We start from the raw sequence: 57,671 nt of genomic DNA, 5'->3' as shown, positions 1-57,671 counted from the left end.
CTGAAACTGTTCCAGCTGGAAGTGTTGATTTTAAAGCATCCATAGCAGTGAGTTCTGGAAGCAACCGTCCCTTGACCACACTGGTCAAATGCATGACATAGCGGAAGAGCTCCACTTCCATATACTTGGTGACTTGGACACTTGCCGTTTCAGAGATGCGACCAATATCATTGCGTCCCAAGTCTACCAACATCCGGTGTTCTGCTGTTTCCTTCTCATCAGAAAGCAGGTCAGTCGCCAAGGCCTTGTCCTCTTCATCCGTAGCCCCTCTTGGTCGCGTACCGGCAATCGGATTGGTTGTCACGATGCCATTTTTGACAGAAACCAAACTTTCTGGACTGGCACCGATGATTTGATAATCCCCAAAATCATAGAAATAGAGGTAATTAGATGGATTGGTCACGCGAAGATTTCTATAGAAGTCAAATGGATTGCCAGTAACCTCTGCTGAGAAACGCTGACTGAGCACACATTGGAACATATCACCATTACGAATCAAGTCACGAGCTGTTTCCACCATTTCCTCAAACTTCTGAGGAGCGATATGCGGTTTGAAGTCCAGCGGAGATAGATCCAAGTCTTCAAATTCATTTGGAGCAGGGATGCGTAATTCCTCAAGCACTTGCTTCAAGGTTTTTTCCAAGTCTTCTTGACTACGCTCGCTGTAAAGAGCATCCTCGATGACATGGATTTTTTCCTTCTTGTGGTCAAAGACCATATAGCTCTCATAAACAAAAAAATGCATGTCTGGCGTCCCAATGGTATCCTCAGGGATTTGGCCAATTTCTTCATAAAGCGAAATCATATCGTAACCAACAAAGCCAATAGCTCCCCCACCAAAAGGGAGGTCAGAATAGTGCTGGCTCTTATGAGTCACTTGATAAAGGAAATCCAAGGGATCCCGATCAATCACTTGACCATTTTGATAAAGGACTCCATTTTCAAACTTAATCTCAAAAACAGGATTATAGGCTAGGATAGAAAAACGAGCGGTTTCCTTGTCTCTCGGAATACTCTCTAAGATCACCTTGTGTTGCCCCTTTAGGCGCATATAAGCCAAGATTGGTGATAAGACATCTCCATGAATGATTCGTTCCATTGTAATTTCCCTTTCAGTTCTACTTCTAGTCCGTGGCGACTGTATGAAAAATCCCCACGCAAAACAACTTGCGTAAGGACGAAATTCGCGGTGCCACCTCAATTATAGGATTTCTCCTATCTCTCCTTCCTGTCTCAGAAACTTCCTGTAACAGGCTGTGCGATAAAGGGCACTCCCTTGAGAATTATGTTTTCTTCTCTCATGTCAGATGGACCCAACCTTACAGTTTTCTCTGCTTGTTTCCAGCAACCACAAGCTCTCTGTGAGAGAAAGGACTGTATTTTTTCCATCTGTTATTTTTTAGCTTCTAGGTAGTCTGCTATCGCAGATACGTCCTTGTCTCCACGACCGGAGACATTGATGATGATAATGTCATCTTTACTTAGTTTTGGCGCACGTTTAACTGCTTCTGCGATAGCGTGTGAACTTTCAATCGCTGGGATAATCCCTTCTGTCTTGCTGAGAAGGAGGAGGGCTTGAACAGCTTCTTCATCCGTCGCTGCCACATATTCCACGCGACCTGAGTCTTTGAAGTAGGCGTGTTCTGGGCCAACGCCTGGATAGTCCAAACCAGCTGAGATAGAGTAAACTGGCGCCAGCTCTCCATCTTCCTTAAAGACTGCATAGGTCTTCATCCCGTCGACAATTCCGACACTACCTTTTGTCATAGTAGCTGCATGCTTGTCTGTATCAAGTCCATGCCCAGCAGCTTCGACCCCAACCAATTTGACTTCTTCATCAGCCACATACTGTGAAAAAGCACCGATAGCATTGGAACCACCACCTACACAGGCAATGACGTAGTCTGGTAAACGGCCTTCTTTTTCTAAGATTTGACGGCGAGATTCTTCACTGATGACCTTTTGGAATTCATGAACAATTGTAGGATAAGGATGAGGTCCTACAGCAGATCCCAAAACGTAGAAGGCTTCAAGGTCATTCATCCATGCTCCAAAGGCTGCATCAACCGCATCCTTAAGAGTTCGTGTCCCCGTTTCAACTGCGTGAACAGTCGCTCCCATCATCTCCATACGGAAGACATTGAGTCGTTGACGCTCCACATCTTCTGCCCCCATGTAGACATCACAGGCCATACCAAACTTAGCTGCAGCAGCTGCTGTCGCAACACCGTGCTGACCAGCTCCTGTTTCTGCGATCACTCTTTTTTTGCCCATACGTTTGGCAAGAAGAATTTGTCCTAAAACATTGTTGAGCTTGTGAGAACCAAGGTGATTAAGGTCTTCGCGCTTGAGATAAATCTTAGCTCCACCTAGGTGGTCTGTCAAACTTTCCGCAAAATAAAGCGGTGTTTCGCGACCAGAATAATCCTTCAAGTAATGGCGAAATTCTGCCAAAAATTCTGGATCATCCTTGTATTTGTCAAATGTCACTTCCAACTCATCCAACAAAGCCTGAATCGGCTCCGGTACAAAACTACCACCAAATTGTCCAAAATAACCTTTAGTTGTCATAAAAGTTTTCCTCTTTCAGTATTAATTTAAAGATATGAAAAAAGCCCACACACAGAAATCAATCCGTGTGAGGGCGTTGGTAACGCGGTGCCACCTCAATTATAAAGGGACTATTCCCCTTTACATCTCTGCCTTGTCTAACAACAAGTTGCACTGTAAGGTGTGCGCACCGAATTTTCATTGTTTCAAATTCATTTTTAAAATCAGCCCACTTTCACTACTTCCAACCACCTGTTCACAATCACCACAGGCTCCCTGAAGATCGAATATAGTTACTTTTCTGATTTATTGAGAATATTATATGTTATTGTTCTATCTTTGTCAAGATTTTTTTATGATTTTTTTCCTGAACCGAGTATTTCTTCGGAAATTCTCACCAAAGTCTGAACGATATAATCAACCTCATCATCACTTAATTTTGTATGAAGAGGGAGCGTAATTTCATTTTCAAAGAAGGCATAGGCTCTTGGATAATCTGCCATATCAAAACCAAGATTCTTATAGGCTGTCAAGAGAGGAAGCGGTTTGTAGTGTACATTACTTGCAATTCCTGCTTTGGCCAATTCTTGGATAATACGATTACGATCTTCTAAACTAGCACCTTCTACATGGGTGATGTAGAGGTGACGACAAGATTCGACAGTATCAGTCTTGTGTGCCAGTGGGTGAATACGAGTACCCGCAAAGCCACGATTATAGCGATCCACGATGTCCTTACGACGTTGTAGCAAACTAGGGTAACGATCCAATTGTACCAAACCAAGCGAAGCCATGATATCCGTCATGTTGCACTTATAGGCTGGTGTTACGATATCGTACTCCCATGAACCCAATTGCATCTTGGCAAGAGCATCCTTAGTCTGACCATGAAGGGAAAGGATTTGAAATTCCTTGTACATTTCTTCGTCGTCAATCGCTGGATTGGCCTTCCAAGTCGCACTTCCTCCCTCAGCCGTTGTAAAGTTTTTAACGGCATGGAATGAGAAGGAAGTAAAGTCAGCGATAGAGCCAGCAGGGTGTCCTTTATAAGTTGATCCCAAAGCATGGGCACTATCAGAGACAAGCACAATACGGTTAAAGACCTTTTGCCACTTACTTGAAGCAGTAAAGAGATCGCGTTTCTTCTCCACAATTTGGAACAAACGGTCATAGTTGCAAACAATCCCTGCAAGGTCTACTGGGATGATGACCTTAGTCTTTTCAGTGATGGCTTGCTCAAGAAGGTCATAGTCCATCTCAAAAGTATCTGCTTGGATATCCACCATGACAGGGGTAGCTCCTACGTGAGTGATAACACTACATGAAGCTGTGTAGGTCATGGCTGGAACGATGACTTCATCACCAGGTCCCACTTCCAAAACACGCAAAATCAACTCAAGAGCAGCTGTCGCAGAGTTGAGGCAGACAGTCTTAGGCGTCTGTGTGTATTGAGACAAGCGACGCTCCAGTTCTTTTGTCTTAGGACCTGTTGTGATCCAACCAGAACGAAGGGTATCTGCTACTTCAGCAATTTCAGCTTCGGTAATATCAGGTGGTGAAAATGGAATATTGTAATTTGGCATTGATTTGCTCCTTTTATCTGTACTCATTTTCTTATGACTACTTTATTTTAGTACCTCAAACACGGTTTGAAACATGATTTTGATGTCTCCAAGGAAACTAAATTCTCGGAGATAGGCGAGATTATAGCGCATCTTTTCAGGGAGGACATGTTCGACATAGGCTTGGTCAACTGACAGGCCTTTTTCGGTCATTTGACTGATGATAGTGTCCTCATCCTTGTAGTTGATGCTAGCTGGAGAGGTGATTCCGGCTGGCAAGAGCAAGGTCGCCATCATTTCAGGGCTATACTGCTCGGTGTAGCGTGGCACCTCAGGTCTTGTACCGACAAAGGACATTTCGCCTTTAAGGACATTGACCAGCTGAGGCAGTTCGTCCAAGCGCACACGGCGAATGAAATTTCCCACTTTGGTAATACGGCTATCGTTAGCTGAAGTCACTAGACTTCCTTTTTTATCCGCATCCGTTACCATGGTACGGAACTTCCAAATCTTGAACGGACGATTGTACTGGGTCACGCGCTCTTGCTTGTAAATGACAGGTCCCTTGCTATCCAACTTGATCCAAATGCTCAAGATAAGAAAGATGGGAGAAGTCAAAAGTAGCAAAAACAGGGCCAGAACCCAATCCAGGCAACGCTTGAAAATCAGCGAACCCTTCCTTTTAGAGACAAGCTGGTAGTAAGACTCAACCTCGCTTGATTGCATTTCCACGGGTAGGTCTTCCCATTTCAGCATGCTGTTTCTCCTTTGTTTTTATTATACTATTTGTCAACATTTTTCATTATACCACAAAATGGAAAAGGCGGTGCAAGAAAGCTGTAATTTGGAGGAATTCTTATTAGGTCATGGTTCCAGCCTGCAAACGATACATCTTGTGATAGGTTCCTCCCAGGGTCAAGAGTTCCTCATGGGTTCCACTCTCAATGATGCGCCCCTTATTCAAGACATAAATGCAGTTGGCGTCTTGAATGGTAGAAAGGCGATGAGCGATAGCAATGGTCGTCCGCCCCTGTCTCATCTTAGCTAGGGAATCTTGAACCAAACTTTCTGTTTCAGAGTCAATATTGGCTGTCGCTTCATCCAAAATTAAGATTTTAGGCTGGCTGGCGACTGTTCTGGCAAAGGCAAGAAGCTGACGCTGTCCAGTAGAAAAGCTCGAGCCACGCTCAGACACAGGTGCATCATAACCCAAAGGAAGGTCATGAATAAAGGAATCTGCATCCACAAAGGTAGCCGCAGCCTTAACCTCTTCATCACTGATATCTTGGTACATGGCGATATTGGACTTGATAGTCCCATGATAGAGGAAGGGATCCTGCAAGACTAGACCAATATTTCTTCTCAGTTCTTCCTGGCTGTAGTTTCGGATATCCACATCATCCAAGAGAACTCGCCCTGACTGAAATTCGTAAAAGCGCATGAGGACATTGATAATCGAAGATTTCCCTGAACCTGTATGCCCCACAAAGGCAATGGTCTCACCCTTGTTAACAGAAAAAGAAATATCATCTAGGATCTGGTGTTTGCCGTCATATGAGAAACACACATGTTCAAAACGGATATTGCCTTCTTGGACTTTGACTGGTCCATCTTCTTGAAGAGGCTCATAGGTTGTCTCATCAATCAAGGCAAAGACACGACCTGCAGACACCATAGACGTTTGAAGAGTTGAAAAGTTTTGCGTCACCTCAATAAGGGGATCAAAGAGACGGTTGATGTACTGGATAAAGGCATACATGGTTCCTGCTGTTATTCCCAGATAAAGCCCACGGTAGCCAAAATAAGCCATCAAGACGGCATAGCCTAGCAGTTTCAGCAAACTCATGGCAGGACGTAAAAAGAGGGCGTCCAAGGCTACAGATCGGTTAGCATAGACCAAGTGTTCTTGGTTGATTTCATCAAATTCTGCCTGCAGGCGCTTCTCTTGATTAAAGGCCTGGATAATCCTGATTCCCTCGATATTCTCTGCCAGCTTACTATTGATATCCGACAAGAGACTTCTGGTTTTTTCGATAATTTTCACTGATTTTTTCCGATAGAGATTGACCAGAAGGAAAATCAAGGGGAGAAAGAGCAAGACTAAAGCTGTCAAACGAAAATCCAGTACCAACATGGTATACAGAGTTGTCAGAAAGATGAAAACTGCTGAAATAAAGCTGGATAAAATCCCCGAAAACATATCACTGATGGTCTCGGTATCATTTGTCAAACGAGAGACGATGGAACCTGCTGGCGTCTTGTCAAAATAAGACATGCCCAGTTTTTCCATATTGGCAAAGGCATCCCGACGAATATCCCTAACAATACTGTAGGACACCCGCGCAAAGAGAAGATTGCCGACATACTGAACTAGAGTTTGTAGGATGTAAAGACCATAGTAGGCCAGCAAAACGGTCACGGCAAGTTGGTTAAGATTACTGAGATACTGGTCGATAAAGCGGGAAGCCACGAGGGGAATGATGCTTTTAATAACCGTCGTCGCGAGGAGAAAACTTAATGCCAAAAAGGTCAGGAATCCATAGGGCTTGAGATAAGACATCAAGCGATTCAATACAGCCCATTGTTCTTGCTTATTCTGCATCTTCTTCTCCTTTCATTTCCAACTGCTGAGACTGGTAGGTTTGGGCATACCAGCCATCCATGGCTAGCAGGTCTTCGTGCGTGCCACGTTCGATAATCTGTCCATTTTGCAGAACCAAGATCAGATCTGCATGGACAACTGCACTGAGGCGATGGGCCGTGATGATGGTTGTCTTGTCCTTACGCGTTTCCTTGAGATTGTCGATAATCGCATACTCTGTCTTAGCATCCACGGCTGACAAGGAATCATCTAGAATCAAGATATCAGGGTCTAAAATCATAGCCCGACTCATGGCCAGACGTTGCTTTTGACCACCAGATAGACTGACCCCCTTTTCACCGATCAGCGTATCAAATCCCTGAGGCATGGCTACAATGTCTTGGTAAATTTGGGCTAGCTTAGTCGCTTCCTCAACCGTTGAAAGGGGCAAATTAGGATTGCCAAAGCGGATATTGTCTAAGATCGAAGTCGCAAAGAGGAATTGATCCTGAGGGACATAGCCCACGAGACTGCGAAGGTCTGTCAAACGATAATCGCGAATATCGTGACCGTTTAGGTAAATGGCTCCCTTGTCAACATCATACTCACGCAAGAGCAGTTTGATTAGAGATGTTTTCCCAGAGCCTGTTTGTCCAACCAAACCCAGCGTTTGCCCTTTTTCCAAGCTAAAGTGAATAGCAGTCAGTGTTTCTTCATCTTCAAAGGCAAAGCTATCAATATCGTACTCCAAACGCCCATTTTCAATACCATCCAGAGGAAACTCAGGATCTTTTACAGGTGATTCCTGAGATAAAAGATCCTCAATTCGCTGATAGGACACCTTCCCTCGCTGAGTAATATTAAAGAGGAAACCAATGGCCATAAGAGGCCAAACCAGCATATCCAAGTAGCTGATAAAAGTGACCAGATTCCCAACCGTAATCTGCCCCTCCTGAACCATCAAGGAACCGACCAAAAGGGTTAAAACATAGGACGAACCAACAAACAAGAGAACCATGGGGTCAAAAAGACTATCGTATTTCATGGTTTGCAGGTTCTTTTGGAAGGTCAATTCATTGACTGCCTGAAAAGACTCAAGCTCATCAGCCTGATAACCGAAAGATTTGGTCACTTTGATACCCGATACAGACTCCTGTACCTTGTTATTGAGTTCAGAAAAGGCAGCTTGGGATTCCCCGAAAGCCTTATGGGTCTTTCTCCCTAGACGACTAGTCGCATAAGCCATGAAAGGCAAGGGAAGAATGGCAACCAAGGTCATTTGCCATGAAATGCTAAAAAGCATGGTCAGCAAGGTCACTAGAGCCGTGATAGAGGCATCCACCGCAGACATAACACCACCACCTGCGAGACGAGTTAAGGCATTGATGTCATTTGTAGCGTGCGCCATCAAATCCCCTGTCCGATAGGTCTGATAAAAAGCTGGCGACATCTTGGTAAAATGCTCAAATAAGCGAGACCGCATGATCTGCCCCAGACGGTAGGAAGTTCCGAGGATATACATGCGCCAAACATAGCGCAGATAGTACATCCCAAAGGCTGCCAGCAGCAAATAAAATAGATTAAGAAGGAGGTCCTGCTGGTTTAATTTCCCCGATGTAATGGCATCAATGACCCGTCCCATGACCATGGGGGGAATGAGATTGAGGACGGAAACCAAGACCAAGGCCACAATTCCGACTAAATAACGGCGCTTTTCTAACTTGAAAAACCACCAGAGTTTTTGAATAATGGACATAAAATCCCTTTCTGATTGCAAATGGAAACCTGAGGCCAAGACTCAATGAAAATCAAAGAGCAAACTAGGAAACTAGCCGCAGGCTGTACTTGAGTACGGCAAGGCGACGTTGACGCAGTTTGAATTTGATTTTTGAAGAGTACAAGACCTCAGGTTTTTCTTATTCATAGGTTACGACTGAGACGACACCCTTGTCATACTCAGCAATAAAGATATTGGCCACATTGTCATACCCTTGTTTGCTTAGGTTATCAAGCAGCCATTCTTCGCTCCGACCAATGGTCTCCAAAATTTCAACTTGGATCACACCGTCTGTGACAACAGGATACTTGGGATTCTCATCTCCCATTTGGACTACGATGAGTTGACCGTTCTGCTCCTGCATAGCGCGTTTGACTTGTTTCATTTGGAAAATTCCCTGGCTACGGAGCTTAAGAGCTACGTCCGCTGCAGATAAACCAACCGAACGGCAGGCTTCTGGATCAATCTTCCCATTTTTGATGAGCAGGGTTGGCTTCCCATCAATCAAACGTTTCACAAAGTGAACATTGTTGTTAAGCCATTTGAGAGTCAAGACCAGAATGGTCCACATGATCAAGATGACTGCATACTGAAGGATGCTGATGGCGCTATTGTAAATCACCCCACCGATGATCCCCCCGAGTACATAGTTCTGAATTTGATCTATTGCTGAGTTAGGCGCTAGGTTACCCTTTCCGGTCACATTAATTACAAAAACCAGAGAAAAGAGACCCAAGGCTAGTTTGATTAAAATTTCGATATAATTGAGTGTCATTTGTTCACCTCCACCAGTTCAATTGCATCTGTTTTATACAATTCGACTTTCTCTAGCAGGTACTTGTCTGGCTCACTTCCGTTCAAGGCACGGTAATAGCGATCTCCGACCTTGATAAGTGCGCCATCAGTGTCGGCAGAAGTATTGACATAGACTTCTGACTTGTCTACTCCCAATTCTTTGGAAACAAGCTCGATGAAATGAAGTGAAGCTTGAAATTTATTATTAGAAACTTGATTGTTTTGATAAGTCGTGATACTGACCAAAAGCAGAGCTAATAAGGTCAAAGCTGAAATCATGACCAACTCACGAAATTTGGTCCCCTTTTTATCATGGTATGCCTTAAAAGCAAAAAAACCTGTAACAGCTAATAGGACAATCCCAAAGCCAACCATGATACCATTTTGCTGACCGATTTGGCTGAGGACATAGTCATAAGAATAGAATTTCATGTATTTTCACTCCCTTTCATAAAATCATTCTTAATTATAAACGAAAGAGGCTGATTTTTCAAACCATACGTTGGGGAAATGCGCCATTTTTTGGTATAATATAGTCTGTAATCTGAATGAAAAAGGTAACTTTATGAAACTAATCTCATGGAACATTGATTCCCTCAACGCAGCCCTAACGAGCGACTCTGCTCGCGCCAAACTGTCACAGGAGGTCCTACAAACCTTGGTAGCCGAAAATGCTGATATTATCGCTATCCAAGAAACCAAGCTTTCTGCAAAGGGCCCTACTAAGAAACACCTAGAAGTACTTGAAGAACTCTTTCCAGGCTATGAAAACACTTGGCGTTCCTCTCAAGAACCTGCCCGCAAAGGCTACGCTGGAACTATGTTCCTCTATAAGAAAGAACTCACACCAACAATCAGCTTCCCAGAAATCGGTGCCCCTTCTACCATGGACTTGGAAGGCCGCATCATCACCTTGGAATTTGATGAATTTTTCGTAACGCAAGTTTACACTCCAAACGCTGGCGATGGCCTCAAACGCTTGGAAGAACGTCAAGTCTGGGATGTCAAATACGCTGAGTATTTGGCGCAACTAGACAAAGAAAAACCAGTCCTTGCAACCGGTGACTACAACGTAGCCCACAAGGAAATCGACCTTGCAAATCCTGCCAGCAACCGCCGTTCACCAGGATTTACAGACGAGGAACGTGCTGGTTTTACTAACCTCTTGGCAACTGGATTTACCGACACCTTCCGTCATCTTCACGGCGATGTCCCAGAACGTTACACTTGGTGGGCGCAGCGAAGCAAGACTTCTAAAATCAACAATACAGGCTGGAGAATCGACTACTGGCTGACCAGCAACCGAGTGGCTGACAAGGTAACTAAGTCTGATATGATTGACTCCGGTGCGCGCCAAGACCACACACCCATTGTCATGGAGATTGAACTCTAAGGAGAAAACGAATGGACTATCAAGCTGTCATTCCTGAATTTGTAGTATCTGACATCGAAAAATCACGCCACTTCTACTGCGACCTGCTAGGATTCTCTGTCGAATACGAGCGTCCAGAGGAGAAATTTCTCTTCCTCTCGCTTGAAGACTGCCAACTTATGCTAGAAGAAGGCAGCACAGAAGAATTAGCCCAACTAACCTATCCTTTCGGGCGCGGTGTCAATATTTCCTTTGGCATTGAAGATGTTCCTCAGCTCCACCAAAAACTGCTGGAAGCTGACTATCCTATCCATCGTCCCCTGACAAAAAGAGAATTTCGAGTAGGAGATAGCTTTATTTACCCTCATGAATTTGCGATTTTGGATCCTGATGGTTATTTTTTAAGATTTAGCGAATAGAAGAATAAAAGGCTACAATACTTTCTAGCATTGCAGCCTTTTATTCGTTCGCTTTCATGATCTATTTACTAACAAAATATTTGATTTATAAAGCTAATTAGTGTAAAATAAAAACATTGGCAGTAGCCTATTTAAAATTGAATATCATTTTACTTGTTTATGTCGTGAATTGGCACGACGTTTCTACAAGGTGCCGGAACACCTAACAATGAGTATGTCAGCTGAAGGTATGGTGTTGGCCATGCCTATTTTGGGGACTTACTTAGGGGATTAAGTAGGTCCTTTTTCTATTTCTTGCTAGAAACTCTAAACAAGCAAATGAAGCATCTTTTAGACTTTAGGAGGTCTTATGAAATTATTAGAAGAGCGCATCCTTCAGGATGGGCATATCTTGGGGGACAACATCCTCAAGGTGGATTCCTTTTTAACCCACCAAGTTGACTTTAGCTTGATGCGGGAAATTGGTAAGGTATTTGCGGACAAATTCGCTTCTGCTGGCATTACCAAGGTCGTGACCATTGAAGCATCGGGCATTGCCCCAGCCGTTTTTACAGCTGAAGCCTTAAACGTTCCCATGATTTTCGCCAAGAAAGCTAAAAACATCACCATGAACGAAGGCATCCTAACTGCTGAAGTCTACTCCTTTACCAAGCAGGTGACCAGCACCGTTTCTATCGCTGGAAAATTCCTCTCACCAGAGGACAAGGTCTTGATTATCGATGATTTCCTTGCCAATGGACAAGCTGCCAAAGGCTTAATTCAAATCATCGAACAATCTGGAGCAAAAGTCGAAGCGATTGGTATCGTGATTGAAAAATCCTTCCAAGATGGTCGTGATTTGCTTGAAAAAGCAGGCTACCCTGTCCTATCACTGGCTCGCTTGGATCGTTTTGAAAATAGTCAGGTCGTATTTAAGGAGGCAGATCTCTAATGCAAAAACAAGAAAAACACTCGCAAGCAGCCGTTCTTGGCTTGCAGCACTTACTAGCCATGTACTCAGGTTCTATCCTAGTTCCCATCATGATTGCGACAGCTCTTGGCTATTCAGCTGAGCAATTGACCTACCTGATTTCTACAGATATCTTCATGTGTGGAGTGGCCACCTTCCTCCAACTCCAACTCAACAAACACTTTGGTGTTGGACTACCAGTCGTTCTCGGAGTTGCCTTCCAGTCAGTCGCTCCTTTGATTATGATTGGTCAAAGCCACGGTAGCGGTGCTATGTTTGGTGCCCTTATCGTTTCAGGGATTTATGTAGTTCTGATTTCAGGCATCTTCTCAAAAGTGGCCAATCTCTTCCCATCTATCGTAACAGGATCTGTTATTACGACCATCGGACTAACTTTGATTCCTGTCGCTATCGGAAATATGGGAAATAATGTTCCAGAGCCAACTGGTCAAAGTCTCTTGCTTGCTGCTATCACTGTTCTGATCATCCTCTTGATCAACATCTTTACCAAAGGATTTATCAAGTCTATCTCCATTTTGATTGGTCTGGTTGTCGGAACCGCCATTGCTGCTACCATGGGCTTGGTTGATTTCTCCCCTGTTGCGGCAGCACCACTAGTCCATGTCCCAACTCCCCTCTACTTTGGGATGCCAACCTTTGAAATCTCCTCTATTGTCATGATGTGTATCATTGCAACGGTTTCTATGGTTGAGTCCACTGGTGTTTACCTAGCCTTGTCTGATATCACAAAAGATCCAATCGACAGCACGCGCCTTCGCAACGGTTACCGAGCAGAAGGTCTGGCCGTACTTCTCGGAGGAATCTTTAACACCTTCCCTTACACAGGATTTTCACAAAACGTTGGTTTGGTTAAATTGTCAGGTATCAAAACCCGTCTGCCAATCTACTATGCAGCTGGTTTCCTAGTCCTCCTTGGACTCCTTCCTAAGTTTGGTGCCCTCGCCCAAATCATTCCGAGCCCTGTTCTTGGAGGTGCCATGCTGGTGATGTTTGGCTTTGTTTCCCTTCAAGGTATGCAAATCCTCGCCCGCGTTGACTTTACTAACAATGAACACAACTTCCTTATCGCCGCTGTATCAATCGCCGCTGGAGCAGGTCTAAACAATAGCAATCTCTTTGTCAGCATGCCAACAGCCTTCCAAATGTTCTTCTCAAATGGAATTGTCGTAGCAAGCCTACTGGCCATTGTACTCAATGCCGTATTAAATCGGAAAAAGAAATAAGAAAAAGAGGTGTGAGCCTCCAGATTGAAGAAAAGTTCATTTTGGACGATTTTTTCAATCTTTTTCTTTCGGTCCAAAATGAGACCACCCTTAAAAAAGTTGGAATAATAGCCCTTCTGAGAAAATATACGTTAAATCAGAAATTAAATTATTTCCAAAATAATTGTAAGAGTATCCACTTTCTAATAGGTCGCTCAAAAAGTTTTAAAAATCATAAAAACGCATAATATCAGGCATTCAAAAACCTTAATATTATGCGTTTTATCAGGGAAAAATTTGCTAGATTTTCTCCTCAAATTGAGTCATTACCCAGACTCTTCTATTATCTTCTTTTACCCTTTTTTACAGGCATGAGCGTAATATCTCTCAAGCTAAAGTAGGCTAGAGCCAGCATGGCGATTGTGACAAAGAATTCTGTCGGTAACTGGAAGATTTGCAAGATGGACAACATCAGCAAAATCAAGAGTGCAACAACTAAAAAGACCAAGATAACGATGTTGACTGTTCCTTTGATACTTTGGGGTGTCGCAAATACATAGAGTAGTAATAAGAGTATCCCTATGATTAAATAGACCATCTTTATCTCTTTCTAGCTGTTACTCAGCTGATTTTTTCTTTTTGTTGGCTTTCTCACGCTCTGCCTTGTTGAGGATTTGCTTACGCAAACGGATAGACTCAGGCGTTACTTCCATGTACTCATCGTCGTTCAAGAACTCAAGTGACTCTTCAAGGGTCAAGATACGAGGTGTCTTAATAACAGCAGTTTGATCCTTGGTAGCTGAACGAACGTTGGTCATTTGTTTGGCCTTAGTGATGTTAACTGTCAAGTCATTCTCACGAGAGTTTTCACCGATGATCATTCCTTCATAAACTTCAGTACCTGGGTTGACAAAGATCGTACCACGTTCTTCGATAGACATGATTGAGTATGTTGTAGCCTTACCAGCATCGATGGAAACAAGGGCTCCACGGTGACGACCACCGATTTCACCTGGAATCAATGGTAAGTATTGGTCGAAGGTATGGTTCATGATACCGTAACCACGAGTCATTGACAAGAACTCAGTTGAGTATCCGATCAAACCACGCGCTGGAACAAGGAAGACCAAACGAGTTTGACCATTACCAGTTGAAATCATATCCAACATTTCACCCTTACGCTCAGAAAGGCTTTGGATAACAGATCCTTGGTATTCTTCTGGAGTATCGATTTGAACACGTTCAAATGGCTCACATTTAACACCGTCAATCTCTTTTACAATAACCTCTGGACGAGATACTTGAAGTTCATAACCCTCACGACGCATTGTTTCAATCAGGATTGACAAGTGCAATTCTCCACGACCTGAAACAGTCCATTTATCTGGTGAGTCCGTTGGGTCAACACGAAGGGAAACGTCTGTTTGCAATTCTGCTTGCAAGCGTTCTTCCACCTTACGAGAAGTCACCCACTTACCTTCTTTACCAGCAAATGGTGAGTTGTTGACTAAGAAAGTCATTTGAAGAGTTGGCTCATCGATGTGTAGGATTGGAAGAGCTTCAACTGCGTCTGTCGGAGTAATGGTTTCACCGACAAAGATATCTTCCATACCTGAAACGGCAATCAAATCACCCGCTTTGGCTTCTTGGATTTCACGACGTTCCAAACCAAAGAAACCGAAGAGTTTTGTAACACGGAAGTTTTTGGTTGTACCATCCAATTTAGAAAGGGTAACTTGGTCTCCAACCTTCACAGTACCACGGAAGATACGTCCGATACCGATACGACCTACGAAGTCATTGTAGTCCAAGAGTGATACTTGGAATTGAAGTGGCTCATCAGAGTTGTCTACTGGAGCTGGGATGTGTTCGATGATGGTGTCAAAGATTGGCGCCATTGTTGCTTCTTGGTCAGCAGGATCATCAGACAAGGAAGATGTTCCGTTGATAGCTGAAGCATAAACAACAGGGAAATCAAGCTGGTCATCATCTGCACCGAGCTCGATAAAGAGTTCCAAGACTTCGTCCACTACTTCTGCTGGACGAGCTGATGGTTTATCGATTTTATTAACAACCACGATTGGAACAAGGTCTTGTTCCAAGGCTTTTTTCAATACGAAACGAGTTTGTGGCATGGTTCCTTCGTAGGCATCTACGACCAAGACAACACCATCAACCATTTTCATGATACGTTCCACTTCTCCACCAAAGTCCGCGTGTCCTGGTGTGTCCATGATGTTGATACGTGTGCCATTGTAAGCTACAGCGGTATTCTTGGCAAGAATGGTAATTCCACGCTCTTTTTCGATATCATTTGAGTCCATAGCGCGCTCTGCCAACTCTGTACGAGCGTCCAATGTTGAAGATTGTTTCAACAATTCATCAACGAGTGTTGTTTTCCCGTGGTCAACGTGGGCAATAATGGCTACGTTACGGATATCTTCTCTTAATTTTGTCATGATTTCCTCTATAATATTTAAAATTTATTTTCTAACTGAGCAATTATACCACATTTTCAGTCAAATAACATAACTCAAGCAAGTGTAAATGTTTTCACTTTGTTTTTCTCATCCAGTCATCCCTTTTCAAAGTCAGAGACTTATGATAAGATAGGCTGGTATGCGTTTAGATAGATTATTTGCCCAGGAAAAGATCAGTCGCAAGGGTATGAAACAGGCTCTATTAAAAAAAGAAATCCTAGTCGACGATTGTCCAGCTCGCTCCCTCGCTCAAAATGTCGATACAGGATTACAGAAATTAGTCTTTCAAGGGCGGCAAATCCAAGGATATGAGCACAATTATCTCATGCTTCATAAGCCAAACGGAGTCGTTACAGCTAGCAAGGATAAGAAACTTCCAACCGTCATGGACCTCCTTCCACCTGACATCCAGTCTGAGCAGCTCTATGCTGTCGGCAGATTAGACCGTGATACGACAGGGCTACTCCTTTTGACTGATAATGGACCTCTTGGTTTTCAACTCCTCCATCCCCAGTACCATGTCAACAAATCCTATCAAGTAGAGGTCAATAGACTGCTCACGTCAGACCATATCCAGCAATTTAAGGAAGGAATCGTTTTTTTAGATGGGACCACTTGTAAACCTGCTCAGCTTGAGATTCTGTCCTCTAGTCCTTCCTCTAGTCAAGCCACCATCACCATCTCTGAAGGCAAGTTTCATCAGGTCAAAAAGATGTTTCTTTCTGTCGGTGTCAAGGTGGTCTCTCTCAAACGAGTTCAGTTCGGTGATTTTACGTTAGATTCAGAACTTGCAGAAGGGCAATACCGATTCTTAAACCAAGAAGAATTAGAGATGATTAAAAAATACTTAGAAAAAAGTGGATAAAAGAAAAAAAGCTTTAAATTTAAAGCTTTTTTGTTTATTGCTTATCTAAAAAATACTGCGACAGCTACAATTCTAAAAAATACTGCGACAGTTACAATCCAGTTAAGTACAGAAACCACAAGTCCTACGATATTGAGAATTTTTTCTGTTTTATAGTCTAGTCCAGATTCTTTTTGGTATGAAAAAGCCAAGACCAATCCTATGATCCCCAAAATCAGACCTACTATTGGAGATAGCAAACCAAGGACGATAGATAAGATACCTAAAACAAGTGAGGATTTTTTCTTTTGTTGTGAATTCATATTACAAAATCTCCTTAAAATTAATATATATGATGATACCTTAAGATACTAGCTTTACCTACCATTCGACAGTTTTTAATAGAATGTTAACTCGTCTTCACTTTCCCTTTCCAAGAATCCAATCCATAAGAAAGAATATAAATCTCAGAGAAACCTTGTTTTTTCAGATAGAGTGCAGCATTAGTCACTCGTTGGCCGCGTTGGTTTTCGTAGAGAAGGATAGGTTTATCCTTGCGAAGAGCTGCAAGGCTTGACTTCAACTGATTTGAAGGAATATTGCGAGCTCCGAGGATATGTTTTCTGTGGAAATCTGCTGGTTCACGGACATCAATCAATTGCCCTTTCCGAATCAAGGCTTCAAATTCTGCATTGTCTACAATCTTAGCCGCACGACGAATACGAAGGTAGTTATACCCCATCCAGGCCGCCATTGCTAGTACGATTCCCCAAACAATCCAAATTGTCATAAGTTCTTATCTCCATTTTTCTCTAAATAGTCTAATTCTATCTTGTGCTCTCTACGAAGAACAGCTTCCGCCTCTAGATAGTCTAGCTTGTCCATCAGACCTGCATCATAGATCCGAGAAAGTTCGAGCTTCATCAGTTCAATATCATACAAGCGCTTCCCCACATAGACAATAATGCCAAACTGTTTGAGAAATTGCTGCACATCATAGAATGTTTTCATAGCTTCCATTTTAGCAGATTCTAGACTTTTTTTCAATACTGGACCGGCTCTTTCCCCCTATTTTCTTCGTCCTCATTGCCCATTCTTCCGCAAGTATGGTACAATAAAAACATGAGAATTCAACAACTACACTATATTATCAAAATCGTCGAAACTGGCTCTATGAATGAGGCAGCCAAGCAACTTTTTATTACCCAACCAAGTCTCTCTAATGCCGTTCGAGACTTGGAAAATGAAATGGGTATTGAAATCTTTATTCGCAATCCCAAGGGTATTACCTTGACCCGCGATGGGATGGAATTCCTCTCCTATGCCCGTCAAGTTGTAGAGCAAACCCAGCTTCTGGAGGAACGCTATAAAAATCCTGTCGCCCACCGCGAACTCTTTAGCGTGTCGTCTCAACACTATGCCTTTGTAGTCAATGCCTTTGTATCGCTACTTAAGAAAAGTGATATGGAAAAATACGAACTTTTCCTTCGTGAAACTCGAACTTGGGAGATTATCGACGATGTCAAGAACTTCCGTAGTGAAGTCGGTGTCCTCTTTTTAAATAGCTACAACCGCGATGTTTTAACGAAAATGCTGGATGACAACCACCTCTTGGCCCACCATCTCTTTACAGCACAACCGCATATCTTTGTCAGCAAGACCAACCCTCTAGCTAAAAAAGACAAGGTCAAACTGGCTGATTTGGAAGACTTCCCTTATCTGAGTTATGACCAGGGGACGCATAACTCCTTCTACTTTTCAGAGGAGATTCTTTCACAAGAGCATCACAAGAAATCCATCGTAGTCAGTGACCGTGCCACCCTCTTTAACCTCTTGATTGGTTTGGACGGATACACGATCGCAACAGGGATTTTGAACAGTAACCTCAATGGAGACAATATCGTTTCTATTCCACTGGACATTGACGATCCGATTGAACTAGTCTATATCCAGCATGAAAAAACCAGCCTGTCTAAGATGGGCGAACGCTTTATCGAATACTTACTAGAAGAAGTTCAGTTTGATAGTTGATAAGCCGTCAGACATATTTTATAATATTTCTTAGAAAATAATGATTGGAGAATATCGTTGAAAAAGTTTATATTGGCAAGTGCTGTTGTCCTTTCAATGGCAGGATTTGCCCAAGCACCTATCTACGCAGAGGAAAGCAATGCTAATCCTCCTGCTACCACCGAACAAAGCAACTCTAAGGAAGATAAGAAAGATCTTTCAACTAAAACTGAAGAGGAGGTTGCAACACTTCCAAAAGACAAGGCAAAAGAAGAAGCTCCTAAAAAAGAAGGATGGCAGGAAGAAAACAAACAGTGGCGTTTCTATGAAAACAATCAGCCTGTCCTCAAATGGAAAAAAAATTCAAGATAAGTGGTACTATTTTGACAACGATGGAAACCGACTCAATGATACCATTTTTGATGGCTATGTTCTCAATAAAGACGGGGTCATGGTAGAAAATGGCTGGGTAGCTCTTGAGGGTAAATGGTACTACGCCAGTGAGTCTGGAAAAATCATCCAACAAAAATGGGAAAAAATCGGAGGAGTTTGGTACTACTTTGACAAAGATGGTGTCATGCTCACTCAGACAATCGTTGATGGTTATCTCCTTACCAAAAGCGGGGCTATGGCGGAGAATGGCTGGGTAAAGGTTGACCAAAATTGGTATTATGTCACACCATCTGGCAGAATCTCGCAAGACAAATGGGAGAAAATTAATGGTTCATGGTATTATTTTGACAAAAACGGCGTGATGCTCAGCAAAACGACCCTTGGTGCTTACCTGCTCGGCAGTAGCGGGGCTATGGCGGAAAACTCCTGGGTGAAGATTGACCAAAATTGGTATTACGCTAATGAATATGGGAAATACAGCCGAGACAAATGGGAGAAAATCAAGGGAACTTGGTACGCCTTTGAACAAAATGGAGTCATGCTTTCCAATAAATGGAAAGGAAGCTACTACCTCAAATCTAGTGGAGCCATGGCTGAAAAAGAGTGGATCTTTGACAAGGCCTACAACAGTTGGTTCTATCTAAAAGCGAATGGAACCTATGCGGCTCGTGAATGGATTGGAGCCTACTATCTCAAGTCTGGTGGCTATATGGCCAAAAATGAGTGGATTTATGACGACTATTACAAGGCTCGTTACTATTTGGACGATAGCGGACATTATGTATCAGGAACCTACAAGATAGACGGCAAGGAACACCTGTTCCAAAAATACGGCCAATGGATTTCTGAAGTTTCAACAGAAGGTGGATTTGTAAAAGGTCAATACAGCAATACCATTTTCCTAGATCCCGGACATGGCGGTCGAGATTCCGGCGCCTTTTACTACAATGTAGCCGAAAAAGATCTCAACATGCAAGTCTATCGCAAACTGCGCGCTAAGCTAGAAGAACTAGGCTACAAGGTCCTCACATCACGTGACAGTGATATCGACGTTGATTTTAAGACTGAGCGTTCAAGAATGGTAAATAAAACCAACTCTGATATCTTTATCAGTATCCATTTCAATGCTACTGGAAACATTCACTCAAAAGCGAGCGGTATTCAAACCTACTCCTATAGCGATGAACCTGATTATCCAAGTAAGATTAATAAATACTGGCACAATCACCCTGATCGTATGAGTGAAAGCAAACGCCTCGCTGCTGCTATCCACTCCTCTCTCCTTGCAGAAACAGGTGCCAAGGACGCTGGCTTATTGGAAAGCAGTTTTGCCGTTCTACGCGAAACTGCCAAACCAGCCGTCCTCCTAGAACTCGGTTATATGGATAATTTCACTGAGAATCAACAGATTCGTGACGATCGATACCAAGATAGACTAGTCGCAGGTATTGTGAAAGGCATCCAAAAATACTACGCTGGTAAATAAAAACAAAGTCTCGAGAAACCTCGAGACTTTTCTATTTATCTTCTTTTTTATCCTTATCAGGAAAGAGGTAGCCAAGTCCTACACAAGCTAGCACTCCTGCACCAATCACCAAACCACTTGAAATTGGCAAAAGGTCCAAAATAGCATTTGCAATGATAAAGGCAATAATCAAGCACATGAGACTAGCCTTATAATCTTTTTTCAAAAAGTTTTCTAGAGTGAAATAGAGGAACAAACCTACTGGAATCAATGACCAGAGATTGACATCCAAACTTGGCCAACCAATATAGCCAAAATACAATACAACCGCTGCTGCTACTAAAAATACAAGTCCCAATAATTTTTTCATTTTTTTATCTCCATTTTCTTTTTTTGGTTCTTGAGTTGTCTGATACTGACCCCTCACGCCCTTTACAAAAATCATTATAGCAGAGGATTTTTTCAAGAACAAGCCCTTTTGCCTATCTGGTCTGTATCTCGGTCTAAGTGGTTGAATAGTAGTGATAAGAGAAAAGAAGCCCTAATGGACTTCTTGATTCTGCCGATTGCAGGGATCGAACCTGTGACCTACGCGTTACGAGTGCGTTGCTCTACCGACTGAGCTAAATCGGCGATTACTCTTTTAGTATAGCACTCTGAGAATAGATGTCAAGAAATTTTTATCTCCATTAGAAAAAGCCTGTCCTGAGACGAGGCTTTGAGATTCTTCCTTTTACGAACCCGCACTTTCGTAGGCATCCAAGCCCCTGTCCCATAGTTTCAAAGAAATGACAAAGAAAACAAGGGAAATCAGCATCAAACCACCAATGTTAAAGAGTACATCCTTGTCCTGCAAGAAATAGCTGGCAGGATAGTAGGCTGTAAAGGCAAAGGGGATGATAAAGCTAATCAACCAACGAAGAAGCGAATTGTAAATAGAAATCGGGTACTTAGCAAAGTCATTAAACATATAAAAAATGTAAATCATGGCGCCTGACTGCTTGGTCCAAAAAGCGATACTGGCAGTCGCGATTTTCAAGGAAGTATAGATCAAGGTCGCAAAAGGAATGCAGACTAGAAAAATCAGGAATTTTGGAAGAGTCCAAGCAATACTTGATACTGTTGTCCCTAGTAAAAAGCCACCGACCAAAAGTTCACCCAAGGCATCAATCTGAAAGGTCTCAACCAGAATGTGAAAAAGAGGATTGATAGGACGAGTCAGATACTTATCAAACTCTCCCTTTCTCACCAATCGTTGCCCCAGTGCCCAGAGATTGTCAAAAAAGAGATGGTCCAGACCCTTGGGAATCAAGGAAAAACCATAAATAAAAGCTATCTCTTGAAAAGTCCAGCCTTCTAGGGATGGAATATGTTGAAAGATGACATTGAGAAACAAGAGGTTCAAGCCTTGGGTCAGGAAAACACCTAAAACACCAACCACAAAATCAACCTTGTATTCCATGATTTGTTTGATGTATTGTCTGATAAAAATCAGATGCATGCGTTGATATTTTTTCATACTAACCTCCTTGAATGGTGATGAATGACTGAACCCGTTTCCAAATCAACTGAGACAAGCCCACCATCACTAAGAGCCAGAAAAACTGTAGCAAAAGCGCTTGAAGAATTTGACTGGCATCGTATTTCCCAACGATAATCATGACTGGAGTATAAATCAAGGATGAAAAAGGCAAGAAGGACAGAATATCTGAAACCACTTTGGGAAAGAAAGCCAAGGGAATCAAACTCCCAGACATAAAGGCCACTATGGAAGTCTTAAGTAGATTGGAACCCCATAGATTTTTAAATACAAAGGCTGAAAATCCAAAGCAGATATTAAAGAAAAAGTTAATCAGATAGGCCAGCGTCAAGCTAAATAGATAAAGGGTAGTTAGTCCCAGCACTTCTACAATACCTTGCCCTGATAAAATTTTCATCAACACAATGACACTTAAAAATGGCAGTCCAACAGAGATAAAAATCAACCACTTAGAACCAAGCTCGGTGAAGAGATAAGAGGCTGCAAAATGAACTGGTCGCAACAAGCGCATGATAATGGAGCCATCCTTAACCTCCTCCCCAATCATAAAGGAGCTATCCGACCTAGTCAAGAGATTGGTCACAAAACTCATGATGATGTAGAGGGTAATATCCGCCATACTGAAGCCCTGAATCAAGGACTCCTGCGAGGAATCAAAGACAGCCTTCCAGAGATAAAACGCCACAAAGGCCCCCATGACATCACCAATCCGATAGAGAATAAAGTTGACTCGATAGGTAATCAACTCCTGAATCCCTGCATTGATAAAGGGTTTATAACGTCTCCATAATTTGACCATCTTAGAGCTCCTTTCGATAGAAGCGACGGATAATATCCTCAATATCCGTATCTAGCATCTTCAAATCACGAATTTCAAAATCAGACAGGGTTTGCTTGATAATATCAGCCGACTGGTAGCGGGAACTATCGAATTCAATATTGAGACTGTTTCCTTGTCTATCAATAGTCATATCAGGCAAGCCTTCATAGTGAGAAACGAGATGACTTTGCCCTGGCACCAGTTCAAAGGAAAGAGTCTTCATCTTGCCAAAGGTCTCCTTGAGCTGACTCACCGTTCCATCAAAAATCTCCTGCCCTTTGTCAATCATAAAAATCCGATCACAAAGTTGCTCAATATCACTCAGGTCATGAGTGGTCAAGAGAATAGTAGTCTCTTCCTCCTGATTGATCTGGGTGATAGCCCGGCGAATGTTATCCTTGACCGAAACATCCAAACCAATGGTCGGCTCATCTAAAAAGAGAACCTTGGGATTGTGGAGCAAGGAAGCCGCAATGTCCGCCCGCATCCGTTGACCAAGTGAAAGAGTCCGCACGGGATCTTTGATAAATTCCTTCAAATCCAAGACTTCATTTAAAAAGTCCATACGCTTATGGAAAAGCGAATCTGGTACATCATAAATCTCCTTTAAGACCGTGTAGGTCTCTTGCAGAGCCAAATCCCACCACAGCTGGGTTCTTTGACCGAAGACCACTCCAATATCCTTGACATAGTCTTGGCGATTGTCCTGCGGAATCTTGCCGTTAATTCGACACAAACCAGAAGTGGGCTTCAAAATCCCGGTCAGCATTTTAATGGTTGTTGACTTCCCAGCACCATTAGCCCCGATAAATCCTAAAATCTGCCCTTTTGGAACCTCAAAAGTTAAATCCTTGACCGCCTCAAAAGTCTGCTTTTCAGGATGAATAAAGGAGCGCAAAGCTCCTTTCAAACCTGGTTCCTTAACTGTTTTTACAAAATTTTTCTGAAGATGCTCTACTTCTATCATTGCCATATCTATCTCCCTACCGTAAGGAATAGCAACATTGTATTTTTGACTACAAATATTCTAAATCCTTACTTTCTAAACTTTCTAATTGTTATTCTTACAGAAGGCTTTATACCAACCTATTATAGTCCAATAAAAAATAGAATGCAAGCGTTTGCCTGTAGATTATGAAATTAGAGATTCCGCTCTTAAAATAATACTTTTAAACAAAAATTCTGGTTTAGTAGTTTAGTTACAACTGCCACAAAACTTCCCCTTATACTTACTTAGATTTGGATGAAGTTTTATTAAAGAAACATGTACTAATAAATTCACCTAAATTATACTATTTGTGAAAATTCTTCAAAGTTAAGAAAAAACATCTAAAAATTCGTTTACAATACTAGGAAGATAATCAATTCTGTGGTAGACTAAATTATAAATAGTTTCATAGCGCTCTGTCAAGAAACTACAAAAAAAACTATTCATTTTAGTGATTATACAACATATATCTAACTATATATTTATATAAATACTAAATATAAGAGGAAAAGAATGATGAAAAATCCAAAGAATTATAACAATATTGATCGACTAAAAATGGATTTAGAGCTTCTAGACTCTCCCTGGGAATTTCAAGGTATCAAAAAATTAGTTAAGGTTGATACTAAAATTATTAAAGATATTAACTATAATTTTTTGGGTTCTATTAGTGATTTTTACTTCGTAAAATCAATAGATAAGCTAGAAAATTTTGCAGAAGAAAACATTGAAATAATAAATACTCTAGTAGAAATTTCTAATCATCATCGTTTTCTCTTATTTCTAAAATATTTCTATCAAATTGAGATAAAAAAATATTTGGACTATATAACTAAATCTAGTCATAAGAAGAAAAGTTTTATACTTAATTTTCAACCTTTTAAAACCTCCCTAGAAATTTGGGATTATCTTTTTTCAAAATCAGATAAGAATACATACCCCCTAAAAATATTGATTTTGACTCTACTTTATGATAATCTTCTATCTAGTTTACAGAACAAGGAATTATATGATATTATTTTTTTATCAGACGAATATACTGTTAGTCATATCAATAAAGAGTTAAGTTTATTAGACTCTCAATATAGCGTAGAGAAATATTTAGAAATAATAGTAGGTAATAATCTTATTAGAAATGGTATAAGCTCTTCAATCGAAAATTTAATTAAGGATTTTCAAATTTATTTGTTATCATTTAATCAAAATAAATCAATTCCTTCTGATGTGTATTTAATTTTCAATAAATTATCTTCACTAAAATTAACGATAGATAAATTCTCAAAAAAAATTGAAGATAATAACTTAAAGAATTTTTATAATTCCAAAGTTAACTGCTTGGCATCCGCATTCTGGAATAATAACAAATACATAGCAATTAATGGATTAGATACTAAACAAAAATCAGAAAAAATAATTGAAATTATCAATGAATTATCCACCCCTGAAAAATATGAATATATTAGGATTCCCTTGGAAACAAAATATTTTCTTAACAAGCATACTTCTCTGTCACATAAATTAAAAAATAATATTACATACAGAGAATTTAATATATATAAAGCTCATTTAAGAAAAAAGGATATTCCTAAAAAAGATATAAATGTAAGTAATAGAATGTTTACCTGCTGTGAAAGAAAGTTAATTAGTTATATTATAAATATAATAGAAACTAATGGTGTTAATAAAGAAAATATTCCTGCTCTTAAACTAACTATAACTATGAAACCTTGTAGCTTATGCAAGCGAACTATTAATATCATCTCTCAAGAAAATAAATTGAATCTTACTATAATTCACTCAGATAAATCTTCTGATTTACCAAACAATCAAATAAAAAAATATGATAATTTTGCTATTGAAATTATAGAATATTATGACCAATATATTAAATAAATAAACTTCCTGCAAAACAATATCTATATCATTTGTAATACAATTCTCTATCTACCCACGCCATTCTTTTAAAAATAGAGACTAGTCAAAAACTCTTTATAATCAGAAAAAATAAAAGATTTAATCATTCCTGCATTAAATTTGTTAACTAAATAAGTTCCCTTAAAACGCCAAGAAACCCACCCAATGGGCAGGTTTCTTTTTTATATGGTTAAGCTAGATTAAGCTTTACCTTCTGAACCGAATACGTCGATACGTTCTTCAACTGATGCTTGGATAGCTTTTACACCGTCAGCCAAGAATTTACGTGGGTCGAAGAGTTTCTTCTTGTCGTATTCTGCTTCGTTTGCTTCGTAGTCACGAGCAAATTTACGAGTTGCGTTAGCAAATGCGATTTGGCATTCAGTGTTAACGTTAACTTTTGCAACACCAAGTTTGATAGCTGCTTGGATTTGGTCATCAGGGATACCTGAACCACCGTGCAATACGATTGGGAAGCCTGGAACTGCTTCTGTCAATTTTTGCAAGTGGTCAAGGTGAAGACCTTTCCAGTTTGCAGGGTATGGACCGTGGATGTTACCGATACCAGCTGCCAAGAAGTCGATACCAGTTGCAACCATTGCTTTAGCATCTTCGATTGGAGCCAATTCACCATCACCGATGATTCCGTCTTCTTCACCACCGATAGTTCCAACTTCAGCTTCTACTGATACACCATTTGCGTGAGCAAATTCTACAACTTTACGAGCTTTTTCAAGGTTTTCTTCAACTGGAAGGTGTGAACCGTCAAACATAACTGAAGTATAACCAACTTGAATACACTCAAGTGCATCTTCGTAGTGACCGTGGTCAAGGTGGATAGCTACTGGTACAGTGATACCCATTGACTCAACAAGGTTAGCGATCAAGTTGCGAGCAACTTTGTAACCACCCATGTATTTAGCAGCACCCATTGAAGTTTGGATCAAAACTGGAGCTTTTTTAGCTTCTGCTGCGCGCAAGATAGCTTGAGTCCACTCAAGGTTGTTTGTGTTAAATCCACCAACTGCATAACCGTTGTCACGAGCTGCTTGGACAAATTTTTCTGCTGAAACGATTGCCATTTGTCAGGCCTCCTATATATTTTTTGGGACATCCCATTTACATTGTTCATTTTATCACTTTTTGATAAAAAAAGCTAGTTTTTCCCATACTTTAGATTGAATTTCTTACAATTAAAGCAATGTAAACCTTTTCTTTCCCCTAGTCTTGCACGACTTTAGGATAACGCATGAAGAAGGTCAATCGATCATCTTGCATCTCAAAATGATAAGGTAATTTCTCATGTTCTAATAAACTTTTGACCACAAAGATCCCCATTCCCGAACCCTTGGCCTTACGACTAGCATTGTCAGAAAAAGACTGGGCCATTTTTTCTTGTTCTTCAGGACTACAGCTATTCTCGATAAAGAGTTCTCCTTCTCTTTCTCCAATGCGGACCAGGCCACCTGAAGTGGAGTGCTTGATAGCATTACTGATGAGATTCGATAGGATTAATTTCATGACAGATGGGTTTATGTAAGCCTGCTGATGTGTTAGGCTAATCTCTATCTGAAGTTCTTTCTCCTTGGCGAGCAAAGCATAATCCTTGATCAGACTTTGCGTCATCTGAAGAAGGTCGACCTCTTCTTTCTCCTCTCGCAATTCCTGCACAGAAGAAAGAGAAAGTATCTGGAGAACGTGGTGACTGAGGTCGTCCACAATCCCCAAGGAAACTCCCAGATAATGGTCTCTATCCTTATAACGACCGATATTTTCTTTCATATTTTCGATTAGGATTTTCAAACTAGCCAGAGGGGTTTTCAGTTCATGAGAGGCCCCTCGTAAGAACTCGACTTTCATCTTCTCCAGCTGAAGAATAGCTTCATTCTTGTCATGCAAGTCCGCAATAACTGTCAAGAGATGCTGGTAAAGGCTATTGATTTGTTCCTTGAGATCACCTATCTCATCCTTAGAATCCACGCGCAACCGTACTTGAGCATCCAGTTCCATCATCCGACGGGTCACCCGCTTGATTTCCAAAATCGGGGCAACAATGGTTCGAGCGTAGATGTAGGCTACCAAGAGGGAAATCAGGAAGGATGCCAACAAGGTATAGGGGAGAAACTGGAGACTAATCTGCTCTGCTTCTTTTTGCAAATCCATGGAAGCTAGAAACTGAAGAGTCATAGTGCCACCATCTTGCGTTTTCACCTCACGCTCCTCGATAAAGAGGGAAGTAGTTTGACGGTCCGTGTCCAAAGGAAGGTTGTCCTTGACTTCTAACTTATCCTCAGTCATCTCTCCCTTGACGGCCCCCTTGATATCACTGGTCTGGGAATACAAGTCTAACACTTGCTCGATATTTTGCCTATCCTTTCCTTCTAGGGACTGGGAAATGGCTGTCGCTTTCTGACCAATGGTTTCCTGACGATGGCTCAGATAAGTTGAGGGAAAGAGAAAATAAATGGCTAAATGAAGACAGACGACCAGAACACTAAAAATCGAGAAGGTATAGATAAATATCTTTGTAAATAAACCTGTTCGTTTCATTTTCTCTCCAATTTATAACCAACATTGCGCACAGTGAGGATACAATCCAAGTCTAGCTTTTTCCGCAGTTCCTTGATATAAACATCAATGACACGGTCAAAGGGAACCTCATCTGTCACCTTCCAGACGGCATTGATTATCTGAGAACGAGTCAAGGCCCGTCCTTCATTTTTTACAAGATAGTCCAAAATTTCCAACTCTTTAGCATTGATAGCCACTTCTTGACCTGCTAGGCTTGCACTATAGCTCTCAAAATCCACCTTGGTATCCTTATAGGAGAAGACTCGTCCTGTATCGTAGTAGCGCTTGAAAATCGCGTCCACCCTTACTTTTAAAAGGGAGAGGGAAAAGGGTTTTTCTAGATAGCCATCTGCCAGAGAGGCAAAGGCGCTCATCTTGTATTCCTCATCCTGAAAGGCAGTCAACATCAAAACAGGGACCTGGCTAGTCTTACGAATCTCTGTCAGAACTTCCAGTCCATTCAGTTTTGGCATCTGGATATCCAGTAGAACCAAGGCAACTTCATAGCTGGAAAATTTTTCTAGAGCTTCTTGACCGTCCGCAGCCTCAATGGTCTCATAACCACAATCCGTCAAATAGTCACTGATCCCCTCACGGATCATCTCCTCATCTTCTACAATTAAAATTTTCATAGAAAAAACGTTTCACATTCCTTTAAATTTCTTGTAAATCTCTCTGTTCCCCCCTGATAGGAAGAAGCCTTATCAAGACGAAGCAGATAAAAATGCTACCTATATTATACCCCATTTAGGGGAGAATAGGTAGCAAGTTTTTTTATTCGCTATCGAGCAAGAGCTCTTTTGGTTGTTTTCTGAGGAGATTGCTTGAAGCAAGCGCCATAACGAGAACCACTAGAACCAAGGCAAGGACAAAGACGATGATGAAGTCTGATGTCTGAATAGAAATATCTAGGCTCGACAAGGTCTTGCTAAAGCCATCTACTTCAGCACCACCACCAAGGTTAGAGGCTTGAGCAGCCTTGCTGGCTTGCTTGGCAACACCTGAAGTGACATTGGCAAGAACAGTGTTCCCGATTGCACGAGCTGTGTAGTTGGCTAGGAAGTAGGCAGAAACAAGAGCAGGGACGGCAACCAAAATCGATTCAGTGATGAATTGACCCAAGATACTTGTCTGCTTGAGACCGATAGAGAGGAGGATTCCCACTTCCTTGCGACGGGCGTTGATCCAAAGGCTGAGTAAGAGTGCAAGGAGAAGGACTGAGAAACTCAAGCTACCCCAGAAGAGGAGATTAGCCATCTTGTACATACCAGAGATGGATTGCTCAAGAGCTGGGTAGTTAGAGGAGCTCTTCACAAGTGTGTAGCTCTTCCAGTTGATACCGCTGATGCCATTCAACTCTTTCATGACATCATCCAAGTTCTTGTCCGCTGTTACAAAGAAAGTTGCGTCCCCATAAATAGCTGTGTCTTCTGTGTATCCATAAAGTTTAGCAGCCGTATGGATGTCTGTGATAGCAGTATTTTCGTAGAGTTCTTGTGAGTAGGTTACTGCCGACTTATTGTGACCATCAAAGAGTCCCTTAATTGTCACTTCAACTGTTTCCTTGGCTCCTTTTTCATTGTCTGCATCATAGATATTGGAGTCCAATTTGACCTTATCTCCGACTTTCCAGCCGTGTTTAGCTGCCAAGTCCTTGTGCATGAGAATCTTGTCTTTGTCATCGTTGGTTAGGTGCTCACCTTCAACCAGCTTATATGAGCCAGAGACAAACTTATCTTCTTTAGAGGAGTCATTGACACCTGTAATCATCAAACTGCTTCCAAACCGTTTGGCACGATCTGCAGTGAGATTTTTCTTGGTTTCTGGCGTTTCAATGAGATCATATCCAGTTAAATCTCCGATAGCGTTGATACGTTTAACATAAGACTCGATGGCCTTATTTTCAGTGATTTTTTTGATATCCTCACCCTTGATATTCCCAGCACCACGTGGCGTTCCTTGATTGACGCGACGATTGATTTGCATGGAGAAGCTGTTGGTGATATTTTTAAAGGTCTCCTGAGAAGCCTTGGCAGTAGCTCCCTTGATCGACAAGCCGACCAAACTCAAGCTCGCCATGAGGAGAATAATCAGGAAGATAACAATTGATTTGAAAAACTTCCTTGTAACATAGGCAAATGCGTTGTGTAACATAGGTTCCCTTTCTAGATTTGATAATTCTATCAAAACAAGCTCATATTATTTAGTAGTATTGCGAGTTTCAGTCAGTTTCTTATCCTTCAACTCAAGTGTAATATCTGACGCTTGCGCCACTTCTTTACTATGTGTAACGACAATTACACATTTACCTGTTTTCTCGGCAAGTGATTTGAGCAGTTCAATAATATCTCCAGCAGTTTTAGGGTCCAGATTTCCTGTTGGCTCATCAGCTAGAATAACTGGAGCTTCTGATACCAAACTGCGAGCGATGGCAACACGTTGCTGTTGCCCACCTGATAACTGGAGAACATTCCGCTTGATCTGACTTTCATCCAAACCAAGCTCAAGAAGGGTATCCTTAGTCGCCTTTTTGTTGACCAAGCGGATATTTTCCAGTGGAGAAAGATAATCAATCAAATTATAATTTTGAAAGACCAGAGAAATATGGTGCATGCGATGGTAAGAATATCCCTTGTTCCGAATGTCCTCTCCTTGGAAAAGGATGGAACCTTCGACAGGACTATCTAGACCAGCAAGTAGGGACAAGAGAGTGGATTTTCCTGCTCCTGACTCACCAATGATACTATAAAATTTCCCAGGTTCAAAATTATACTTGATCTGATATAAAACTGCTTCAGCAGTGTTCTTATAACGGTAGGTAACATCTTGCAATTGTAATAAAGTCATGATTTCTCCTTCTTATACTCAATGAAAATCAAAGAGCAAACTAGGAAGCTAGTTGCAGGCTGTACTTGAGTACGGCAAAGCGAAGCTGACGCGGTTTGAATTTGATTTTCGAAGAGTATTAACTAATAGATGATAAAATTTCTTTTGGCGATTTTCTAAACAAGAATACGAAACAAAGGGCTACAGACAAGCAACTAATCAGGAGCAGAAAAACATAGGATTCTGCAAAGGATAGGAGACTAGTTGATAGACCGCTTGCTTTGGCCAGCGTGTCCTGTAAGCTTGCCTGATCTCCACTTGCTAGTACAGTTTGTAGCAAATAGGATGTAATGGCCTTCCCAGCAATAAAGGATGGAAGCAAAGCTCCAAGAGATACCAACACCACCTCTAAACAGAACTGTAGGAAGATTGAGCTCTTGCCTTTTCCAAGTGCCAGTAAAATCCCCACTTCGTAGACCCTTTCTCTCAACCAGAGAGACAAGACCAAAATTAAGGCTCCAGCTCCAGCTATCAACATCCCATAAAGGAAGATGGTGAGGAAGGTTTGGAAGGTTGCAACTGAGTCTTTGATTTGTTCAAAGGCCTTGTTTTCCTTCTCTACTTGATAGCCTTGACTTTCTAAAGCCAAGCTTTCCACTTGCTTCATGAGTCCGTCCATTTCCTTAGGATTTTCTACATAGAAGCGCGCTGCACTGACTTGCGGTTCACTATTTCCCAGAAGAGTTTGGCTACTTTCATAGTCTGTAAAGACTTGGTTTTCACTGAAGTCATAAGACAAGCCTGTGAATTTTTCTTGCTTTTTACCAGAAAAGATGCCGACAATCTCAAACTCAACTGTTTGCCCTTTTCCAGATTCTGACTGACCAGCATCCAAGCGAATCTTGTCATGAAGGGAAAGACCGTTCTTCTTAGCCAACTCTTCGTGGATCAGGATTTTCTTGGAATCCCCTTTTTGAAGGTGTCGGCCTTCTTTTAGATTGAAAGCTGAGCTGGTGAAGGTAACATCCTTGGATGAATCCTCAAGAGCCGTTAAGCTAACCAAGTTCTTGTCCGCAGCGGACAAATCATCTCGTTCTACGCTCTGCTCACCACTCACCGCTTCCTTGTCTTTCAGTTTTGCGACCGTCTCGAGTTCAGGAGAGACATTTTCCAGTCCCTTAATCTTACTCACAGATGCTAGGTCCGACAACTTGAAGGTCTGACCATTTTCTATCTTCTTAATAGAAAAAGAGGTATTGAGTGATTTGTAAAGATTCGTTTCTACTGTTTTGTTGGACTTCATCAGAGTCAAACAGGCTGAAATTCCTGCTAAAAGGACAAATAAAATCAGAAATAAAATAAAACTTCTCAGTCGTTTTCTGCTGACATAAGCCCAAGCTCTTTGGATTGGATTCATTTGTCACCTCCATATTTGTAAGACTATTATAAAATCCAAATATGAAATGTTTATGAAATCGAAAAAATTTTTCGATTTATTTTTTGAAAAAATGAAGAAAGCTAGCAACTGCTAACTTTCCTCATATTAGAACACGTTTTACCAATCAAAAATCGATTCCATGCTATAAATGATAGTTCTTGATGCCAAGTTCTTCCGATAGTCGAACTGTACCTCTAGCCTTCTTTGGAAAAACAAAAAGAGCTAGCCAAAGCTAACTCTTACCCTATGCGGAGAGAGGGACTTGAACCCTCACGACCTAAAGCGGTCACAGGATCCTTAGTCCTGCGCGTCTGCCAATTCCGCCATCCCCGCGTCGATTACTTTACTAGTATATCAACTTTCAAAACCTTTGTCAACACTTTTTTCAGATTTTTTTCATTTTTCCAAGGGAATCATTCTTTAATTTCAGCCAAATTTTCATCCAACAATTTGGCTCCCAGAGTATTCTTAAAATGTCCAAGAGCAAACTGATGATTTTCTGGCCAGATAGAGGCAACCGCAGGCTTGACAATCTCGATTTGATAACCTAGATTATAAGCATCAATAGCCGTATGAAGAACACAAATATCCGTCAAAACACCTGTTAAAATAACAGTATCAACCCGACGTTCCCGCAAACGAATATCAAGATCCGTTCCTGAAAATGCTGAATAGTGACGCTTGTCCATCCAAAAGACGCGACTATCCGCCTCATGCTCAACATAAAAGTCAGCTAGGGGGCCATAAAGGTTGCGACCACTAGTTCCAATGATATTGTGAGGTGGGAAAAGTTTACTCTCAGGATGAAAATCATCCCCTTCCTCATGAGCATCAATGGTGAAGAAAACATAGTCTCCACGATCAAAAGCCAGTCTAGTCACCTGAGCAATCGCCTCAGAAATAGCTTGAGCAGGAGCACCTGCTGTCAATTTTCCATGGTCTGCTACAAAATCCTCTGTATAGTCAATCGAGATTAAAGCCTTTGTCATTAGTAGTCCCTCTTTTTCACTTCCTCAAAGATATCTGAAATCAATACCTTGAGATAGGTCCCCTTCATTCCTAGTGAACGGCTTTCAATAATTCCTGCCGACTCTAGCTTACGGAGAGCATTGACGATTACTGAGCGCGTAATACCGATACGATCTGCAATGACAGATGCAGTCAATTGTCCTTCATTTCCATTTAGCTCAGATAAAATAGCTGAAACAGCACGAAGTTCTGAGTAGGAGAGGGTATTGACTGCCATAGTTACAGCAGTACGGCGACGGATATTTTTCTCATCTTCTTCACGTTGGAAGTTCAAGAGTTGAATCCCCACAACAGTACTTGCAATCTCAACAAGAATCAAATCCTCATCTTCAAATTTCTTATCATTACGCCAAATAATCAATGAACCTAGGCGAATCCCTGATACATGAATGGGAGCAATGGTTGTCAAACCATCTGGAAAATCCGCACGACTCTCTACAGGGAAAATGGTCAAATCATGTTCAATAGGAAGATTGGCCTCCGTATCGTAGATCATGTTTGCCCCTTGTACATAGTCATCTGGGAACGTCTTGGTTTGGAAAAACTGCTCTACACGGTCTGTATTGGTTTTATAGCGCATAAAGTAGCCCAAAAGACGGCCCTTGCTATTGACAATGCAGGCATTGCAATCAATAATGTCTGCTAGTTGACGTGTAATGGCATTGTATGGAAGTTCATCCTGCATTTGCTCTTCTGAGCGTTTTAAAATTGATGTAATTTTTCTTGTTTTTTCTAATAAATGTGCCATTTTTTACCTCGCATATAATCGCTTCCATTATAACATAGAAAAGTCTTTATTTCAATAATTATCTGAAAATTGCTTATTGAATTGCAATTTTTAAAAGCAAAAATATTTTAGAAAAATAGCAATTTTTTATTGACATTCCGTTTTGATTTTTATATAATAATATTATAAGAAGATGGATTAAAGTTCCCCTTCCCATCTCACCTTTCCTTTACTTTTATACATCTTCTTTTACCCTTGGTCTCCTTATATATAAAAGCGATTCACCCAGTGAATCGCTTTTTCCTATTTGTCTCCTTTGTTACGAATAACAAAGCCTGTTTTCTTTTCACTTGAAGTGTTGTGAGGTTTTTTATTGTCTTTATTACGATAGCGTCTGTCTTTATCAAAACGATCGTTCCCACGACTGCCTTTCTTGAACTCATCACGACGACCATTGCCACGGCGATCACGGTCTCGACGGTCGTCTCCACGACGGGCTCCTCGACCTCCCTTGCCTTTGCCACCAAAGCCATTACCTGATGGTTTAAATGGCAGTGGTTTTTCACGCGCAATTTCCACTTCAGGAAGGCTGTCTGGATCTTGGACTGTCAGACTCAAGATATACATAGCCAATTCTTCTGGACTAAATTCGGCAGCTAACTTACGAGCATCTTTAGCAAATTTCTCAAAATTCCCACGAATAGTTTCATCCGCAAAATCCCGTTCGATTTTCTTGAGCGCTACTTGTTTCTTAGCTTGGAAGGCTTCTTCTGCTGTTGCTGGTTTCAAGCCTTTCATGCGTTTCTTAGTCAAGTTTTCAATAATTTGAAGGTAGCCTATTTCATTTGGAGAAACAAAGGTAATAGATTGACCTGACTTACCAGCACGACCTGTACGACCGATACGGTGAACATAGCTTTCAGGATCTTGAGGAATGTCGTAGTTATATACATGGGTCACACCTGAGATATCCAAACCACGTGCTGCCACGTCTGTCGCAACTAGGACATCAAGATTCCCATTTTTAAAATCACGAAGGACACGAAGACGTTTGTTTTGGTCTAAGTCACCATGAATCCCTTCTGCACGGAAGCCACGGATTTTAAGACCACGAGTCAATTCATCTACACGGCGTTTGGTACGACCAAATACGATAGCAAGTTCTGGTTGTTCCACGTCCATGAGACGGGTCATGGTATCAAATTTCTCTTGTTCTTTGATACGGATATAGTACTGATCCACCAGCTCTGTTGTCAATTCCTTGGCAGCAATCTTCACATGCTCAGGATCCTTCATAAACTGAACACCAATACGTTTGATAGCATCTGGCATGGTTGCTGAAAAGAGTAAGGTTTGACGATTTTCAGGGACACGGGAAATGATGGCTTCGATGTCTTCAAGGAAGCCCATGTTGAGCATTTCATCCGCTTCGTCAAGGATAAGCGTTTCAATATCTTGTAATTTCAAGGCCTTGCGTTTAATCAAGTCCAAGAGACGGCCTGGTGTTCCTACCACGATATGGGCACCTGATTTAAGGGCCTTGATTTGTTTCTCAATGCTGGAACCACCGTAAACTGAGCGAACTTTCACTCCCTTGCTACGGCCAAATCGGAAAAGTTCTTCTTGGCTTTGAACAGCGAGTTCACGAGTTGGAGCGATGACCAAGGCTTGGATGGTCGCTTCTTCTGTACGGATTTTTTCAAGGGTTGGCAAGCCAAAGGCTGCAGTTTTTCCTGTACCAGTCTGAGCTTGACCGATAACGTCTTTTCCCTCAAGAGCCAAAGGAATGGTCTGCTCTTGGATGGGACTTGCTTCTACAAATCCAGCTTTTTCAATCTCTGCTAGCAAATCAGCAGACAAGTTAAATTCATTAAATTTCACGTTTTTCTTCTTTCTAAAGATGGTGCGAAGCCATCCTATAGGGCTTAGTATATACTTTTCTTTTCATGACGTATCTTTATTTAAAAATGAGATACCATGTTGCTTCTTTTCCACGAAAGAAAAGTACTAGTTCTTTGCAACCTATCTAGTATAACATAAGAGAGAAGCAAAAGATAGTAGAATCCTTAAGGAAAATCATGTAAACGATTTTCTAATAGTAAAGTGGCCTGAAACTGGTCTTTCAAAGGATTTGAAGGGACCATTTCAAACTCACTTCACTTCCCGTAGCAGATTTGTGCAAAAAGTGTTTTCTTATGCTAGAATGAAAATCGAATAGGAGGACTATAAATGTTAACATATGATTTAATCGTTATTGGATTTGGTAAAGCTGGGAAGACACTAGCTGGTAAATTGGCTTCAGCTGGCAAAAAAGTTGCCCTTGTTGAACGTAGCAAAGCTATGTACGGTGGAACTTGTATCAACATCGGATGTATCCCAACTAAAACCTTGCTAGTCGCTGCTGAGAAGGACTTGTCTTTTGAAGAAGTCATTGCTACCAAAAATACTATCACTAGTCGCCTCAACGGTAAAAACTATGCTACTGTTGCTGGTACAGGTGTGGATATATTTGATGCGGAAGCTCACTTCCTTTCAAACAAGGTCATCGAAATCCAAGCTGGTGATGAAAAACAAGAACTGACTGCTGAAACTATCGTTATCAACACTGGTGCTGTTTCAAACGTCTTGCCAATCCCTGGACTTGCTACAAGCAAAAACGTCTTTGACTCAACAGGTATCCAAAACTTGGACAAATTGCCAGAAAAACTCGGTGTCCTTGGTGGCGGAAATATCGGTCTTGAATTTGCAGGTCTTTACAACAAACTTGGAAGCAAAGTTACAGTCCTAGATGCCTTGGATACTTTCCTACCTCGTGCAGAACCTTCCATTGCAGCTCTTGCTAAACAATACATGGAAGAAGACGGTATTGAATTGCTTCAAAACATTCGTACAACTGAAATCAAAAATGACGGTGACCAAGTCCTTGTCGTAACTGAAAACGAAACCTACCGTTTCGATGCCCTTCTCTACGCAACTGGACGTAAACCGAATGTAGAACCACTTCAACTTGAAAATACAGATATTGAACTTACTGAACGTGGTGCTATCAAGGTCGACAAACATTGTCAAACAAACGTTCCTGGTGTCTTTGCAGTTGGAGATGTCAACGGTGGACCTCAATTTACCTACATCTCACTTGATGACTTCCGTGTTGTCTATAGCTACCTTGCTGGAGATGGTAGCTACACACTTGAAGACCGTCTCAATGTACCAAACACTATGTTCATCACACCTGCACTTTCACAAGTTGGTTTGACGGAAAGCCAAGCAGCTGATTTGAAACTTCCATACGCAGTTAAGGAAATCCCTGTTGCTGCCATGCCTCGTGGTCATGTAAACGGAGACCTTCGCGGAGCTTTCAAAGCTGTTGTGAACACTGAAACAAAGGAAATTCTTGGAGCAAGCATCTTCTCAGAAGGTTCACAAGAGATCATCAACATCATCACTGTTGCGATGGACAACAAGATTCCTTACACTTACTTCACAAAACAGATCTTCACTCACCCAACCTTGGCTGAGAACTTGAATGACTTGTTTGCGATTTAAGTTTTCAGATATTCTCCACAAGACAAGCATCCATTTCGATGTTTGTCTTTTTCTATCCAGTCTATCGTTTCCTTGCAAGATTATTTGTGCTTTTAGCTGTAAAAGCTTATAATATAGGTGTAGGATGTTGTCTTCATTTTCTGTTCAAAAAGGAGGCTAGTCACATGGGGAAGCAAGTTAAACTGTCAAAACACTCTCCTTTTTCCTTTCTATCCAAAGAAAAAAGTACGACTGTGAAAACACTGGTTTTCTGTGTCAGTATAGTCTTTATTTTTCTCCTGCTTTGCTGGATACTTTTTCGCTTGATTTCACCTCAAAAACAGCAATTCACAGTCAATCAGACTGCTGATTTTTACCTTGTCAATTCGAAATCAATCCAAAGTTATCAGTTGCAAAACGATCAGTTTCAGCTCATGAAGACTGAGGATGTCTCCATTGCAGAAGATGTCAATTTCTGGTTTCCTCAGGGACGGTTTGACAATCGCTATCTCGTCTTTTCATCTGGAAATACCAGAGGGAAGGCATCCACTCAGAACATCGTATCTCTTGACTTTCAGACAGGGGACATACGGAAAACTTCAACTCCCTTCTATGCTTATTCGGGAGCTGGAGTATCAGACAAGTTCTTCTACACAGGCCAAACTACAACTGAGGATGGGGTGCTCAGTATGTTTGACATCTCAGGAAAGCTGATTACTCATAAAACATTCTCCGAATCCACTTCCTTTCCGATCCAGTTTCATGGAAGAGGGAATCGCCTCTACCTCGGCCTGGGATTTCACGATGAGTCTCGCCAACGACCCGCTTTAGTGTTTGATGGATATTTAGTAGAATTAGACGAAAATGACCAACTAAAGGAATTGTCTCGCACACCTCTGACAAGCGAAGGAAAGATCGTTGAAATGTTGACGTCTTCTGAATTAATCGGTGACAATTATTACAGTAGCGTTGCTTATACCCGAAATACAGAAACTTTCTCCAAGGATCCAGACAATCGCATACTTGTCATGAACTTGTCTAGTAAGGAAAAGCACTTCATCACGCTACCAGAGAACAATCCAAATCTTCTTTATAAAACACCGAAAGAAGACCGATTGATTGTAAAACACGAGGCGGATGGAAATGATCGCTGTGCCTTATCTATTGTCAATCTCTCTGATGAATCTAGCTATCTAATCAATGTCAGAAAAGATTTGCCTGACTCTACAGAAGAAATAATACACATCGATACAAGTTTGACAAACAAGGTATTGGTCGTAACCAATCAACATTTCTTATTGTATTCCTTAGAAAATGGACAACTTCTAACCAAAACAAAACTGGAACTGAAGCAAAATGACTTCCCTGTCGTAACTTGGTTTCAGAACTAACCACTCACAGCCCTCATCGGGCTGTTTTTTTTCTGCGAAATCTCAAATCTGTCTTTTCCCTCTTTTATGATATAATGTCCACACTTTACTTAGCAGTCCTAATTATATATTGAGTCTCAGGTCGCTCTTTTAAATATCAGCAATACATATGACTTTAAATAACTTGCTTCAACTCATCGTTTTATGAGTAATTTAAAAAGATATTTTGCAATGATTGTTTCGTACCTAATTAGGTAAATTAGGCACTCTTCGCGCGGTCATGTGTGTATTTTCATCATTTGTGAGAAGATTTTACTGTTTGCAAATTGATGGCTAAGTCGATATATTTTTTCTTCTTAAATATTTTACAAATTATTTGATCTTTTTAAAGATAAGAATCACTTTCTAATCAATCAAAGGATACTTCAAATTTCTTCGTTCTTGATAATATGAGCAATACTCCGCAAAATATTTAAACTTTATCATTGTAAAAAATATCGAAAGAAATCCCATATTACATTAGTATATATTTGGTATAGGATGAAATTGACTTTCGAAAACATTAACTATATAATGTCTGTAAACAAGAAACAATGAGGTAACGATATGAATAAAACAGAATTACTATTACAAAGACTAAATGATATTGGTCAGTCTCTAAAAGATTCTAGACAAGCACTAGCTTTGCTGGCACTTGGTTCTTGCGGAGCAGAAAGAGAACGATTGGATCAGTACTCCGATTTGGATTTCTTTGTTATTGTAAAAGATGGCTACAAGCAGGCCTATATCCAGGACCTAACCTGGTTAAGTAAGCTAGAACCAATTGCATTTCACTACCAAAATACAGTGGACGGACATAAAGTTCTATTTGAAGATGATGTTTTTTGTGAATTTGCTATCTTTGAAGCTCACGAACTAGTAAACATTCCCTTCGCTGAAGGCAAAATTATCTGGAAGGAGGTCGGTTTTGATGGAACAATCTGCCAGCCACAAAGATTGCCATCAAAAGAAAATAGAGACCGTGAATGGCTGTTGGGAGAAATTTTATGCAACCTATATATAGGACTAGGTCGCTATCAACGAGGGGAAAAATTGGCTGCTTATGATTTCATCCAAAACAGATCTGTCAAGCTCTGGACTGAACTAATCAATTTGGAAAAAACTTCTAAATCTGATTTTATAGATATTTTTAACAGCAACAGAAGATTTGAAAAAGGTTATCCAAATGAGTCCAAACAATTGCCTCACTTCTTGCAAGGTTACGAACGAATTTCTGAATCTGCTCAGGCACTCCTAGAATATCTTGATAAACACTATCCTCTTAACGCATTTATAAAAGAAAAAATTCGTAATTTATTATAAAAGAGACTTTCCAAAAAATAATCTAAATCCCAAAAGTTAGGTATCTTTGTCAACTATAATGGATTAATGAAATTTTAAAACCTGTAGAGGATAATTGATGTCCTCTCCTTTTTTATGTTCATAGTGAGAAAGATTCATTTCTTAAAGTTGCCAAAGTTATCAAATCCAAAGATATTGTATTTGATTGGTTTAATCAGAACTTAAAAAGCACCTCTAAGGTTACTTCTTTAGTTGATCTTAGAGGTTACTTTAGTTATTGGACTGCTGGGCGCAGTATGATATAATAGAAACATGAAATTAAAAACTACTTTGGGCCTCCTAGCTGGGCGTTCATCTCACTTCATCTTGAGCCGTCTTGGCCGTGGAAGTACGCTCCCAGGAAAACTTGCCCTTCAATTTGATAAAGATATATTACAAAATCTAGCTAAGAACTACGAGATTGTCGTGGTCACTGGAACCAATGGAAAAACCCTGACAACTGCCCTCACTGTCGGCATTTTAAAAGAGGTCTATGGTCAAGTTCTGACCAATCCTAGTGGCGCCAACATGATCACAGGGATTACGACGACCTTCTTGACTGCCAAATCCTCTAAAACTGGGAAAAACATTGCTGTTCTAGAAATTGATGAGGCCAGTCTATCTCGTATCTGTGACTACATTCATCCTAGCCTTTTTGTCATCACCAACATTTTCCGTGATCAGATGGACCGCTACGGTGAGATTTACACAACTTATAAGATGATTTTGGATGCCATTCGTAAGGTGCCTACGGCTACTGTTCTCCTCAATGGCGACAGTCCGCTTTTCTACAAGCCAGCTATTCCAAATTCTGTACAGTATTTTGGTTTTGATTTGGAGAAAGGGCCAGCCCAACTGGCTCACTACAATACCGAAGGGATTCTCTGCCCTGACTGTCAAGGCATCCTCAAATATGAGCACAATACCTATGCCAACTTGGGTGCCTATATCTGTGAAAATTGTGGTTGCAAACGACCTGACTTGGACTACCGTCTGACAGAACTGGTTGAGTTGACCAACAATCGCTCTCGCTTTGTCATTGACGGCCAAGAATACGGCATCCAAATCGGTGGACTTTACAACATCTACAATGCGCTAGCTGCGGTTGCCATCGCCCGTTTCCTCGGGGCTGATTCACAACTCATCAAGCAAGGATTTGATAAGAGCCGTGCTGTCTTTGGACGCCAGGAAACCTTCCATATCGGCGACAAGGAATGTACACTCGTTCTCATCAAAAATCCAGTAGGTGCGACCCAAGCTATCGAAATGATCAAACTAGCACCTTACCCATTTAGCCTATCTGTTCTTCTTAATGCCAACTATGCTGATGGGATTGATACTAGTTGGATCTGGGATGCTGACTTTGAACAAATCATTGACATGGACATTCCTGAAATCAACGCAGGCGGTGTTCGTCATTCTGAAATCGCACGTCGTCTACGGGTGACAGGCTATCCAGCTGATAAAATCACTGAAACAAGTAATCTGGAGCAAGTTCTCAAAACCATTGAGAACCAAGACTGCAAGCATGCCTATATCCTAGCAACCTATACTGCTATGCTGGAATTCCGCGAACTGCTGGCTAGTCGTCAGATTGTTAGAAAGGAGATGAACTAATGGTTTATACTTCACTTTCCTCAAAAGCTGGCAACTACCCTTATCAGCTCAACATCGCCCACCTCTATGGAAACCTCATGAATACCTACGGGGACAATGGAAACATCCTTATGCTCAAGTATGTGGCTGAAAAACTGGGGGCCCATGTGACGGTTGACATCGTTTCTCTCCATGATAACTTTGATGAAAATCACTATGATATCGCCTTTTTCGGTGGGGGTCAAGACTTTGAACAAAGCATCATCGCAGGCGACTTACCTGCTAAAAAAGAGAGCATTGACAACTACATCCAAAATGATGGTGTGGTTCTAGCCATCTGCGGTGGTTTCCAACTATTGGGTCAATATTATGTTGAAGCTTCAGGCAAGCGCATCGAAGGTCTAGGGGTCATGGGCCACTATACCCTCAACCAGACCAATAATCGCTTTATCGGTGACATCAAGATTCACAATGAAGATTTCGATGAAACCTACTATGGATTTGAAAATCACCAAGGTCGCACCTTCCTCTCGGATGATCAAAAGCCACTCGGCCAAGTTATTTACGGAAATGGAAACAACGAAGAAAAGGTCGGCGAAGGGGTTCACTATAAAAATGTTTTCGGTTCCTACTTCCACGGACCTATCCTCTCTCGTAATGCCAATCTGGCTTATCGTCTAGTCACTACTGCCCTCAAGAAAAAATACGGTCAGGATATCCAACTCCCTGCCTATGAGGACATCCTCAGCCAAGAAATCGCTGAAGAATACAGCGACGTCAAAAGCAAGGCTGACTTTTCTTAAACCAAGGAAAATCATATCAAAGAACTCCGCTATCTTGTCGGAGTTCTTTTTTGCTTGCTCTTTTACCCTTCTCCCTTGCATTTTCTCTCATTTTTTGCCAAAATAGAGGGGTAGAAAGAAGGTAGCATATGTCTAAATTACAACAAATCGTAACATATCTTGAATCAGAAAAACTAGACGTCGCTGTCGTATCTGACCCCGTCACTATCAATTACCTCACTGGCTTTTACAGTGATCCTCATGAACGCCAAATGTTCCTTTTTGTCCTAGCGGATCAGGAGCCTCTCCTCTTTGTTCCAGCCCTTGAAGTAGAACGTGCAAGTAGCACCGTTTCCTTCCCAGTTGTGGGCTATGTGGATTCTGAAAATCCTTGGCAAAAAATCAAAAACGCTTTGCCTCAGCACGACTTCAAACGTGTCGCTGTTGAGTTTGACAACCTCATCTTAACCAAGTATCATGGTTTGAAAACGGTCTTTGAAACTGCTGAGTTTGAAAACCTCACTCCTCGTATCCAACGCATGCGCCTCATCAAATCAGCTGATGAAGTCCAAAAAATGATGGTTGCAGGTCTCTATGCTGATAAAGCTGTAAAAGTTGGTTTTGACAATATTTCTCTTGATAAAACAGAGACAGATATCATTGCCCAAATTGACTTTGCCATGAAACGTGAAGGCTATGAAATGAGCTTTGATACTATGGTCTTGACTGGCGATAACGCCGCAAATCCGCACGGAATTCCTGGTGCAAACAAGGTTGAAAAAGACGCCCTTCTCCTCTTTGACCTGGGTGTTATGGTCAATGGCTACGCATCAGATATGACTCGTACAGTCGCTGTCGGCAAACCAGACCAATTCAAGAAAGATATTTACAACTTGACCCTTGAAGCCCAACAAGCTGCTCTTGACTTTATCAAACCTGGTGTGACTGCTCATGAAGTAGACCGCGCTGCCCGTGAAGTCATCGAAAAAGCTGGTTACGGTGAGTACTTTAACCACCGTCTCGGTCACGGTATCGGTATGGATGTCCACGAATTCCCATCTATCATGGAAGGAAATGACATGGTCATCGAAGAAGGCATGTGCTTCTCTGTTGAACCAGGTATCTATATCCCTGGTAAAGTCGGCGTTCGTATCGAAGACTGTGGTGTTGTTACCAAGGATGGCTTTGACCTCTTTACAAGCACCAGCAAAGACTTGCTTTATTTTGATTAACCTAAACGCTCCCAAGCTCTTCCTTCAAAACAGCTTGGGGCTATTTTATTGTCATTTTTCTTCTATTATGCTAAACTAATAAAATATTTCAAAATAAGGAGATGTTTCATGGCTATTCGAAAAGCTAAACAAGAAGATATTCCTAAATTACTTGATTTGTTACAACAAATCCTTACAGTACACCACCAAGCTCGACCAGATATTTTTAAACAAACTGGGGCTAAATATAGTTCCTCTGACTTGCAAACCCTGCTCTCTCAAGAACATACGCCTATTTTTGTTTTTGAAGATGAAAAGGGACAAGTTCTCGGACATCTATTTTGTACCATCAAAGATAAAACTGATAACCCTGTTCTCCAAGAAATCAAAAACCTTTTTATCGAAGATTTATGTGTGGATCAAGATGCTCGTGGTCAAAAAATTGGTGATCAACTTTATCAATTTGCTCTCAATTATGCTAAAGAAATTGGCTGCCACAATCTAACCTTAAGTGTCTGGAATGATAACGAGGGTGCACTCCGCTTTTATCAAAGAAAAGGAATGAAGCCACAGGAAACAACCATGGAAGTGATTATTGATTGAAAATCTAGTGTATAAAAAATATTCAACTGAAAAATCTCAGTTGAATATTTTTTTATTTTATCTTCTTAATAGCTTGGACAAGTAGAAATCCTACAACCATTCCAACAAAATTCTGCAATAAATTATGAGGAACATCTGCCAAGGCTATCCCCCAACCTTTCATCCAAGCGGTAGCAAATGCATATCCAGCTACCATGATAATAGTTGCCAAAAGCAATCCAAGCCACTGCCATTTCTCTTTAAAGCCTGCAAAATATCCCTGCAAACCATGGAAAATCAAACTAAAGAACATCCAGTGAGGATAACCTGAAATAAGGTCAATGATAAAACCTCCTAAACCTCCAACGATACCTCCTTCACGTCTCCCAAAATAAAAGGCCGTAAAGAAAATTCCAGTATCCAAAAAAGTTAATATTCCTGTTTGAGTTGGGATTTTTACAATATAACCCAAAACTACTGATAGGGCTGTCAAGATTGATACAAGGGCGATTTTAGTTGTTTTTGTTTGCTTCATATTGTCTTACTCCATATTGATCTGCTTGTGCAATAGCACGGTAAACGAAAGCCTTAGAGCTCTCTACTGCTGTTAAAAGGTCATCACCTTTGACCAGATGACTGGCAATGCTTGATGCAAAGGTACAACCTGCACCAGCATTTTGGCCTTGGATGACGGGATTTTCTAGAACAGTGAAAGTTTGTCCATCATAAAAGACATCTACAGCCTTGTCCTGACTGAGGCGATTGCCTCCCTTGATAATAACTGCTGGCGCTCCTAAATCATGCAATTTCTGCGCTGCAGTTTTCATATCTTCCAAGGTTTTAATCTCTTGATCAGCTAATAATTCTCCCTCTGGAAGATTTGGCGTAATCACACTGACATGAGGAAAAAAGCGGATCAATTCTTGGCAGAGTTCACTGACTGCCACGTCGTGCGTTTCCTTGCAGACCAAGACAGGGTCTAACACCACAGGTACTCCTGGGCGTTGTTTGATAAAATCCAAGGCTTTCTCAGCCACACTGACAGTAGGGAGAAGACCAATCTTGATTCCCGCAAAGTCCACATCACGCAAACTATCCAACTCATGTTGAAAAATAGTATCGTCCGTTGGAAAGACTTCAAAACCCTTTTCTGTCAAGGCTGTCAAACAAGTCACTGCTACAAAACCATGCAAACCATTTAAAGTATAGGTAGCCAAATCAGCTGACAAACCGCCACAACTAAAAATATCATTTCCAGAAAGTGCTAAAATACGATTATTCCTCATAACGAATCTCCTTCAAATACAAGCCATTTGGTGCTGCAGTGGGACCTGCAAGCTGTCTGTCTTTTTTTTCCAAGATCAAGTCAATCTGCTCAACTGGCATTCGATTATTTCCGATTTTGAGCAGCGTCCCCACCATATTGCGAATCTGCTTATACAAGAAGCCATTTCCTGAAAAGGTAAAGGTCAAAAACTGCCCTGTCTCATCGACTGTTAAACTCGCTTCTGTAATGGTCCGAACCTTGTCCTCTACACTGGTACCAGATGCTGTAAAACCAGTAAAATCATGGGTTCCCTCTAGCTTTTTGATTGCCATCTGCATCCGCTCCACATCGAGCGGATAGGGAAAATGAGTGGCATAATGACGATGCATAGGATTTTTGGGGCGCCCTCTATCTACGATAAACTCATAGGTCTTGCTATGTTTTGCATAACGGCAATGAAAATCATCGGCCACAATCTCAATCAAAATCACATCGATATCTTCAGGAGACTGGGTATCTAGAGCAAAACGGAGTTTTTCCTCATCCATCTGATAGGGCAGGTCAAAATGAATCACCTGTCCCAAAGCATGGACCCCACTATCCGTCCTACCAGCACCGTGAACAGCGATGGCTTGCCCCTTATTGAGTCTCGTTAAGGTTTTTTCGATTTCCTCTTGAACGCTCCGCGCATGAGGCTGGCGCTGAAAACCAGCAAAGGCATAACCGTCATAGGAAATGATTGCTTTATATCTTGTCATAAGTCTTATTTTATCAAGAAATAAGACTGCAAACAAGTTTAAAAAACAATAATTGTCTGGGGACAAAAAACAAAAAGAAAAACTTAGGAAATCAATCCTAAGCTTTCTTTTGAAGTACAAACATGACAAATACGGAAGTCACTATTAACCAGCATCCTAGAATGGTGAAGACCAACATACCGTTTTGAGTCACCAAGCCAATCGCCCCAAGAATGAAAGGTGTCGTAAAGGCTCCAAAGCTACATCCTAGCACTGCGAAAGATGTCGCCTGATTAAGGAGGTTAGCTAGGATTCTTTCAGAAAGAAGCTGAAAGACAGTGGTCAAGGCTACGCTGTAGGCAAAACCTGCCACAATACTTCCAACTATCATCACACCCAATGACGGAGACAAAGCTATCACAATCTGTCCCAATCCAAAGGTGATACCTGACCAAAGAAGCAATCTTTCTTTAAAGAGAGAAATCAAGAGAGAAAAACTCACGCCAGCCACAATCCCAATCAACTGCATGACACTTAAAACCAAACTCGATAACTGGGCATCCCCTAGACCTCTTTCCACCATCAGACTAGGAATACGAATGGTGATAGCTGTGTTGGTGCAGACAACAACTGCTGCTTCGACAGCCAATAGAAAAATTAAGCCTTTCATCTGTCCTGTCAAACGAGTCGTTTCGGCCTCTTTTTTCTTTGTTTCTTTCTTTTCTTTCCCATAAGGGACAAAGAGCAGATAAAGAATCAATACTAAAAATCCCGCACTGTAGGCCAAGAAGGTCACTGTCCATCCCAAGGATAAGAGTTGACCTACCATTAGAGTTAAAATCGACGCCCCGACAACTTCTGCTGATCCGCGGAGACCCAGCATCTGGATCCGTGTCTTTCCATGATAGCGTTCGCTGATGATGGAAATAGCCTTGGCATTGATCATCCCAACACCCAAGCCAAATAAAATCCGCGTAGCAAAGACAAAGTTATAATCCTGATACCAGAAGGGAGCTGTCCCACCGATAGAGAGGATGAGAAGTCCCAGACTAATCTGAAGTCGCTCAGGAAGCAAACGCTCCAAAAACCCATTTAAAACCAGCATAATCATGATTCCAAAAGAAGGGAGACTGACCAGGAGCTCGATTTGTTCTTTGGGGTAGCCTTGATAATAGTCAAACATGGCTGGTAAAGCACTCGAGATGGAAAAGGAGGTAATCAAAACGAGGGAGAGGGCCAAAATACTAGCCCGTTCTAAATATTGTTTCATGGATTTTCTTTCTATATATTTCTCACTGTTGATCCTTTTAAAAGGAAGATGGCAAGAAAAGAAGGAGCCCGATTGAACTAGAGACTCCGTCCTAACTTTCCTAATAGGAAGACTATTTTCGCTTGATTTGCTTGATCAGATAGAAGATAAAGCCTGCAACCATATAAGCCACAAAAATGATCAAACACCATTTGATGACCACGTCCCAACCCTTGTTCACATTCAAAAAGAAATAGGGGAAGGGATTGTCCTTGGAATTCGGAATATTGAGTTTCAAGACAAGACCATTAAACAAGGCAAAAATCATATAAACCAAGGGCAAGATAGTCCACAAGACTGGATCCCAGATCTTGTATCGACCCTGTTTATCAAAGAAGAGGGTGTCAGCTAAAAACCAGAGTGGAACGATATAGTGGCAAAGGAAATTTTCCACACGGTAAAAGTCTGTCGCAATCGGAGCAAGCATAAAATGGTAAATCACACAGGTAATCATGATACTCATGGTAACACCACCCTTGAGGCGAAGCAAGGTCGGACTTTGCCAATTTTCACCTGAACGGCTCATCACACGGAGCAGATAGCCCGTGAAAATCGTTACCAAAAGATTGGACAACACTGTGTAGTAAAGAAGCATACCAAAGCCACCGTGCTTGGTAATCTCCAAATAAACTCCTGTAAATGCTGCTAAGAACAAGAGCACACGACTATAAAAGATAAATTTATAATTCAGTTTCATGGCTAGATTTTCTTAACAAATTCTGACTTGAGTTTCATAGCTCCAAAACCATCAATCTTACAGTCGATGTTGTGGTCACCTTCTACGATACGGATATTTTTAACACGAGTTCCTTGTTTCAAATCCTTTGGCGCACCTTTTACTTTCAAGTCCTTGATAAGGGTTACAGTATCGCCGTCGGCTAATTTATTTCCGTTGGCATCGATAGCAACAACACCTTCTTCTACTTCTGCAACTTCTGCAGGATTCCACTCATAGGCACACTCTGGGCAGACCAAGAGACTTCCGTCTTCATAGACATATTCTGAATTACATTTTGGACAATTTGGTAAGTTGTTCATGGGTTCTCCTTATAACATTTCACTATTTTTTGAAAATCAAAATTTCTCGAACAGCAACTATTATACCGTAAAATCCTACTTTTGACAATGTGTCCTAAGTCCAGCAGACAAAAAAGTCATGCAACTGTTTACAGTTACATGACTTTTAAAAGATGATTGGTCAGGGGCACTTATCAAGCACCTCATGATAAAAGGGGTAGCAACTATATCTTACAAACCAGGAGCTTGTCCAAGTTCTGCTGTAAGCATCCAAACTGTTTTCTCAAGTTCAGCCTTAGCCCCAACAAAGATATCGTTTGTAACATCATCGCCTTCTTCGTCAGTTACATCCAAAGCTTTTTGGAAAAGAGTGATGAGGTAGCGATAAATAGCTAGAACACGTTCCAAGCTTTCTTCAACGTTACGGAATTCTCCTTCTTCTTCTTCGATTTCACTGTGTTGAAGGAACTCTGTCAAAGTTGAGTAAGGTTTGCCACCAAGGGTAATCAAACGTTCGCTAATTTCGTCAAGATAGCCATCAAGACTGTCCATGTATTCATCCATTTTTGGATGCCATACGAGGAAGCCACGACCACGCATATACCAGTGAACTTGGTGAAGAGCAATGTGAGCCACATACAAGTCCGCTACTGCTTGGTTCAATACTTCCTTTGTTTTTGCCAATGCTACTGGCGCTGTCTTAGATAATGTTGTTACGTCTTTTAATGCATCTTTTTTCAATTCAACCATTTTTCTCACCTCATAATATTATTTTTGTAACCAATTTATTGATTACTACCTAAGTATACTACTCCTGGTATACAAAAGCAAGGAAATTAACTCATATTAAAAAAGTTGTAATTGACTGATAATTTAAGAAAAATTTAGCTTTATTTTATTAGCTGACTTGATCAGATTTGCTCGAAAATTGGCTTTGATAAAGATTATAATAAAAACCTTTTGCTTGGAGCAAGCTTTCATGGTTTCCCTGCTCAATAATCTGTCCATCCTTAAGAACGAGAATCTTGTCTGCTTCTTGAATGGTCGAGAGACGGTGGGCGATGACAAAGCTGGTTCTTCCCTTCATCAAGCGTTTCATGGCTTTTTGAATCAAGAGTTCCAAACGAGTATCAACTGAGGAAGTCGCTTCATCCAGAATGAGAATTTTAGGATTGGCTAGGAGAGCACGCGCGATGGTCAAAAGTTGTTTTTGCCCGAGGGAAATATTGCTTGACTCTTGGTTCATCTCCATGTTGTAACCACCAGGAAGAGTTCGGATAAAGTGGTCTACATTTGCCGCTTTGGCAGCCTCTACAATATCCTCATCACTGGCGTCAAGATTTCCAAAACGTAGGTTTTCTTTGATCGTACCTTCGTAGAGCCAAGCATCCTGCAAGACCATCCCAAACTGACGGCGGTAGTCTTGTCGTGACAACTGACGAATATCTTGTCCGTCAACCAAGATAGAACCTGCTGTAACATCGTAAAAACGCATGAGCAGATTGATTAAGGTTGTCTTACCTGCACCAGTTGGACCAACGATCGCTACCATCTCTCCTGGTTGAACTTCTAGATTAAAGTCTCGAATCAATGGTTTGTTTTCGACATACTGGAAATCAACCTGCTTAAAGGTTACCTGACCTGTTAAGGGTTCAAGGATTTTGAGTTCTTCTCCCTCTACTTCCTCAGTCTCATCCAAGATGTCAAAGATGCGGTCTAACGAAGACTTGGCACTTTGCATTTGACCCGCAAGTTGTGTAATGTTTTGGATAGGCTGGCTAACCTGCCAGACATACTGAACAAAAGCCTGCATATTCCCTACTGTCAAACGACCTGCAATAACCTGCAAACCACCAAGAACTGCAACGATCAGATAGGTCAAATCCGATACGGCATGAAGGGCTGGCATCATGAGTCCAGAGATAAAGCTGGCTTTAAAACCAACACGTTGGAGATCGTCTGTAATCTTAGAAAATTCTTTATGAGAAGTTTCCTCACGACCATAAAGTTTCAAGACATTAAAACCTGTAAGATTTTCCTGCACATAGCCATTCATCCGTCCTAAAATAGCCGCCTGTTCTTTAAAATAAGGCTGAGAACGTTTCAGGATGCTTCTGGCACCAAAATAGGTCACTGGAATGGATAGAATCACCACTATAGCCAACTGAAAATTCAAATATAATACCATTCCCATCACGAGGACAATCGTCAGAACGGCATTGACAATTTGGAGGAAAGACTGTTGAAGAGCGTTGGAGACTGTCTCAACGTCACTGGTAAAGCGCCCCAACAAATCACCAAACTGGTGTTTGTCAAAGAAAGACACAGGGATACGATTGATCTTTTCAGTCATTTCATTTCGCAGATCCTGAGTCATAGACTGGACTGCATTGGTCATGAAATAATTGGAATAATAAGACCCAAGTTCATACAATAGACCTCTAAAGAGGTAAATGATTAAAACAGTTCCGATGTAGCCAGTATTGATACCAGCACCTGCAAGACCATTAGCCATATCTAAGAGATTCTTTGTCAACTCCGTAATGGCTAGCCCCAAGACAAAAGGCTCCAAGACACTCATGACCACACTCAAAACTTTTAGAAAGACTGCAAAGAAAACAGAAAAATGGTAGGCTTTTAAATAGCTCCACAAACGAGCCAAACTAGATTGTGTTTTCATATTTCCTCCTATTCTTCTGTGAGAGATGCATTTTTCAACTGCGACTCAGCTATTTCACGATAGATGTCATTGGTTTCCATTAATTCCTCATGGCGACCGCGACCCACGATTTCTCCCTTATCAAGAACGATGATCTGATCCGCATCCATGATAGTTCCGACACGTTGAGCGACAATTAAAACTGTAGCATTCTGCGTTACTTCCTTGAGACGACGGCGTAAAATGGCATCCGTACGATAGTCCAGGGCTGAAAAGGAATCGTCAAAAATATAGATATCAGGATTCTTTATAACCGCTCGGGCAATTGATAGACGTTGTTTCTGTCCTCCAGAAAGATTACTTCCACCTTCAGCTAGATGAGTCGCAAAGCCTTCTTCTCGGCTTTCGATAAAATCTTTGGCTTGCGCCACGTCCGCTGCCTGATGTAGGTCTTTGTGACTAGCATCTTCCTTCCCATAGCGGATATTTTCAGCGATAGTTCCTGTAAACAGCAAGGCCTTCTGCGGGATAAAACCAATCTTTTGACGGAGAGACTTGAGGCGGTAATCCCTCACATCGACACCATCAACCTTAATTTTCCCAAGTGTGACATCGTAAAAACGAGGAATCAATTGCACAAGAGAGGACTTGCCCGATCCGGTCGATCCGATAAAGGCAATAGTTTCACCTGGTTTAGCGCTGAAAGAAATGTTGTGCAAAACAGGATTTTCCGTCTCACCAGGATAGGCAAAGGTGACATTTTCAAATTCCAAATATCCGTGGGTTGCTGTCTCTCTGACGCCTCCTTCATTAGGATCAATAGAAATCGGCATCTCCATGACTTCTTTCAAGCGTTCACTCGAAACCGCTGTACGAGGGTACATGGTAAAGAGGCTAGATAAAAAAAGGAAGGACAAGAGGGCGTGGAAACTATATTCGATAAAGGCCACCAGGTCCCCAATTTGCAAGCTTCCTTGTTTGATAGGATCCAGAGCAAACCAGACAATAGCCACAATCATAGCAATAATAATCTGAACAAACAAGGGTTCTGTCAAGCCAGTTAGTTTAAACAGACGATTGGAATTAGCTGCATAGACCGCATTTTGCCCTGCAAAGCGTTCCTCTTGAAATTCCTCACGAGCAAAGGCACGAATGACACGGAGTCCCATCAGATTTTCTCTAGCGTATTGATTGATCTTGTCTAAGGTAGCCTGCTGTTTCTCTGACAAAGGGCGAGTCTTAACAGCCACATAAATAACCACCACGGCCAAGAAAGGTACTGCAAAAGCTACTATCCAAGCTAATGACGGGCTGGTCAAAAAGATCATTAAAATACTAGACAGCATCATCATGGGAGTGATGACACCCAGTTTTAAGGTCTGTTCTGCAAACTGCATGAGAACAAAGGCATCACTGGTGATACGAGTAACCAGTGAAGATACTCCTATCTTTTCATATTCATGATGGGAATACTCTTGTAATTTGGCATAGAGATCATCCCTCATATCCTTGACCATATTGGTCGTCAGCTTACTAGCAGCATAAGCTAAGACTATACGTCCCAAGGTTCCACATAGGATAATCACCAGCATAATTGCAGCCCAAACATACAATTGCTGTTCATTCCCTTTATTCACACCTTCATCAATCATCCGAGCCAGAACAGTTGGCAGTCCAAGATTGACAATCACAAAGAAAACCGCCCCAAAGAAATCCAAGAATAACCACTTGGGATATTTTTTCAAATAAGACCAAATATAGAGCATAACTCCTCCTTTCATAACTTTTTGATACAGAAAAGAGCGCGCATCCGCACGCCTTTCCTTCCCTAAGGAACTTTCCTAATCTGAAAAAATCCTTTTCACAAGAATGCTCCAAGTAAAAACAAGACAGGCAGTCAAAGTCACCTGGTACTTTTGACTGTCTGTCTGGAAAAACTTAGATTATTTTACAAAATCAAGCAATGCCAAGAAGCTTTCAGCTTCAAGTGACGCACCTCCAACAAGGGCACCGTCAACGTCTGGGCAAGCCATGTATGAAGCAACGTTCTCAGGTTTAACTGAACCACCGTATTGAACACGAACTTTGTCAGCAACTTCTTGACCAAAGTCAGCAGCTACAACGTCACGAACAACTTTACACATTTTTTGTGCATCGTCTTGTGAAGCTGATTTACCAGTACCGATTGCCCAGATTGGCTCATAAGCGATAACTGATGCAGCAACTTGTTCAGCTGTCAATCCAGCCAAAGCAGCAGATACTTGAGCACCTACGAATTCAGCCGCTTTACCAGCTTCGTAAGTTTCAAGTGACTCACCACAACAGATGATTGGAAGCATACCATTTGCAAAGATTGCTTTTGCTTTTTTGTTGATATCTTCGTCAGTTTCATGGAAGTAGTCACGACGTTCTGAGTGACCGATAACAACGTAGTCTGTACCGATTTCTTTCAAAACTTGTGGGCTAGTTTCACCAGTGAAAGCACCTGCATTTTCAAAGTAGCAGTTTTGAGCAGCAACTTTAAGGTTTGAACCTTTAGCAGCAGCAAGAACAGCTGTCAAATCAAGAGCTGGAGCTGCGATACCTGCTTCAACAAGGTCTGATGAAGGAAGTTTTGAGGCAACGGCTTCAACGAATGCTTTTGCTTCTTCTGGATTTTTGTTCATTTTCCAGTTACCAGCGATAAATGGTTTACGTGACATTTCACATACCTCTTTTTTCATTTTATTTTCTATTATTTTATCATATTTATAAGGAGCTTGCAAATCCTACTCTAATTTACAAGATTTTTCAAGCGGCTACTCTTGCCACAAATTCATGGCATCAAGGAAATCAGCCGAAGCCTGAACTTGTTTAGGATTGTTTGCTTCTCTCTCTGCTCGTTTGGCCTCCACCTGAGCCACAGATTGAATGCCTTCATGGCGCCAATTCCGAAGGATGGCCTGAATATATTTCCAGTTTGGTTTGCCATTTAGAACCGCCTCTCGGAGAGCTTCCTTGATCAAATCCGCCTTAATTCCATCGTCTTTGACAGTCTTGGAAAGATCTTCGATTTCAAACGGCGTTAACAAACGTCCTAATTCCTGCTGGAAAGTCTCAACCAGATCCTTCAATTGATTTTGCGGGTTTGATGCTGTTGCAGCTGGAGTCTGACTATCCAACAAGTTATCCAAACGTTCAAAAGCCAGACTAGCATCAAAAATCAGCTCAATTTCCCCATTTAGTTCAATGGTCCGATATTGTAGCAAACCATTTTCAGTCAAGTTTGAAATGGATTGGTTGACATCTGCAAGTTCTTTTCCAATAGTTTCTGCAATTTGGCTTGGCGATAGCTCATCCAAAGCAGATGTATTTTGTAGATAAAAAAATTGCCAGACGAGAAAATCATCACTAGAAGGAAAGAGTTCCTTAAAATGCAAGAGCAGGGCACTTGGCAAAACCAAGTTCCCTGATTTGAAAGCGTCAAAATATGTCATAATTCCTCTTATAAATATCCAAATGAAGCTGCGTCATCCTCTACCTTTTTCCAGTCAAAGGGGGTTTCCTGATAAACAGCATAGTTAACCCAATTACTGAAAAAGAGGGCAGCTGATGAAGACCAACAAAGACACGGTTTCTCATTCACATCATCATTTTTGAAGTAATTTTCTGGAATGTGAGGATTAAGTCCTGCCTCACAATCACGAAAATACTCTTTTGCTAGAGTATCACGGTCATATTCTAAATGACCAAAACTATAAATCTCACGAAGATCCCGACTGGCTAAAATAGAAACGCCGACTTGTTCTCCCTCAGAGAGGATTTCCAGATTGGTTTTTCCTAAAATTTCCTCCTTATAGATTTCTGTATGACGAGAATGGGGAGCTACATAGCTATCATCAAAACCACGAAAGAGAAGATGGCCCTCTTTCAAGGTGTCCTGCGGGTAAATGCCTGACAATTTCTGAGCCATCTGATGCTTTTCAACTCCATAGCGAGCATAAAGACCTGCTTGGGCACCCCAACAGATATGCAGGGTAGAAAAAACATGCGTCTTGGACCATTCGATGACCTGTTTGAATTCTTCCCAGTAATCCACCTCCTCAAAAGGCAAATGCTCCACTGGTGCTCCTGTAATAATCATTCCATCAAAAAAGTCATCCTTGACCTCTGGAAAGGTCTTATAGAAGGTTTCCATATGTTCGGCACGAGTCGTCTTTGAACGATGCGTCTCCATATACAAGAAATCAATATCTAATTGCAAAGGTGTATTAGCCAAATGCCGCAAGAGTTGCGTTTCTGTTACCATCTTTTGAGGCATAAGATTTAAAATCAAAATCTTCAAGGGGCGAATATCCTGATGAGCGGCCCGTTGGTCGTCCATAACAAAGATATTTTCTGTCCTTAAAATCTCCACAGCTGGTAATTTTTTATCAATTCGAATCGGCATAATACCCTCCTAACAGTTCTCTATTTCGGGAATGATCTTGTCTGTTTGAAAGTAAAAACCTCCAAATACTTCTTCCCTTTATTATACTGTATGAAGATATAGTTTTCAATTATAGTTTTTCTCTAACTAGCTATAGTTTGTTTATATAGCAGATGAAGAGAAAACAGCCCCAAGGACTGTTTTTCATTAATAATGCATAAGTACCTTGTAATCGTAATCTCCGATTTTTTCACGGCCTTTAAGCTCATCAAGTTCAATCAAGAAAGCACAACCTGCTACAACTCCACCGAGTCTCTCAATCATTTCGATGGTCGCTTTAACTGTTCCACCTGTCGCCAAAAGATCATCTACAATGAGAACACGTTGACCTGGCTTAATCGCATCAGCATGCATGGTCAAGGTATCAATACCGTACTCTTTCTCATAGTCAGCAGAAATCACTTCACGCGGTAATTTCCCTGGTTTACGAACAGGAGCAAATCCAATCCCCAACTCAAAGGCAACGGGACAGCCAACGATAAAACCACGGGCTTCTGGTCCCACGATCATGTCGATTTTCTTGTCAGTTGCATACTGAACGATTTCACGAACAGCATAGCTATAGGCATTTCCATCTGCCATCAAAGGGCTGATATCACGGAAGGTGATGCCTTCCTTAGGATAATTTTCAATCGTTGCGATATAATCTTTTAAATTCATCTTTTTCTTTCTTTCAAAGTTTTTACTCTCTATTATACCACATTTTCTGTGAAAGAAGAAATAGAAGATTTTTATTTGCTAATCCAAGATTTCGTCCTGCTGATTTAAGATTCAAGCTTTAATTCAACCACTGAATATAGGCTGTTTTATCCTTACTATTATAACCAGCTCCTTTATAAAAATCCTGGGTGCTTGTATTTTTAGAACCTGTCAGGAGCATCATCTTATAACAATTTCCCTCTTTAGCTATTTGTTTAGCATATTCAAGACAAGCGCTTGCATACCCTTTCCCTCTATCTTCTTCTCGGGTCACCACATTTTCTATCAAAGCATAGGGTCTCACACCTCTTGTCAAATTGGGAATAATGACACAAATACAGGAGGAGACTATTCTTCCTTCCACCTCCTTCACGATAACATGATGGTGCTGGTCAGAAATCATCTCACTCCATACTTGCTGCAAATGAAGACTATCTTCTGGAATCTCTTTCTCATGTAAGGACAGGTAGAGATTTAATAATTCAAATAAATCCTCCTGTACAGCTTCTCTCAACAATTTTATTTCCTCCAATCCTTTGTTGATAGATTTGAATAAAAAAACTCTGACCGAAGCCAGAGATTTTAGTTGATTAAAGTGAGTTCACGTCAACCTTGATACCAACACCTTGAGTAGTTGTGATTGTCAAGTTTGTTACGTAAGTTCCTTTAGCTGTAGCTGGTTTTGCTTTTTGGATTGTTTCGTTGAAAGCTTTAAAGTTTTCAACCAATTTTTCAGCTTCAAATGATACTTTACCGATGATTGCTTGAACGTTACCTGCACGGTCAGCACGGTATG

The 57,671-nt window shown here is 41.2% G+C and carries 55 protein-coding genes, 2 tRNA genes, 1 pseudogene, 1 riboswitch and 1 other annotated feature (2 of these 60 running past the window's edge); of the genes and pseudogenes, 15 read left to right on the top strand and 43 right to left on the bottom strand.

All coding sequences use genetic code 11. From position 1 onward, the window contains the following. The 8 genes from trpE to D8801_RS05465 form a co-directional block, all read right to left on the bottom strand. Positions 1-1,099 carry the 5' portion of an anthranilate synthase component I gene (gene trpE, locus D8801_RS05500; protein ID WP_125848431.1) on the bottom strand. The gene continues 263 nt to the left of window position 1, outside the view, so the window shows 1,099 of its 1,362 coding nt (coding positions 1-1,099); the start codon lies at positions 1,097-1,099; its stop codon lies off the left edge, out of view. Positions 1,100-1,392: 293 nt separating this feature from the next. Next, positions 1,393-2,571, bottom strand: coding sequence for a tryptophan synthase subunit beta (gene trpB / locus D8801_RS05495; protein ID WP_125848429.1), 1,179 nt, complete (start codon positions 2,569-2,571; stop codon positions 1,393-1,395). A gap of 66 nt (positions 2,572-2,637) precedes the next feature. Further along, positions 2,638-2,869 (bottom strand) — a binding site (T-box leader). A gap of 34 nt (positions 2,870-2,903) precedes the next feature. Beyond that, entirely contained in the window at positions 2,904-4,133 is a 1,230-nt protein-coding gene (locus D8801_RS05490; protein WP_185758502.1) for a DegT/DnrJ/EryC1/StrS family aminotransferase, read from the bottom strand. Between the two features lie 42 nt (positions 4,134-4,175). Beyond that, on the bottom strand, positions 4,176-4,868 hold the full coding sequence (locus D8801_RS05485; RefSeq protein WP_057489297.1) for a sugar transferase: 693 nt from the start codon (positions 4,866-4,868) through the stop codon (positions 4,176-4,178). A 103-nt stretch (positions 4,869-4,971) separates the two neighbouring features. Beyond that, positions 4,972-6,714 carry an ABC transporter ATP-binding protein gene (locus tag D8801_RS05480; protein WP_125848425.1) on the bottom strand — a complete coding sequence of 581 codons (1,743 nt, stop codon included), beginning with the start codon at positions 6,712-6,714 and terminating at the stop codon, positions 4,972-4,974. Then, positions 6,704-8,449, bottom strand: coding sequence for an ABC transporter ATP-binding protein (locus D8801_RS05475; RefSeq protein ID WP_125848423.1), 1,746 nt, complete (start codon positions 8,447-8,449; stop codon positions 6,704-6,706). Before D8801_RS05475 ends, D8801_RS05480 begins: the two co-directional genes overlap by 11 nt. 160 nt (positions 8,450-8,609) lie before the next feature. Further along, a complete protein-coding gene (locus D8801_RS05470; RefSeq protein ID WP_000174434.1) occupies positions 8,610-9,245 on the bottom strand; it encodes a DUF421 domain-containing protein in 636 nt (211 codons plus the stop codon). After that, on the bottom strand, positions 9,242-9,697 hold the full coding sequence (locus D8801_RS05465; RefSeq protein WP_125848421.1) for a DUF3290 family protein: 456 nt from the start codon (positions 9,695-9,697) through the stop codon (positions 9,242-9,244). The genes D8801_RS05470 and D8801_RS05465 overlap by 4 nt, the downstream gene beginning before the upstream one ends. 133 nt (positions 9,698-9,830) lie before the next feature. Between D8801_RS05465 and D8801_RS05460 the strand changes: the two genes are divergently transcribed. The 4 genes from D8801_RS05460 to D8801_RS05445 all read left to right on the top strand — a co-directional run bounded on the left by D8801_RS05460 (position 9,831) and on the right by D8801_RS05445 (position 13,249). After that, positions 9,831-10,658 (top strand): exodeoxyribonuclease III, encoded by an 828-nt coding sequence (locus D8801_RS05460; protein ID WP_125848419.1) that lies wholly within the window; start codon positions 9,831-9,833, stop codon positions 10,656-10,658. 11 nt (positions 10,659-10,669) lie between these two features. Then, a complete protein-coding gene (locus tag D8801_RS05455) occupies positions 10,670-11,056 on the top strand; it encodes a bleomycin resistance protein (RefSeq protein ID WP_009659120.1) in 387 nt (128 codons plus the stop codon). 133 nt (positions 11,057-11,189) lie between these two features. Beyond that, positions 11,190-11,285: riboswitch (purine riboswitch) on the top strand. 120 nt (positions 11,286-11,405) lie between these two features. Continuing rightward, a complete protein-coding gene (locus D8801_RS05450) occupies positions 11,406-11,987 on the top strand; it encodes a xanthine phosphoribosyltransferase (RefSeq protein ID WP_125848417.1) in 582 nt (193 codons plus the stop codon). Then, positions 11,987-13,249, top strand: a complete 1,263-nt coding sequence (locus D8801_RS05445) for a nucleobase:cation symporter-2 family protein (RefSeq protein ID WP_125848415.1) — start codon at positions 11,987-11,989, stop codon at positions 13,247-13,249. The genes D8801_RS05450 and D8801_RS05445 overlap by 1 nt, the downstream gene beginning before the upstream one ends. Before the next feature lie 322 nt (positions 13,250-13,571). On the opposite strand, the gene D8801_RS05440 is transcribed toward D8801_RS05445, so the two are convergent. Both D8801_RS05440 and typA read right to left on the bottom strand, forming a co-directional pair. Continuing rightward, the gene (locus D8801_RS05440; RefSeq protein WP_000262658.1) at positions 13,572-13,826 is read right to left on the bottom strand and encodes a DUF3165 family protein; all 255 of its coding nucleotides are present in this window, start codon (positions 13,824-13,826) and stop codon (positions 13,572-13,574) included. Positions 13,827-13,845: 19 nt separating this feature from the next. Then, positions 13,846-15,687, bottom strand: a complete 1,842-nt coding sequence (gene typA, locus D8801_RS05435; protein WP_000164127.1) for a translational GTPase TypA — start codon at positions 15,685-15,687, stop codon at positions 13,846-13,848. Positions 15,688-15,847: 160 nt separating this feature from the next. Here typA and D8801_RS05430 point away from each other — a divergent pair, with 160 nt between their 5' ends. Then, a complete protein-coding gene (locus D8801_RS05430) occupies positions 15,848-16,573 on the top strand; it encodes a 16S rRNA pseudouridine(516) synthase (protein WP_125848413.1) in 726 nt (241 codons plus the stop codon). Positions 16,574-16,614: 41 nt separating this feature from the next. Here D8801_RS05430 and D8801_RS05425 read toward each other — a convergent pair whose 3' ends face one another. The 3 genes from D8801_RS05425 to D8801_RS05415 all read right to left on the bottom strand — a co-directional run bounded on the left by D8801_RS05425 (position 16,615) and on the right by D8801_RS05415 (position 17,572). Continuing rightward, a complete protein-coding gene (locus D8801_RS05425) occupies positions 16,615-16,875 on the bottom strand; it encodes a DUF4190 domain-containing protein (RefSeq protein ID WP_125848411.1) in 261 nt (86 codons plus the stop codon). Positions 16,876-16,961: 86 nt separating this feature from the next. Then, positions 16,962-17,342, bottom strand: coding sequence for a rhodanese-like domain-containing protein (locus tag D8801_RS05420; RefSeq protein WP_125848409.1), 381 nt, complete (start codon positions 17,340-17,342; stop codon positions 16,962-16,964). Beyond that, positions 17,339-17,572, bottom strand: coding sequence for a YqgQ family protein (locus tag D8801_RS05415; protein WP_185758507.1), 234 nt, complete (start codon positions 17,570-17,572; stop codon positions 17,339-17,341). Before D8801_RS05415 ends, D8801_RS05420 begins: the two co-directional genes overlap by 4 nt. Positions 17,573-17,674: 102 nt before the next feature. On the opposite strand from D8801_RS05415, the gene D8801_RS05410 reads away from it, so the two are divergent. Continuing rightward, positions 17,675-18,583, top strand: a complete 909-nt coding sequence (locus D8801_RS05410) for a LysR family transcriptional regulator (protein ID WP_001222585.1) — start codon at positions 17,675-17,677, stop codon at positions 18,581-18,583. A gap of 57 nt (positions 18,584-18,640) precedes the next feature. Next, a pseudogene (locus D8801_RS05405) lies at positions 18,641-20,441 on the top strand (N-acetylmuramoyl-L-alanine amidase). A 31-nt stretch (positions 20,442-20,472) separates the two neighbouring features. Here D8801_RS05405 and D8801_RS05400 read toward each other — a convergent pair. The 5 genes from D8801_RS05400 to D8801_RS05380 all read right to left on the bottom strand — a co-directional run bounded on the left by D8801_RS05400 (position 20,473) and on the right by D8801_RS05380 (position 23,753). Continuing rightward, positions 20,473-20,790, bottom strand: coding sequence for a hypothetical protein (locus tag D8801_RS05400; protein ID WP_125848407.1), 318 nt, complete (start codon positions 20,788-20,790; stop codon positions 20,473-20,475). A 190-nt stretch (positions 20,791-20,980) separates the two neighbouring features. Then, a tRNA-Thr gene (locus D8801_RS05395) sits at positions 20,981-21,053 on the bottom strand. Positions 21,054-21,153: 100 nt separating this feature from the next. Continuing rightward, positions 21,154-21,939: an ABC transporter permease gene (locus tag D8801_RS05390; protein WP_125848405.1), complete on the bottom strand. Its 786-nt coding sequence runs from the start codon at positions 21,937-21,939 to the stop codon at positions 21,154-21,156. A 1-nt stretch (position 21,940) separates the two neighbouring features. After that, entirely contained in the window at positions 21,941-22,759 is an 819-nt protein-coding gene (locus D8801_RS05385) for an ABC transporter permease (RefSeq protein ID WP_000240149.1), read from the bottom strand. A 1-nt stretch (position 22,760) separates the two neighbouring features. Then, on the bottom strand, positions 22,761-23,753 hold the full coding sequence (locus D8801_RS05380) for an ABC transporter ATP-binding protein (protein ID WP_125848403.1): 993 nt from the start codon (positions 23,751-23,753) through the stop codon (positions 22,761-22,763). A 528-nt stretch (positions 23,754-24,281) separates the two neighbouring features. Between D8801_RS05380 and D8801_RS05370 the strand changes: the two genes are divergently transcribed. Next, entirely contained in the window at positions 24,282-25,661 is a 1,380-nt protein-coding gene (locus D8801_RS05370; RefSeq protein ID WP_125848399.1) for a hypothetical protein, read from the top strand. Positions 25,662-25,882: 221 nt separating this feature from the next. Here the strand turns inward: D8801_RS05370 and D8801_RS05365 are convergent, their stop codons facing one another. From D8801_RS05365 to cshA, 10 genes are all read right to left on the bottom strand, one after another. Next, positions 25,883-26,764 (bottom strand): class II fructose-bisphosphate aldolase, encoded by an 882-nt coding sequence (locus D8801_RS05365; RefSeq protein WP_001019005.1) that lies wholly within the window; start codon positions 26,762-26,764, stop codon positions 25,883-25,885. A 139-nt stretch (positions 26,765-26,903) separates the two neighbouring features. Then, on the bottom strand, positions 26,904-28,232 hold the full coding sequence (gene vncS, locus D8801_RS05360) for a sensor histidine kinase VncS (protein ID WP_125848397.1): 1,329 nt from the start codon (positions 28,230-28,232) through the stop codon (positions 26,904-26,906). Then, entirely contained in the window at positions 28,229-28,885 is a 657-nt protein-coding gene (gene vncR, locus D8801_RS05355) for a response regulator transcription factor VncR (protein ID WP_125848395.1), read from the bottom strand. Before vncR ends, vncS begins: the two co-directional genes overlap by 4 nt. Before the next feature lie 142 nt (positions 28,886-29,027). Beyond that, positions 29,028-30,407 (bottom strand): ABC transporter permease subunit Vex3, encoded by a 1,380-nt coding sequence (vex3, locus tag D8801_RS05350; protein WP_125848393.1) that lies wholly within the window; start codon positions 30,405-30,407, stop codon positions 29,028-29,030. A 45-nt stretch (positions 30,408-30,452) separates the two neighbouring features. Then, positions 30,453-31,100 carry an ABC transporter ATP-binding subunit Vex2 gene (vex2, locus tag D8801_RS05345; RefSeq protein ID WP_000173740.1) on the bottom strand — a complete coding sequence of 216 codons (648 nt, stop codon included), beginning with the start codon at positions 31,098-31,100 and terminating at the stop codon, positions 30,453-30,455. Positions 31,101-31,218: 118 nt separating this feature from the next. After that, complete coding sequence (locus D8801_RS05340; RefSeq protein WP_125848391.1) at positions 31,219-32,496, bottom strand: ABC transporter permease; 1,278 nt, start codon at positions 32,494-32,496, stop codon at positions 31,219-31,221. Positions 32,497-32,764: 268 nt separating this feature from the next. Beyond that, positions 32,765-32,850: transfer RNA gene (locus D8801_RS05335), tRNA-Leu, on the bottom strand. Positions 32,851-32,930: 80 nt separating this feature from the next. After that, positions 32,931-33,506, bottom strand: coding sequence for a cysteine hydrolase family protein (locus tag D8801_RS05330; RefSeq protein WP_125848389.1), 576 nt, complete (start codon positions 33,504-33,506; stop codon positions 32,931-32,933). Continuing rightward, positions 33,506-34,294 (bottom strand): GTP-sensing pleiotropic transcriptional regulator CodY, encoded by a 789-nt coding sequence (gene codY / locus D8801_RS05325; protein WP_004243007.1) that lies wholly within the window; start codon positions 34,292-34,294, stop codon positions 33,506-33,508. Before codY ends, D8801_RS05330 begins: the two co-directional genes overlap by 1 nt. A 282-nt stretch (positions 34,295-34,576) precedes the next feature. Then, positions 34,577-36,154: a degradosome RNA helicase CshA gene (cshA, locus tag D8801_RS05320; protein WP_125848387.1), complete on the bottom strand. Its 1,578-nt coding sequence runs from the start codon at positions 36,152-36,154 to the stop codon at positions 34,577-34,579. Between the two features lie 348 nt (positions 36,155-36,502). Here cshA and D8801_RS05315 point away from each other — a divergent pair, with 348 nt between their 5' ends. The 7 genes from D8801_RS05315 (at position 36,503) to D8801_RS05280 (ending at position 44,740) form a co-directional block, all read left to right on the top strand. After that, on the top strand, positions 36,503-37,819 hold the full coding sequence (locus D8801_RS05315) for an FAD-containing oxidoreductase (RefSeq protein ID WP_000958953.1): 1,317 nt from the start codon (positions 36,503-36,505) through the stop codon (positions 37,817-37,819). Positions 37,820-37,983: 164 nt separating this feature from the next. Beyond that, positions 37,984-39,189, top strand: a complete 1,206-nt coding sequence (locus tag D8801_RS05310; RefSeq protein ID WP_125848385.1) for a hypothetical protein — start codon at positions 37,984-37,986, stop codon at positions 39,187-39,189. A 585-nt stretch (positions 39,190-39,774) separates the two neighbouring features. Then, positions 39,775-40,530, top strand: coding sequence for a hypothetical protein (locus D8801_RS05305; RefSeq protein WP_125848383.1), 756 nt, complete (start codon positions 39,775-39,777; stop codon positions 40,528-40,530). Positions 40,531-40,821: 291 nt separating this feature from the next. Continuing rightward, entirely contained in the window at positions 40,822-42,165 is a 1,344-nt protein-coding gene (murT, locus tag D8801_RS05300; RefSeq protein WP_125848382.1) for a lipid II isoglutaminyl synthase subunit MurT, read from the top strand. Further along, a complete protein-coding gene (gene gatD / locus D8801_RS05295; protein WP_125848380.1) occupies positions 42,165-42,947 on the top strand; it encodes a lipid II isoglutaminyl synthase subunit GatD in 783 nt (260 codons plus the stop codon). Before murT ends, gatD begins: the two co-directional genes overlap by 1 nt. Before the next feature lie 128 nt (positions 42,948-43,075). After that, positions 43,076-44,158 (top strand): M24 family metallopeptidase, encoded by a 1,083-nt coding sequence (locus D8801_RS05290; protein ID WP_125848378.1) that lies wholly within the window; start codon positions 43,076-43,078, stop codon positions 44,156-44,158. A 108-nt stretch (positions 44,159-44,266) separates the two neighbouring features. Next, positions 44,267-44,740 (top strand): GNAT family N-acetyltransferase, encoded by a 474-nt coding sequence (locus tag D8801_RS05280; protein ID WP_125848543.1) that lies wholly within the window; start codon positions 44,267-44,269, stop codon positions 44,738-44,740. A 52-nt stretch (positions 44,741-44,792) separates the two neighbouring features. Here D8801_RS05280 and D8801_RS05275 read toward each other — a convergent pair whose 3' ends face one another. The 15 genes from D8801_RS05275 to rplA all read right to left on the bottom strand — a co-directional run. Then, entirely contained in the window at positions 44,793-45,254 is a 462-nt protein-coding gene (locus D8801_RS05275; RefSeq protein WP_125848376.1) for an ECF transporter S component, read from the bottom strand. After that, a complete protein-coding gene (locus D8801_RS05270; protein ID WP_125848374.1) occupies positions 45,232-46,005 on the bottom strand; it encodes a bifunctional hydroxymethylpyrimidine kinase/phosphomethylpyrimidine kinase in 774 nt (257 codons plus the stop codon). The genes D8801_RS05275 and D8801_RS05270 overlap by 23 nt, the downstream gene beginning before the upstream one ends. Further along, positions 45,995-46,744 carry a tRNA pseudouridine(38-40) synthase TruA gene (gene truA / locus D8801_RS05265; RefSeq protein WP_125848372.1) on the bottom strand — a complete coding sequence of 250 codons (750 nt, stop codon included), beginning with the start codon at positions 46,742-46,744 and terminating at the stop codon, positions 45,995-45,997. Before truA ends, D8801_RS05270 begins: the two co-directional genes overlap by 11 nt. Before the next feature lie 97 nt (positions 46,745-46,841). Further along, positions 46,842-47,993 (bottom strand): MFS transporter, encoded by a 1,152-nt coding sequence (locus D8801_RS05260; protein ID WP_125848370.1) that lies wholly within the window; start codon positions 47,991-47,993, stop codon positions 46,842-46,844. A gap of 112 nt (positions 47,994-48,105) precedes the next feature. Continuing rightward, entirely contained in the window at positions 48,106-48,729 is a 624-nt protein-coding gene (locus tag D8801_RS05255; protein WP_125848368.1) for a Pr6Pr family membrane protein, read from the bottom strand. Between the two features lie 2 nt (positions 48,730-48,731). Continuing rightward, entirely contained in the window at positions 48,732-49,070 is a 339-nt protein-coding gene (locus D8801_RS05250; protein WP_001061600.1) for a zinc ribbon domain-containing protein YjdM, read from the bottom strand. Between the two features lie 210 nt (positions 49,071-49,280). Beyond that, positions 49,281-49,799, bottom strand: a complete 519-nt coding sequence (locus tag D8801_RS05245) for a Dps family protein (RefSeq protein WP_125848366.1) — start codon at positions 49,797-49,799, stop codon at positions 49,281-49,283. Between the two features lie 148 nt (positions 49,800-49,947). After that, positions 49,948-51,729 (bottom strand): ABC transporter ATP-binding protein, encoded by a 1,782-nt coding sequence (locus D8801_RS05240; protein ID WP_125848364.1) that lies wholly within the window; start codon positions 51,727-51,729, stop codon positions 49,948-49,950. A gap of 8 nt (positions 51,730-51,737) precedes the next feature. Continuing rightward, a complete protein-coding gene (locus D8801_RS05235; protein ID WP_125848362.1) occupies positions 51,738-53,474 on the bottom strand; it encodes an ABC transporter ATP-binding protein in 1,737 nt (578 codons plus the stop codon). 177 nt (positions 53,475-53,651) lie between these two features. Then, the gene (gene tpiA / locus D8801_RS05230) at positions 53,652-54,410 is read right to left on the bottom strand and encodes a triose-phosphate isomerase (RefSeq protein WP_000087891.1); all 759 of its coding nucleotides are present in this window, start codon (positions 54,408-54,410) and stop codon (positions 53,652-53,654) included. 96 nt (positions 54,411-54,506) lie between these two features. Further along, positions 54,507-55,184, bottom strand: coding sequence for a DnaD domain-containing protein (locus tag D8801_RS05225; protein ID WP_125848360.1), 678 nt, complete (start codon positions 55,182-55,184; stop codon positions 54,507-54,509). A gap of 8 nt (positions 55,185-55,192) precedes the next feature. Then, complete coding sequence (metA, locus tag D8801_RS05220; RefSeq protein ID WP_084973317.1) at positions 55,193-56,137, bottom strand: homoserine O-acetyltransferase MetA; 945 nt, start codon at positions 56,135-56,137, stop codon at positions 55,193-55,195. A 186-nt stretch (positions 56,138-56,323) separates the two neighbouring features. Continuing rightward, positions 56,324-56,836 carry an adenine phosphoribosyltransferase gene (locus tag D8801_RS05215; protein WP_001049316.1) on the bottom strand — a complete coding sequence of 171 codons (513 nt, stop codon included), beginning with the start codon at positions 56,834-56,836 and terminating at the stop codon, positions 56,324-56,326. 118 nt (positions 56,837-56,954) lie between these two features. After that, positions 56,955-57,392: a GNAT family N-acetyltransferase gene (locus D8801_RS05210; protein ID WP_125848358.1), complete on the bottom strand. Its 438-nt coding sequence runs from the start codon at positions 57,390-57,392 to the stop codon at positions 56,955-56,957. 73 nt (positions 57,393-57,465) lie between these two features. Continuing rightward, positions 57,466-57,671, bottom strand: the end of a protein-coding gene (gene rplA, locus D8801_RS05205; RefSeq protein ID WP_001085675.1) for a 50S ribosomal protein L1. It continues 484 nt past the right edge of the window; 206 of the gene's 690 nt are visible here — the last part of the coding sequence; the start codon falls outside the window, past its right edge — the gene reads right to left on this strand; the stop codon is at positions 57,466-57,468.

It is taken from the genome of Streptococcus oralis (assembly GCF_003943415.1).
Taxonomy (GTDB): domain Bacteria; phylum Bacillota; class Bacilli; order Lactobacillales; family Streptococcaceae; genus Streptococcus; species Streptococcus oralis_BJ.
This window is presented reverse-complemented; position numbering and strand designations above follow the sequence as displayed.

What these genes read in the sequence shown, in the direction of transcription:
- trpB (WP_125848429.1), bottom strand. Translation starts at nt 2,571, where the DNA reads ATGACAACTAAAGGTTATTTTGGACAATTTGGTGGTAGTTTTGTACCG.
- D8801_RS05490 (WP_185758502.1), bottom strand. Translation starts at nt 4,133, where the DNA reads ATGCCAAATTACAATATTCCATTTTCACCACCTGATATTACCGAAGCT.
- D8801_RS05485 (WP_057489297.1), bottom strand. Translation starts at nt 4,868, where the DNA reads ATGCTGAAATGGGAAGACCTACCCGTGGAAATGCAATCAAGCGAGGTT.
- D8801_RS05480 (WP_125848425.1), bottom strand. Translation starts at nt 6,714, where the DNA reads ATGCAGAATAAGCAAGAACAATGGGCTGTATTGAATCGCTTGATGTCT.
- D8801_RS05475 (WP_125848423.1), bottom strand. Translation starts at nt 8,449, where the DNA reads ATGTCCATTATTCAAAAACTCTGGTGGTTTTTCAAGTTAGAAAAGCGC.
- D8801_RS05470 (WP_000174434.1), bottom strand. Translation starts at nt 9,245, where the DNA reads ATGACACTCAATTATATCGAAATTTTAATCAAACTAGCCTTGGGTCTC.
- D8801_RS05465 (WP_125848421.1), bottom strand. Translation starts at nt 9,697, where the DNA reads ATGAAATTCTATTCTTATGACTATGTCCTCAGCCAAATCGGTCAGCAA.
- D8801_RS05460 (WP_125848419.1), top strand. Translation starts at nt 9,831, where the DNA reads ATGAAACTAATCTCATGGAACATTGATTCCCTCAACGCAGCCCTAACG.
- D8801_RS05455 (WP_009659120.1), top strand. Translation starts at nt 10,670, where the DNA reads ATGGACTATCAAGCTGTCATTCCTGAATTTGTAGTATCTGACATCGAA.
- D8801_RS05450 (WP_125848417.1), top strand. Translation starts at nt 11,406, where the DNA reads ATGAAATTATTAGAAGAGCGCATCCTTCAGGATGGGCATATCTTGGGG.
- D8801_RS05445 (WP_125848415.1), top strand. Translation starts at nt 11,987, where the DNA reads ATGCAAAAACAAGAAAAACACTCGCAAGCAGCCGTTCTTGGCTTGCAG.
- D8801_RS05440 (WP_000262658.1), bottom strand. Translation starts at nt 13,826, where the DNA reads ATGGTCTATTTAATCATAGGGATACTCTTATTACTACTCTATGTATTT.
- typA (WP_000164127.1), bottom strand. Translation starts at nt 15,687, where the DNA reads ATGACAAAATTAAGAGAAGATATCCGTAACGTAGCCATTATTGCCCAC.
- D8801_RS05430 (WP_125848413.1), top strand. Translation starts at nt 15,848, where the DNA reads ATGCGTTTAGATAGATTATTTGCCCAGGAAAAGATCAGTCGCAAGGGT.
- D8801_RS05425 (WP_125848411.1), bottom strand. Translation starts at nt 16,875, where the DNA reads ATGAATTCACAACAAAAGAAAAAATCCTCACTTGTTTTAGGTATCTTA.
- D8801_RS05420 (WP_125848409.1), bottom strand. Translation starts at nt 17,342, where the DNA reads ATGACAATTTGGATTGTTTGGGGAATCGTACTAGCAATGGCGGCCTGG.
- D8801_RS05415 (WP_185758507.1), bottom strand. Translation starts at nt 17,572, where the DNA reads ATGGAAGCTATGAAAACATTCTATGATGTGCAGCAATTTCTCAAACAG.
- D8801_RS05410 (WP_001222585.1), top strand. Translation starts at nt 17,675, where the DNA reads ATGAGAATTCAACAACTACACTATATTATCAAAATCGTCGAAACTGGC.
- D8801_RS05400 (WP_125848407.1), bottom strand. Translation starts at nt 20,790, where the DNA reads ATGAAAAAATTATTGGGACTTGTATTTTTAGTAGCAGCAGCGGTTGTA.
- D8801_RS05390 (WP_125848405.1), bottom strand. Translation starts at nt 21,939, where the DNA reads ATGAAAAAATATCAACGCATGCATCTGATTTTTATCAGACAATACATC.
- D8801_RS05385 (WP_000240149.1), bottom strand. Translation starts at nt 22,759, where the DNA reads ATGGTCAAATTATGGAGACGTTATAAACCCTTTATCAATGCAGGGATT.
- D8801_RS05380 (WP_125848403.1), bottom strand. Translation starts at nt 23,753, where the DNA reads ATGGCAATGATAGAAGTAGAGCATCTTCAGAAAAATTTTGTAAAAACA.
- D8801_RS05370 (WP_125848399.1), top strand. Translation starts at nt 24,282, where the DNA reads ATGATGAAAAATCCAAAGAATTATAACAATATTGATCGACTAAAAATG.
- D8801_RS05365 (WP_001019005.1), bottom strand. Translation starts at nt 26,764, where the DNA reads ATGGCAATCGTTTCAGCAGAAAAATTTGTCCAAGCAGCTCGTGACAAC.
- vncS (WP_125848397.1), bottom strand. Translation starts at nt 28,232, where the DNA reads ATGAAACGAACAGGTTTATTTACAAAGATATTTATCTATACCTTCTCG.
- vncR (WP_125848395.1), bottom strand. Translation starts at nt 28,885, where the DNA reads ATGAAAATTTTAATTGTAGAAGATGAGGAGATGATCCGTGAGGGGATC.
- vex3 (WP_125848393.1), bottom strand. Translation starts at nt 30,407, where the DNA reads ATGTTACACAACGCATTTGCCTATGTTACAAGGAAGTTTTTCAAATCA.
- vex2 (WP_000173740.1), bottom strand. Translation starts at nt 31,100, where the DNA reads ATGACTTTATTACAATTGCAAGATGTTACCTACCGTTATAAGAACACT.
- D8801_RS05340 (WP_125848391.1), bottom strand. Translation starts at nt 32,496, where the DNA reads ATGAATCCAATCCAAAGAGCTTGGGCTTATGTCAGCAGAAAACGACTG.
- D8801_RS05330 (WP_125848389.1), bottom strand. Translation starts at nt 33,506, where the DNA reads ATGACAAAGGCTTTAATCTCGATTGACTATACAGAGGATTTTGTAGCA.
- codY (WP_004243007.1), bottom strand. Translation starts at nt 34,294, where the DNA reads ATGGCACATTTATTAGAAAAAACAAGAAAAATTACATCAATTTTAAAA.
- D8801_RS05315 (WP_000958953.1), top strand. Translation starts at nt 36,503, where the DNA reads ATGTTAACATATGATTTAATCGTTATTGGATTTGGTAAAGCTGGGAAG.
- D8801_RS05310 (WP_125848385.1), top strand. Translation starts at nt 37,984, where the DNA reads ATGGGGAAGCAAGTTAAACTGTCAAAACACTCTCCTTTTTCCTTTCTA.
- D8801_RS05305 (WP_125848383.1), top strand. Translation starts at nt 39,775, where the DNA reads ATGAATAAAACAGAATTACTATTACAAAGACTAAATGATATTGGTCAG.
- murT (WP_125848382.1), top strand. Translation starts at nt 40,822, where the DNA reads ATGAAATTAAAAACTACTTTGGGCCTCCTAGCTGGGCGTTCATCTCAC.
- gatD (WP_125848380.1), top strand. Translation starts at nt 42,165, where the DNA reads ATGGTTTATACTTCACTTTCCTCAAAAGCTGGCAACTACCCTTATCAG.
- D8801_RS05290 (WP_125848378.1), top strand. Translation starts at nt 43,076, where the DNA reads ATGTCTAAATTACAACAAATCGTAACATATCTTGAATCAGAAAAACTA.
- D8801_RS05280 (WP_125848543.1), top strand. Translation starts at nt 44,267, where the DNA reads ATGGCTATTCGAAAAGCTAAACAAGAAGATATTCCTAAATTACTTGAT.
- D8801_RS05275 (WP_125848376.1), bottom strand. Translation starts at nt 45,254, where the DNA reads ATGAAGCAAACAAAAACAACTAAAATCGCCCTTGTATCAATCTTGACA.
- D8801_RS05270 (WP_125848374.1), bottom strand. Translation starts at nt 46,005, where the DNA reads ATGAGGAATAATCGTATTTTAGCACTTTCTGGAAATGATATTTTTAGT.
- truA (WP_125848372.1), bottom strand. Translation starts at nt 46,744, where the DNA reads ATGACAAGATATAAAGCAATCATTTCCTATGACGGTTATGCCTTTGCT.
- D8801_RS05260 (WP_125848370.1), bottom strand. Translation starts at nt 47,993, where the DNA reads ATGAAACAATATTTAGAACGGGCTAGTATTTTGGCCCTCTCCCTCGTT.
- D8801_RS05255 (WP_125848368.1), bottom strand. Translation starts at nt 48,729, where the DNA reads ATGAAACTGAATTATAAATTTATCTTTTATAGTCGTGTGCTCTTGTTC.
- D8801_RS05250 (WP_001061600.1), bottom strand. Translation starts at nt 49,070, where the DNA reads ATGAACAACTTACCAAATTGTCCAAAATGTAATTCAGAATATGTCTAT.
- D8801_RS05245 (WP_125848366.1), bottom strand. Translation starts at nt 49,799, where the DNA reads ATGGTTGAATTGAAAAAAGATGCATTAAAAGACGTAACAACATTATCT.
- D8801_RS05240 (WP_125848364.1), bottom strand. Translation starts at nt 51,729, where the DNA reads ATGAAAACACAATCTAGTTTGGCTCGTTTGTGGAGCTATTTAAAAGCC.
- D8801_RS05235 (WP_125848362.1), bottom strand. Translation starts at nt 53,474, where the DNA reads ATGCTCTATATTTGGTCTTATTTGAAAAAATATCCCAAGTGGTTATTC.
- tpiA (WP_000087891.1), bottom strand. Translation starts at nt 54,410, where the DNA reads ATGTCACGTAAACCATTTATCGCTGGTAACTGGAAAATGAACAAAAAT.
- D8801_RS05225 (WP_125848360.1), bottom strand. Translation starts at nt 55,184, where the DNA reads ATGACATATTTTGACGCTTTCAAATCAGGGAACTTGGTTTTGCCAAGT.
- metA (WP_084973317.1), bottom strand. Translation starts at nt 56,137, where the DNA reads ATGCCGATTCGAATTGATAAAAAATTACCAGCTGTGGAGATTTTAAGG.
- D8801_RS05215 (WP_001049316.1), bottom strand. Translation starts at nt 56,836, where the DNA reads ATGAATTTAAAAGATTATATCGCAACGATTGAAAATTATCCTAAGGAA.